Source organism: Mycolicibacterium diernhoferi, from assembly GCF_019456655.1.
Classification (GTDB): Bacteria; Actinomycetota; Actinomycetes; order Mycobacteriales; family Mycobacteriaceae; genus Mycobacterium; species Mycobacterium diernhoferi.
Map to the genome: position 1 here is coordinate 5,425,328 of NZ_CP080332.1, position 56,255 is coordinate 5,481,582.

The following is a 56,255-nucleotide window of genomic DNA, read 5'->3' on the forward strand; positions in this document are numbered from 1 at the left end:
GTCCGCGACGCGATGTACACCTCGGACAGCTGCGCGGCCACCGTCTGGAACGTGGACAGCGGCCGGCCGAACTGCTCGCGGGTGGCGACGTAATCGGCGGTCAGCCGCAGTGCACCGGCGACCAGACCGGCGGCGAACGCACCGGTGGCAGCCAGCACGAGCTCGTTCACCCGGGTGACGGTTGCACCCTGCAGGACGTCGTCGGCGGTGACCTCGACATCGTCGAAGACGACCACGTACTCGTCGGATCCATTGGCCGTCGGCGTCTTGGTCAGGGTCACGCCCGACGCCTGCGGGGAGACCACGACGACCGCGTCGGCGGCGGTGACCACCAGCCACTGTGCCGTCTCCGCATAGGGCACACCGATCTTGGTGCCGCTGAGCTTGCCCGCGCGCAGGGTGGTCGACGGCCGGTCCGGGAGTTGCGCGCCCGGCTCGTTCAGCGCCGCGCTGAGGACCGCACCCCCGCCGACACCGGCCAGGTAGCGGTCCTGCTGCGCCTCGGTGGCGAGATCCAGCAGCGGGACCAGGCCCAGGCCGAGGGTGGCCAGCGCCGGACCGACGGTGCCGTGCCGCCCGATCTCGGTCAGCGCCGTCGCCACCTCGGCCAGCCCCAGTCCGTCACCGCCGAGCCGATCCGGCACGGCGAGTGCGGCCACACCTCCGGAAACCAGTGCATCCCAACTGTTCTCCCGTTCCAGCACCGATGTCACCACGTCGGCGACAGCCTGCTGCTCCGGGTTCGGCGAGAAGTCCACCCGTTCTGCTCCTAAGTGTTCTGTGTCGCTGGTCTAGTTGGCCGATGCACCGGTGTAGTCGACCTGCCAGTGCTTGATTCCGTTGAGCCAGCCGGACTTCAACCGCTCCGGGGTGCCGATCGGCTTGAGATCGGGCATCACGTCGGCGATCGCGTTGAAGATCAGGTTGATGGTCATCCGGGCCAGGTTGGCGCCGATGCAGTAGTGCGCACCGGTGCCACCGAAGCCGACGTGCGGGTTCGGGTCGCGCAGGATGTTGAAGGTGTGCGGGTCCTCGAAGACCTCTTCGTCGAAGTTGGCCGAGCGGTAGGACAGCACGACCCGCTCGCCCTTCTTGATCTTCACGCCACCGAGTTCGGTGTCCTCGAGTGCGGTGCGCTGGAACGCCGAAACCGGGGTGGCCCAACGGACGATCTCGTCGGCGGCAGTACCGGGGCGTTCCTTCTTGTACAGCTCCCACTGGTCGGGGTTCTGCGCGAACGCGATCATGCCGTGGGTGGTCGAGTTGCGGGTGGTCTCGTTTCCGGCCACCGCCAGCATGATGACGAAGAAGCCGAACTCGTCATCGGAGAGCTTCTCGCCATCGATGTCGGCCTCGATGAGCTTGGTGACGATGTCCTCGGTCGGGTTCTTGGACCGTTCCTCGGCCATCTTCATGGCGTAGGTGATCAGTTCGAACGAGGACATGGCCGGATCGATGTCGGCGTACTCGGGATCCTCGCCGGCGGTCATCTCGTTGGACCACCGGAACAGCTTGTCCCGGTCTTCCTGGGGCACGCCGAGCAGATCGGCAATGGCCTGCAGCGGCAGCTCGCTGGCCACCTGCTCGACGAAATCGCCGGCCCCCTCGGCCAGGGCGGTCTCGGCGATCTTGCGGGCGCGGGCCCGCAGTTCGTCCTCGATGCGGCCGACGGCCCGCGGGGTGAAGCCACGGGAGATGATCTTGCGCAGCCGGGTGTGCTGTGGGGCGTCCATGTTGAGCAGGACGGCCTTCTGCAGGTCGATGGCGTCACGCGTCATCTCCTGCGGCCACACCGGGATGGCGCCGTCGGGCGAGCTGCCGAAGATCTCGCTGTTCTTGGAGACCTCCTTGACGTCGGCATGCCGGGTGACGATCCAGTACCCCGGGTCGCCGAACCCGCCGGTGCCACCGGGCACATCCACCCAGTGCACGGGCGCGGTCTTGCGCAGCTCGGCGAGCTCCTCGACCGGTAGGCGTTCGAGGTTCAGGGTCGCGTCGAGTGGATCGAAGCCTTCAGGGAGGTTCGGGCTGGCCATGCAGGATCTCCTTGCGAAAGTCGGGGCACGGGTCGGGCGACAACAATTCCTTCTAGTGCCACTTGCGACCATTGAAACATGCCTCCACCGCAGATAAAAGGCACGGTGGCATCGTCGCTTGTCAGAGTAATGAAACGTGTTCTAGCCTGACGTCATGGGTAATCCTGTCATCGTCGAAGCCACCCGCAGCCCCATCGGCAAGCGCAACGGATGGCTGTCCGGACTGCACGCGACCGAACTCCTGGGCGCCGTGCAGAAGGCTCTCGTCGAGAAGGCGGGCATCCCCGCCGGTGACGTCGAGCAGGTCATCGGCGGCTGCGTCACGCAGTACGGCGAACAGGCCAACAACGTCACCCGGCAGTCCTGGCTGGTCGCCGGTCTGCCCGAACATGTCGGCGCCACCAGCGTCGACTGCCAGTGCGGTAGCGCTCAGCAGGCCAACCATCTGATCGCCGGGTTGATCGCCACCGGCGCCATCGACATCGGCATCGCCTGCGGTGTCGAGGCCATGAGCCGGGTGGGTCTGGGCCAGAACGGCGGCGGATCACGGGCAGCCTCGTGGGATATCGACATGCCCAACCAGTTCGAGGCCGCCGAGCGGATCGCCCAGCGCCGCGGCATCACCCGCGCCGACGTGGACGCCCTGGGCTTGGCCTCGCAGACCAAGGCCAAGCAGGCCTGGGCCGAGGGCCGGTTCGACCGGGAGATCTCGGCCATCTCGGCCCCGGTGCTCGACGAGAACAAGCAGCCGACCGCCGAGTTCGCCCCGGTGACCCGTGATCAGGGGCTGCGCGACACCACGGCCGAGGGCCTGGCCTCGTTGAAGCCGGTGCTCGACGGCGGGATTCACACCGCCGGCACGTCCTCGCAGATCTCCGACGGTGCGGCCGCCGTGCTGTGGATGGACGAGGACAAGGCGAAGGCTCTGGGCTTCAAGCCGCGCGCCCGCATCGTCGCGCAGGCCAACGTCGGCGCCGAGACCTACTACCACCTCGACGGGCCGGTGCAGTCGACGGCGCGGGTGCTGGAGAAGGCCGGTATGAAGATGGGCGATATCGACCTGGTGGAGATCAACGAGGCCTTCGCGTCGGTGGTGCTGTCCTGGGCCCAGGTGCACGGCGCCGACCTGGACAAGGTGAACGTCAACGGCGGCGCGATCGCGCTCGGACACCCCGTCGGATCCACCGGAGCCCGGCTGATCACCACCGCGCTGCACGAACTGGAGCGCACCGGTAAGAGCACCGCGCTGATCACCATGTGCGCCGGCGGCGCCCTGAGCACCGGCACCATCATCGAACGGATCTGATCCGCGTGCCCCTCGCCGATCCCGAGCGCATCGCCGCAGCACAGTCCTATATCGACGCGCTGTCGACCCATCGGGCCGATGAGGTGCCGTTCGCCCCGGACTGCATCCGGATCGAGATGGGCCTGAAGACCGGACGTTCCGGAGATCACCTGCGGCGCAGCCTGAACAACGGTCCGCAGTTCAAGCTGATCGAGCGGACCACGCCGCCGGTGTTCACCGTCGACGGGGACACCATCCGGGCGCAGTTCGACGTGCTGACCAGACCGCGACTGCTCGGCCGGCGGGTGTGCTCACACGTCGACGAGACGTTCCTCATTCCGGCCGGTGACGCACAGCCGACGATCCGTCACATCAACGCCAAGCTCAGTCCGTTCATCGGCCGATAGGGTCACCGCATGTCCGAGACACCCCGCCCGCTCAACGCCAAGCAGGTCGAGCGCCTCAATGCCTCGTCCACCGGCACCATCATCAAGTGGATGTCGCGCGCCCAGACGTGGATCTTCAAGAAGTCGGGCGGCAAGCTCGCCAACAAGTTCCTGCGCGGCGCCGAGGTCGGCATCCTGACCACGACCGGCCGGAAGTCCGGTGAGCCCCGCGACAGCCCGCTGCTGTTCCTGCAGGAGGGCCGGCGGATCGTGCTGGTGGCGTCGCAGGGCGGCCGGGCCACCAACCCGATGTGGTACCTGAACATCAAGGCCGATCCGAGGATCTCCTTTCAGACCAAGAAGGAACGGCTGGAGCTGGTGGCCCGCGAGGCGACCGATGCCGAACGCGACGAGTACTGGCCCAAGCTGGACGCGATGTACCCCGACTTCGTCAACTACCGGTCCTACACCGATCGTAAAATCCCGATCCTGATCTGCGATCCCGCCTAGCTCGCTACTGTGAGCCGATGAGTCTGGGCTCACCCCGTTCATCTTTGAAACTCCTGCTCACGGTGGTGACGGCGGCGCTGTTGTGGGTGGCGGCCGCCATACCGGCGGCAGCACTGACGGTGACGTTCGTGCGGCACGGCGAGTCCGAGGGCAACGCGTCCGGCCGAATCGACACCTCGGTGCCCGGACCGGCTATCACCGCATCGGGACTCGCGCAGTCGCAAGCCGTGGCGGCCGCGTTGGCAAACAACGGCACCGCCTACGACGCGATCTATACCTCGAACATGCTGCGCACCAGCCAGACTGCGCAGCCGTTCGCCGCGCTGACCGGCCTGACTCCGATCGCGCTGCCCGGGTTCCGGGAGATCAACGCCGGCATCTTCGAGGGTTCCTCGGAAAACTCCGGGCTGGGCAGGCTCGGGTATGGCCTGACCCCGGCGCTCTGGATGCTGGGCGCCCGGTCGGTGCCGATGCTGGGCGGCGGGAACGGCAATGCGTTCGATGCCCGGGTGGACGGGGCGCTCAAGGTGATCGAGGACAGCGGTGCACAGAACCCGGTGGTCTTCTCGCACGGTGCCACCATCATGTTCTGGACGATGATGAACGTGGACAATCCCGACCTCGGCCTGCTGTTGCGCCACCGACTGGACAACACCGACGTAGTGGTGATCGAGGGCAGCTCCGAGGAGGGCTGGACCCTGAAGAGCTGGGCCGGGGTGGACGTCGGTCCGGCCACGCTACCCACCAAGTTGTTCGTCAACGTCCGGGACCTGGTGGTGGCCCCGCAGACCGCGGTCTACAACGTGGCGCAGGCGTTCCGCACCGGGGATATCGCCAAGATCGCCACCGCGATCCGCAACGGGGTGAGCACGCTGGTGCAGGCACCGATCAAGTTCACCGGGGCGGTGATCCGCGATGTCGTGGACGCGCTGCGCCCGCAACGCAGCCCGGCCGCCCCACAGCGCGCTGCCGAACCCGACCCGACCACGACGGCGGCCGCCTTGACCGCGCCCCAGCGGGCGGAGCCCGAAGCGTCCGACTCCGAACAGGATGCCGCACCGGTACCGAAACTCCGGACCAGCCGGACCGCGAAGAAACCGAGCCGGGTCAGCGCGATCACCGAAATCGCCGGTGGCAGCAATGAGGACGAACTCACCGAGGACGCGACGGTCACCCGACTCGACGTGAAGCGGGCGGGCCGGCCGGGAGTCGCGGTCGCCGGCGGTGGCAAGGCGACCGAAACCAGCGATGCCGGCGTCGATGACACGACCACGACCACCGGCTCCGACGACCGTGCAGCCGGCGACGGCAGTGCTGATGATGCCGACAGTGCCGGCTCCGAGAAGGACGCGGCCTGACCCCGCATCCGGGGCGCCGGCCACCCGGCTTCGGGGTGAGTGCGGGCGTCGCGCGCGCCGTCGCCGCCATGCTCGGCGCCACGTCCGCCCTGCTGTGGCTGATGTGCATGTATATCGTTGCGCGATCCGGCTTCTCGACCGATCCCGCCGCCGATCCGCAGGGTTACGCGCTGATGTTCGGCACCGTCGTCGGCGTCATCGCCGGCCTGCTGTTCGCGGTGGCGTTGCCGGCGGCATTCCCGGTCGCCCGGCGCAGGCAGGTCTCCCGGATATGTCTGCTGCTGTTCCTCGGGGCGACCGTCGCGCTCTACCTGGCGCTGGCCCTGTCCTAGTTCGGGCGGGCTGGTTTGCCCGGGTCCGGATCGGGAAACCAGCGGTACATGGTCGACGTCCGCAATTCGGGGCTGCTGGCATTGTCGATGAAGCACTTCGCCAAGGCGCATGTGTGGGTGTACCGGCGCACCGGCGGCCGTCTCGGCGCACGCCTGCTCTGGCTGCCGGCGGCGCTCATCACCACCACCGGCCGCCGGACCGGACAGCCGAGGGTGACCGCGACGCTGTGCCTGCGCGACGGTGAGCGGGTGGTGTTGCCGGCTTCGTTCGGCGGGCGTGATCACGACCCGGCGTGGTACCTGAACGTCCGGTCCGATCCCCGGGTGCACGTGCAGTACGGCCCCGACCGGTGGGACATGACCGCCAGGGATGCCACGCCCGCGGAACGAATCCGGTACTGGCCGAGGCTGACCCGGATGTACCCGCCGTATCGCGGCTACCGCGAGGCGGCCGACCGCGTCATCCCGTTGGTGGTCTGCGAACCGCGCGACTGACCCGCGGTCTGTGGAGTCTTACCCGGAATGGTTCCGGGTGAGACTCCACAAACCGCAGAGAGATTCAGGCGCCGAAGACCGGCAGCGGTGTACGCGTCTTGGCCAGCAGGTCGCGCACCACCGGGCCGAGCTCGGCCGGGTCCCACTTGGCGCCCTTGTCGATCTCGCCGCCGCGGTTCCAGCCCTCGGCCACCCGGATGATGCCGCCTTCGACCTCGAAGACCTGACCGGTGATATCGCGGGATTCCACGCTGCCCAGCCAGACCACCAGCGGCGAGATGTTCTCCGGGGCCATCGCGTCGAACTCGCTGTCCTGGGTGGCCATCATGTCGGCGAACACCGTCTCGGTCATCCGGGTCCGCGCCGAGGGCGCGATGGCGTTGACCGACACACCGATTCGGCCCATCTCGGCGGCGGCCACCAGCGTCAGTGCCGCGATGCCCGCCTTGGCCGCGCTGTAGGTGGCCTGTCCGACACTGCCCTGAAGACCCGCACCGGAACTGGTGTTGATGATGCGGGCGTCGACGGTCTTGCCGGCCTTGGACTGGGCACGCCAGTACGCCCCGGCGTGCTTCATGGTGGCGAAGTGACCCTTGAGATGCACGGCGGTGACGGCGTCGAACTCGTCCTCGGTGGCGTTGACGAACATCCGGTCCCGCACGATGCCGGCATTGTTCACCAAAACGTCCAGGCTGCCGAAATTTTCGATGGCGGTCTGGATCAGGCCTTCGGCCTCGCTCCAGTCCGCGACGTTGGCGCCGCTGGTGACGGCTTCACCGCCCGCGGCGATGATCTCGTCGACCACGTTCTGCGCGGCGCTGCCGCCGCCTGCCGGTGAGCCGTCCAGGCCGACACCGATGTCGTTGACCACGACCCGCGCACCCTCGGCGGCGAATGCGAGCGCGTGTTCGCGCCCGATCCCGCCGCCGGCGCCCGTCACGATGACTACCCGACCGTCGAGCAAACCCATTGCTGTTTCTCCTTGTTCGTCACTTGATGTCGGCAGTGGTGGTGCTCAGGTAATGCGGGGGCTCGCCGCCGCCGTGCACCTCCAACGAGGCGCCACTGATGTAGGAAGCCGCCGGCGAGGCCAGGAACGCTGTCGCCCAGCCGATGTCGGCGGGCTTGGCCAGCCGCCCCAGCGGCACATTCTTGGAGATGGCCGCGATGGACTCGGCGTCACCGTAGAACAGTTCGGACTGTTCGGTCTCGACCATGCCGACCACCACCGAATTCACCCGGACCTTGGGCGCCCACTCCACGGCCAGTGTCGAGGTGAGGTTGTCGATTCCGGCCTTGGCCGCCCCGTAGGCCGCGGTGCCGGGCGTCGGCCGGTGACCGCTGACGCTGGAGATGTTGACGATCGAGCCGCCGGAGTCCTGGTTCTGCATCACCGCGTTGGCGTGCGTGGACACCGACAGCGCGCCGATCAGGTTCAGTTCGATGATCTTGGTGCTGAATTTGGCCGAGGCCTCGGCGGCCGGCACGTACGGAGATCCGCCGGCGTTGTTGACCACCACGTCCAGCCGACCATGGGCGGCCACCACGGCCTCGATGAGGGCCTTCACCGAATCGTCGTCCCGGATGTCACAGGAATGGAACTCGTACGGCGAACCCTCCACCGGGCGGCGCGCACAGGTCACCACCGTGGCACCCTGACCGGCGAAGACGGCGCTGATACCGGCACCGACGCCGCGCACTCCTCCGGTCACCAGGACCACCCGGCCATCCAGTTGCAGATCGATTCCAGCCGTGTCACTCACTGTGCTAGCGTACCAAGCAAGTGCTTGCTTAGGTAGCGACCCTCTCAGGAAGTGTCTTGTGTCAGATCCCATGAAGACCATCACCACGCAAACAGTCGAACCGGGCATCGTCTCGGTGACCGTGAACTACCCGCCCGTCAACGCGATCCCGTCCCGCGGATGGTTCGAACTCGGCGATGCCATCACCGCCGCAGGCCGTGACCGCAGCACCCACGTGGTGATCCTGCGCGCGGAGGGACGCGGCTTCAACGCCGGCGTGGACATCAAGGAAATGCAGAACACCGAGGGCTTCACCGCCCTCATCGACGCCAACCGCGGCTGCTACCACGCCTTCAAGGCCGTCTACGAGTGCGAGGTCCCGGTCGTGGCCGCCGTGAACGGGTTCTGCGTCGGCGGCGGGATCGGCCTGGTCGGCAACGCCGACGTCATCGTCGCCTCCGATGACGCCAAGTTCGGCCTGCCCGAGGTCGAACGCGGCGCCCTGGGCGCGGCCACCCACCTGTCCCGGCTGGTCCCCCAGCACCTGATGCGCCGACTGTTCTTCACCGCGGCCACCGTCGACGCCGAGACGCTGCACCACTTCGGCTCGGTACACGAGGTGGTGCCGCGCGCCGAACTCGACGAGTCCGCACTGCGGGTGGCCCGCGACATCGCCAACAAGGACACCCGGGTGATCCGGGCGGCCAAGGAGGCGCTGAACTTCATCGACGTGCAGCCCGTCACCGCGCGCTACCGGATGGAGCAGGGCTTCACCTTCGAGCTGAACCTCGCGGGCGTCTCCGATGAGCACCGCGACGCATTCGCCGGCACCGACAAGGGATCTAAATAGCTATGGCAGACAAGAGAACGACGCTGGACGAGGCCGTCGCCTCGATCGAAAGCGGTATGACGATCGGTATCGGCGGCTGGGGCTCGCGGCGCAAGCCGATGGCCTTCATCCGCGCGCTGCTGCGCACCGATGTCAAGGACCTCACCGTCGTCACCTATGGCGGTCCGGATCTCGGCCTGCTGTGCTCGGCCGACAAGGTCAAGCGCGTCTACTACGGCTTCGTCTCGCTGGACTCGCCGCCGTTCTATGACCCGTGGTTCGCCAAGGCCCGCACCGCCGGCGCCATCGAGGCCCGCGAGATGGACGAGGGCATGCTGCGCTGCGGACTGCAGGCAGCCGCACAGCGACTGCCGTTCCTGCCGATCCGCGCCGGTCTGGGCAGCGATGTGCGCACCTTCTGGGGCGACGAGCTCAAGACCGTCAAATCCCCATACGACGACCAGGAACTCATCGCCATGCCGGCACTGAACCTGGACGCGGCGTTCGTGCACATGAACCTCGGTGACCAGCGCGGCAACGCCGCCTACACCGGTATCGACCCGTACTTCGACGACCTGTTCCTGATGTCTGCGCAGAAGCGCTTCCTGTCTGTGGAGAAGATCGTGTCCACCGAGGAGCTGGTGAGTTCGGTTGTGCCGCAGCAGCTGCTGATCAATCGGATGATGGTCGACGCCGTGGTGGAGGCACCGGGCGGTGCGCACTTCACCACCGGCGAACCGGATTACAAGCGCGACGAGAAGTTCCAGCGCCACTATGCCGAGGCCGCCGGGTCGCAGGAGACCTGGGCCGAGTTCGTCAAGACCTACCTGTCCGGCAGCGAGGCGGACTACCAGGCTGCCGTGCGCAAGTTCGCAGAGGAGAACAACCGATGAGCCAGGCGAGCGAAGCGACCCGTGCCGAGGTGTGCGCCGTCGCGTGCGCCGAATTGTTCCGTGACGCAGGCGAGATCATGGTCAGCCCGATGACGACCATCGTGCAGATCGGCGCCCGTCTGGCCCGCCTGACCTTCTCCCCCGACATCGTGCTGACCGATGGTGAGGCGCGCATCATCGCCGACACCCCGGCCATCGGGGCGCCGGCGGCCATCGAGGGCTGGATGCCGTTCAACCGGGTCTTCGAGACGCTGGCCTGGGGCCGTCGCCATGTGGTGATGGGCGCCAACCAGATCGACCGCTACGGCAACCAGAACCTGTCCGCGTTCGGGCCGATCCAGCATCCGACCCGGCAGATGTTCGGTGTCCGTGGCGCCCCGGGCAACTCCATCAACCACCCCACCAGCTACTTCGTGGGTAACCACTCCAAGCGGGTGTTCACCGAACAGGTGGACATCGTCTCCGGCATCGGCTGGGACAAGATCGATCCCGCCAATCCCGCCTACCGGTTCGCGAACATCTTCCGGGTGATCAGCAACCTGGGCGTCTTCGACTTCAACGGCCCCGATCACCAGCTGCGGGCGGTGTCGCTGCACCCGGGCGTCGAGCCCGATCAGGTCGCCGAGAACACCTCCTTCGAGGTGCACGGGCTGGATTCCGTCCAGACCACCCGGCTGCCCAGCGCCGAAGAACAGCGCCTGCTGCGCGAGGTCATCGATCCGAAGTCGCTGCGCGACAAAGAGGTCAAGGCTTAACCATGGCGAAGCTGGTCACCCCGCTGACCGAACTGGTCGGCATCGAACACCCGGTCGTACAGACCGGCATGGGTTGGGTCGCGGGCGCCCGGCTGGTCGCCGCGACCTCGAACGCGGGCGGGCTGGGCATCCTGGCCTCGGCGACGATGACGCTGGCCGAACTGCAGACCGCGGTCGCCAAGGTCAAGGCTGCCACCGACAAGCCGTTCGGCATCAACATCCGGGCGGACGCCGGGGACGCGATCGACCGCGTCGACCTCCTGATCCGCGAAGGAGTCAAAGTCGCCTCCTTCGCTCTGGCTCCCAAGCCCGATCTGATCGCCAAGCTCAAGGACGCCGGGGTGGTGGTCATCCCGTCGGTCGGGCTGGCCAAGCACGCCAAGAAGGTGGCGAGTTGGGGTGCGGACGCGGTGATCGTGCAGGGCGGTGAGGGCGGTGGGCACACCGGCCCGATCGCCACCACGCTGCTGCTGCCCTCGGTACTCGACGCCGTCAAGGACACCGGCATGCCGGTGGTGGCCGCGGGCGGGTTCTTCGACGGCCGCGGACTGGCGGCCGCACTGTCCTACGGCGCCGCCGGCGTCGCCATGGGGACCCGGTTCCTGCTCACCTCGGACTCGACCGTGCCCGATGCCGTCAAGCAGCGCTACCTGGACGCCGCACTGGACGGCACAGTCGTCTCCACCCGGGTGGACGGTATGCCGCACCGGGTGCTGCGCACCGGTTTGGTGGAGAAGCTGGAAAGCGGTTCCCCGGTGCGCGGTTTCGCCGCGGCGCTGGGCAACGCGCAGAAGTTCAAGAAGCTGTCCGGGATGACCTGGAAGTCCATGGTCACCGACGGGTTGGCGATGCGGCACGGCAAGGACCTGACCTGGTCGCAGGTCGTGATGGCGGCCAACACCCCGATGCTGCTCAAGGCCGGTCTGGTGGAAGGCAACACCGAGGCCGGTGTGCTGGCCTCGGGCCAGGTCGCGGGCATCCTGGACGATCTGCCCTCGTGCGCCGAACTGGTGCCGGCCATCGTGGCCGACGCGGTGACGCATCTGCGCTCGGCATCGGGTTACATCACCGACTGAGTCCGTTCCCCCGGCGCGTTTTTCGGGTATGGAGAACCCATGCCCGACCTGGCGCGGTGGTTCCTCACGGCGCAGGAGCGCGGAAACCCGTCCACGCGCCTGCCCGCGTGGAGCACCGGCAACCTGGCCGAACCGCTGATCCACGGCGCAACGTACTTCGACCGGCTCGTGACGGAGGTCGAGGCGCTGCAGGCCGGCGACCACCTGTTCTTCACCGACTGGCGGGGTGACCCCGATCAGTTGCTGCGCGACCAGGGTCCGACCATCGCCGAATTGTTCTGCCGCGCCGCCACGCGTGGAGTCGTGGTCAAGGGCCTGATGTGGCGTTCGCACCTGGACGCGTTCGCCTACAGCGAGGAAGAGAACCGGCACCTCGGCGACGCGATCGAGGCCGCCGGCGGCGAGGTGCTGCTCGACCAGCGGGTGCGATTCGGCGGTTCGCACCACCAGAAGTTGGTGGTCCTGCGCCATCCTTCGGCCCCCGAACGCGACGTGGCATTCGCCGGCGGCATCGACCTGTGCCACTCCCGCCGCGATGACGCATCGCATCGCGGGGACCGCCAGGCGGTGCGGATGGCGCGAAACTACGGCGACCACCCGCCCTGGCATGACGTGCAACTCCAGGTGCGTGGGCCCGCCGTCGGCGCACTGGACACCTCGTTCCGGGAACGCTGGGACGACCCCGCGGCGCTGGACATGCTCAACCCGCTCGCCTACGTCCGCGACCGGCTGCGCGGCGCTGATCTGCAACCCGGTGCGCTGCCCGACCAGCCGCCCGACCCGCCGCCGTGCGGTCGCCATGCCGTGCAGGTGCTGCGCACCTACCCCGACGGGCATTTCGAGTACGACTTCGCGCCGCGGGGCGAACGCAGTATCGCCCGCGGTTACAGCAAGGTGGTGCGCCGCGCGCGGCAGCTGATCTATCTGGAGGACCAGTATCTGTGGTCCAAACGGGTCGCCGACCTGTTCGTCCGGGCGCTGACGGACAATCCCGGTCTGCATCTTGTCGCGGTGGTGCCCCGCTACCCCGACGTGGACGGGCGCCTGGCGTTGCCACCGAACCAGATCGGGCGCCATGAGGCCATCGCGGCGTGCAGCCGGGTGAGCCCGGACCGGGTGCACGTGTTCGATGTTGAAAATCATTCGGGCACACCGGTATATGTACACGCCAAGGTGTGCACGGTGGACGATGAATGGGCCAGCGTGGGTAGCGACAACTTCAACCGGCGGTCCTGGACGCATGACAGCGAGTTATCCTGTGCGGTAATCGATCCCGACGGGATTTTCGCCCGCGACCTGCGGTTGAGACTGTTGCGTGAGCACCTGGACCGTGCCGAGGACGGTAGTCAGGACGGCGGGCTGGCCGACCCGCAGACCGCGGTGGCGGAGATCGAAACAGCCGCGGGGGCGTTGGAGGCGTGGCACGCGTCGGGCCGCCGGGGTGCGCGCCCACCGGGGCGGCTGCGCCCGCACCGTCCCGAGCGGCTCGGCCGGTTCACCCGGCTGTGGGCGGGACCGGCCTACCGGATGATCTACGACCCCGACGGGCGCAACGTCCGCGACCGGATCCGGGACCGCTGGTGATCGTCACGAATCGACCACGGCAGCCCGGCGGGGTTCCTACACTCGGGGCGCATGAAGACCAACGCGGCGATTCTGTGGGAGTACGGCGGCGACTGGACGGTCGAGGAGATCGACCTCGATCCTCCGGGTGACGGTGAGGTGCTGGTCTCCTGGGAGGCCACCGGTCTGTGCCACTCCGATGAGCACATCCGCACCGGCGACCTGCCGGCCCCGCTGCCGCTGATCGGCGGCCACGAGGGAGCGGGCATCGTCCGCGAGGTCGGTGCCGGCGTGGTCGGGCTCGCCCCCGGCGACCATGTCGTCGCCTCCTTCCTGCCCGCCTGCGGCCGCTGCCGGTTCTGTTCCACCGGCCACCAGAACCTGTGCGACCTGGGGGCCATGATCATGGCAGGCACCCAACTCGACGGGACGTATCGTCGGCACGTCAACGGCCAGGATGTCGGTGTGATGGCACTGGTCGGCACCTTCTCTCAGTACGGCACGGTGCCCGAGGCCTCGATCGTCAAGATCGACGACGACATCCCCCTGACCCGGGCCTGTCTGCTGGGCTGCGGTGTCACCACCGGGTGGGGTTCGGCGGTCAACACCGCCGACGTGGCACCCGGCGACACCGTCGTCGTGATCGGTCTGGGTGGCATCGGCAGCGGAGCCGTCCAGGGGGCACGGCTGGCCGGCGCGGAGAAGATCATCGTGGTGGAACCCGTGGAGGCGAAGCGGGACTTGGCTTTCCGGTTCGGCGCTACGCACTTCGCGACCTCGATCGAGGAGGCCACCGCCCTGGTCGCCGACCTCACCCGCGGGGTGATGGCCGATTCGGCCATCCTGACCGTCGGCCTGCTGCAGGGCGCGATGCTGGAGGAGGCCGCGAACATCATCCGCAAGGGCGGCGCGGTGGTGATGACCGCACTGTCCACGATGGCCGACAATCAGCCGACCCTGGGCATGATGATGTTCACCCTGTTCCAGAAGCGGTTACTGGGAAGCCTTTACGGGGAGGCCAATCCGCGCGCGGACATCCCGCGGCTGCTGTCGCTGTACCGCGAGGGCAAGCTCCTGCTCGACGAGACCGTCACCCACGAGTACAAGCTCGCGGAGGTCAACGAGGGCTACGAGGACATGCGGGAGGGCCGCAACATCCGCGGTGTGATCGTGCACGACCACTGACCGGCCCGGGCCGAACCCTCAGGGCAGGAACAGGATCCCGTCGTCCGAGGCGGCCTTCATCAGCTGCGGGATGGTCAGCGCGCCGTAGCCGGTGTGCACGGGTCCCCGCTTGCTGCCCAGGAAGGGCACGATGCCGGGGTTGGACTTGATGTCCAGGTGGTAGGCCTGCACGCCGGGCAGGTGGTACTGGAAAAAGTTGCCCAGGAAGTCCAGCATGAAGATCGCGCTGCCGATCAGCGTCTTGCCCCAGAGCTTGGAGACGTTGTACAGCGGGTTCATCGCGGCCGGGTCGCCGATCAGGACCATCGGCCCGTAGTGCGGCTTGCTGCCGCCGCCGGGAACGTAGGGCGGCATGAAGGGCTGCAGATAGGGCAGATCGGTGGCCATGGCCGTAGCGGAGCTGCCGTAGGTACCGATGTTGACGAACATCGAGTCGGCACCGTTGCCGGGTACGCGGGCGTTCATGCCCGGCGCCTCGAAACCGATGCCGGCCAGGCCGGTCCGCTGCGCCACGAACTGGGCCTCCCAGCCGCCGAGCGAGTGACCGGTGACGAAGATGTCGTCGTCGGTGTAGCCCTGCAGCGCGGCCTCGGCACGCACCCGCTCGGCGAATTCCAGGGCGTCATAGAACGCCAGCGGGGTGGTCCGGGTGAAGATCACCTGCAGATCGGCGACGATCTGGGCGACGGTGATGAGCGGGTTGAACAGCAGGTGGCTGCCACCGGTGGTGCCCTGGTAGGCGATGATGATCTGCCCCTCCGGGGTCACCCAGGTCTTGGCGACCATACCGGAGAAGAACCTGGTCGCGGACAGCTGAAATCCGTTGACGGTGAACGGAACCAGATTTCCGGGGGTCGAGCCGAGCACGTAGGACGCCGAGGACGCGTTGAGGAACTGTTCCACCGTCGGGGTCGGCCGGGTCGTCGGGCCGGTGTAGGTCATGGTCGGCACGGTGGGCTGGGCGACCGGCGTGCGGTGCAGCCCGATCAGCTTCTCGATCTCTCGGAAGACCCCGAAGATCAGATCGTTGACCACATTGAGGCCGTTGGGCAGCCCGTGACTGTTGGCGGAGGTGGTCAGGCTGAACACCTGCAATACCGCGTTGACCAGACGACCGGGAAGTTGCAGCACCTTTGCGATGGGCGACAACGGTTTCGGCGGGGTGGGTACCGTCGGGGTGGGCAGCGTGGGGTCGACAGCGGTGGAGACGACGGCGGCCGGTAGCGCGGGTGCGAGTGCGGTAGCGACTGCGGCGCTCGGAACCTCAAGCGTCAGAACACCGCCCGACGGCGCCGACAGCCGCGCACTGCTGATGCCCGCGCGGTGCGTCCGGACGGACTTCAGCAGGGGGCGGTTGAGCCGCCCGGCCTCGGTGTCATCCGTCGGCTCCGGCGCCGGAGTGTCGACGGCGGTGTCCGGCGAACCGGAATCATCCTGCTGCTCTGTTGAGTTCGGGGCCTCGAGTTCCGGTGCTTGGCTGTCCAGATCGACTGCGGCGCGGTCGCGCAGTGACCTGCGGGGACCGGCCTTCCTGGGTTCGGTGCGGGCCGGTTCGGTGAGTTTGGGGCCCGCGTCGGCGGTATCCTTCGAATCCGATTCACCGGACGTGGCAGCGGTGCTCGGTGATTCCGACCCCGCGCTCTCGGAACCGGCAGACTCGGTGCCGGTGGTGTCCGCCCACGCCGCGGCGTGTACCGGCGCGAACACCAACCCCGCGGAGATCGCCACCGCCGCCGCTCCGTACCCGAACGGCCTGACCTTCGACACACGCATCTCCTACCGATTCCAGCGCCACCCAAACTTTGACAATGCTCGATGTCAGAGTGAGAGTAGCGCTGGAATCGGTGCGGGATTGCGTTTTTCGGCTAGAGACGCTCGATGATGGTGACGTTGGCGGTGCCGCCGCCCTCACACATGGTCTGCAGGCCGTACCGACCACCGGTGCGCTCCAGGGTGTTCAGCATGGTGGCGAACAGCTTGGCGCCCGTCGCGCCGAGCGGATGCCCCAGCGCGATGGCGCCACCGTTGGGGTTGACCTTGGCCGGGTCCGCGCCGGTCTCCTTGATCCAGGCCTGCACCACCGGGGCGAACGCCTCGTTGATCTCGACGGTGTCGATGTCGTCGATCGACAGACCGGTCTTCTCCAGCGCGTAGTGGGTGGCCGGGATGGGGCCGGTCAGCATGAACACCGGATCCGCGCCGCGGGCGCTGATGTGGTGAATACGGGCCCGCGGCTTCAGGTTGTGCTCCTTGACCGCCTTCTCCGAGGCGAGCAGCACCGCGCTGGCGCCGTCGGAGATCTGGCTGGCCATCGCCGCGGTCAGGCGGCCGCCCTCGACAAGGGTCTTGAGCCCGGCCATCTTCTCCAGCGTGGTGTCGCGCGGGCCCTCATCGATGGCGAACCCGGCCCCGTCGATCTGGACGGGAATGATCTCGTTCTCGAAATGCCCGGCACGGATCGCCTCCTGGGCGCGCTGATGACTGGTCAGCGCGAACTTCTCCATGTCCTCGCGGGACAGATTCCACTTCTCGGCGATCATTTCCGAACCGCGGAACTGGGAGATCTCTTGGTCGCCGTAGCGGTGCAGCCAGCTCTTGGACTCGTTGGTGGGCGAGGTGAAGCCGAACTGCTCACCGACGATCATGGCCGAGCTGATCGGGATCTGGCTCATGTTCTGCATGCCGCCGGCCACGATGACGTCGGCCGTACCGGACAGGATCGCCTGCGCGCCAAACGAAATGGCCTGCTGGCTGGAACCGCACTGGCGGTCCACAGTGACGCCGGGGACCTCTTCGGGGTATCCGGCGGCCAGCCAGGACAGTCGCGCGATGTTGCCGGCCTGCCCACCGATCGCATCCACACAACCGGCGATGACGTCGTCGACCGCACTCGGGTCCAGGTCGGTGCGCTCGAAGAGCCCGCGCCAGGCGGCCGCACCCAGATCGACCGGGTGCAGCCCGCTCAGCGATCCGCCGCGCTTGCCAACCGCGGTACGGACGGCATCGATGACGTACGCCTCAGCCATGTGGTTCTCCTTAATGGGATTCTGCTTTGTTGGATTCTGCGGTTATGCCACCGAGCACGATGGCCAGATACTGTGCGCCGACTTGTTCGGCGGTCAACGGTCCGCCCGGTTGATACCAGCGGACCGACACCCAGGTGGTGTCGCGGATGAACCGGTACACCAGATCGACGTCCAGGTCGGGCCGGAACGCTCCGTCGGCGATCCCCTCGTGCAGCAGGTCGATCCACATCTGACGCTGCTCGCGGTTGCGGTCGTCGACGAACCCGAACTGCGGCAGGTCGGACAACCGCTTGGCCTCGTCCTGGTAGATGACGACCTGCGCGTGCCGGTGCTCGATGGCCTCGAAGGAGGCCATGAACAGCCCCTTGAGCCGGTCCAGCGGTGTGGACTCGGCGGCCAGGATCTGTTGATACCGCTCGAACAGCCAGTCCAGGAAGTCCTTGAGGACCTCCTCGACCATCTGCTCCTTGGACTTGAAATGGTGGTACAGACTGCCCGAGAGGATGCCCGCCGAATCGGCGATGTCCCGGACGGTGGTTGCCTTGAGGCCGCGCTCGGCGAACATCGTCGCGGCGAGCTTCAGGAGCTCGTCACGGCGGCTGGCCGGTGGGGTCATTTGGACAGCTTACCAACCAAGCACTTGCTAGGTCGAGCTACCAGGACATCCCGCCGGACCCACCGGAAAAGCAGGAGCCGACGCCCATCCACAGGGCGCCACATGGACAGTTCCATTGTGATTTGCGTCACACCGACGTCGCGGCTCCTGGTTCGCTCAGTGGCCATCGGCCCACTGGCAGAGTCGACTTTCGACCAGAATTTACCTAATAGCAACCCAGGTGTGGATGGTGCGCCGCCGAGCCTGCATCAACAACCGAGCCGGCGACACACCACAGCTAAGAAGGGCCCACCGATCCGTCACATCGCGCTCATCGGATAACCCCGCCAACCGGCTCCCCCGAGCACTCGCAGCTAACTAATTGCGATCGCATAAAACCCTCCTGTAGCTGTTGGGGCCTCATATTCTGAACAAGCTCGATCTCGCAGCTAATGACACACCCAGGGGGATCCATGGACATTTCAGCCCGTTCCTATTTCACTACCGGGGTTACGTTCACGGTCGCCGGCGCTATCGCGTTGGCACCGCTGGCCATCCCCACCGAGGGGCGCACGATCGCCCTTCCCAGCGTCTCGACCTCCACCGCCGACGTCCGGCTCAGCGCCGTCATCAACCCCGCCCATGTCGATGCGCTGATCACCGCACTGCGAAGCGGGTTGGCCGAGGTCACCACCGGGCTCGACAACATCACCACCCAAACCGGGATCGGCCTGAACAATGTGCTCACCAGGACCCAGGCACTCAACACGGGACTGTGGAACAGGCTCATCGAAGCCGCCGGCCCCGGGGCGTTGGGCGCCCTGGTCGCGGCCTTGGGCAGCTACTCCGAGGCGAGTCTGGCGTTGACCGCGTCCAGCATCGAAGGTGCCGCGGGCTCGTTGCTCGTGCTGCCCGGAGATGTCACCGACATCATCGGCAGCACGCTGATCGGTTCGCTCAACACGGCGCTGTACGCCATCACCGACGTGGTCAACAATCCGCTGAGGCTGGCGAGTTACACCGGACTGCTGGCCGGCGTGGTGAACATCGTCGGCGACATCTTGGTCGCACAGGACCCGAACTACAGCACCGGACTGCTTCCCGGCCCCAGTGGACACCTGGGACTGGTCGGTACCGCTCTCAACTCGACCCTGGGAGCCGTCATCAACGTTGTGGGCCTGGGCAGTGACGGACTGACCGGTCAGATCAATCTCGCCGTCGACTCGCTGTCCAGTGCACTGGACAATCTCGCCCAGCAGAGCGGCAGTGGACTTGTCACCGGGCTCGTCGGCCTCATCCAAGGACTGGCGCTGAACCCGATCCAGATCATCAACAACACCGCAGTCGTCGGTGGTCTGGTCAATATCGGTCTGCCTGTCTTCGCAGCACTGAACCCCCTTCTGACCTCGGCCGCCGACGCTGTCGTCGGTGTCCAGACCGGTCTCAACATCGCGTTGAACGCCATCGGCAACGATCCGCTGGACCTGGCGAGCTACACCACCGCCCTGGGCGGGCTCTTCAACGGCGGATTCGACGTGACGAGCGCGGCCATCATGGCCGGCACCAGCCTGGCCGCGGCACCGGTCAATGTCCTGGCGGGCGTCACCAACACCACCGCCGCACTCATCACCGCGTTGACCACCAATCTCACCGAGACGGTCGCCGGCCTGCTCAACCAGGTCGGCCTCGGTGCCGCGGCAGAGGCGGCGCTGTCGCTGGGCGTGCAGATCAACGAGGCGGTCAACGGTGTTGCCGAATTCGTCGCCGGCGATGTGCTCGGCGGCATCGCGGGTCTGATCAACGATGCCAATGACAATCTCCAGGCGCTCAACAACGATGCCAGGAACGCGATAAACGACCTGCTCGGTTACACCCCGCCGTTGGGGTTGCAGCAGGTGCAGACCGAAGCCGTGGAAGAAGGTCCCGGCGATGGTGTCTCCGAGGACGGCGTCTCCGGCGATGGCGAACTCGAGTCCACGCTCGTCGACACCACGCTGGTCAGTGGCAGGTCCGCACCGGTGCTGCCCGACGAGGACCTCGCGGTGTCGGACGAGGAGGAGGGTGACGGCTCGCTCGATGGTTCCGGTGACGACGCCACCAACGACGACGCCACCAACGAGGAGGGGCCACTCGACGGTGCCACCGACGACGGTTCTCTCGACGGTGCCGGCGAGGACGAGGACGACGTGGCCAACGTCGACAAGGACTCCCGCGATGCCGGCAGCCTCGATGACGACGCGGCCAACGACGACGGCGATGAGGGAGTCGACACCAAGAAGGCCGGCGTCAAGGGATCCGGCAACAAGAACGCAGGCAAGACCGGCGCCGGCGACAACGATTCCGGTGGCGATTCCGACGCCGGCGGCTCCGACAGCGGCAGCGACGGTGACAGCGGCAACACCGGAGGTGGTGACTCCGGCAACGACTGACCACCGACAACGATCACAAAAGGGGCCCGCTCACCAGAGCGGGCCCCTTTCATGTCTGGGCGGTCATCTCAGGCGCGCTGGCTGGACACCGAGATCACTTCACCGGTCAGGTAGCTGGAGTAGTCGCTGGCCAGGAAGGCGATGGTGGCCGCGACCTCCCACGGCTCGGCGGCGCGGCCGAACGCCTCGTCACCGGCGAGCCGGTCCAGCAGCTCCGCCGAGGAGGTCTTCTCCAGGAACTTGTGCCGGGCGATACTCGGGGACACCGCGTTGATCCGCACCCCATACTCGACGGCTTCGATTGCGCTGCAACGGGTCAGCGCCATCACCCCGGCCTTGGCCGCGGCGTAGTGCGACTGCGAGTGCTGCGCACGCCAGCCCAGCACGCTGGCGTTGTTCACGATGACGCCGCCGTGCGGGGCCTCCCGGAAGTAGCGCAGCGTGGCGCGGGTGGCCCGCATGACCGAGGTGAGGGTGACGTTGAGGACGCGGTCCCACTCGTCGTCGGTCATGTCGATGACCGGGGTCTGTCCGCCCAGGCCGGCATTGTTGACGAGCACGTCCAACCGACCGGCCTTGGCCACGGCCTCGGTGATCAGGTTGTCGACGGCCTCGGTGGAGGTCACATCGCACACCACCGACTCGACCCGGCCCAGCCCGAGTGCGGCGAGTTCGTCGCGGGTCTCGCCCAGGCGACGCTCGTGGAAGTCGGAGACCACCACGTCGGCGCCCTCCAACAGCGCGCGGCGCGCGGTGGTGGAGCCGATGCCGGTTCCGGCGGCGGCGGTCACCAGGACCACCTTGCCCTTCAGAAGTCCGTGTCCGGCAATCTCTTCCGGCGCTACAGACAGATCAGTCACCCTTTGGCCTCTCGGGGTAGGCCGAGCACCCGCTCGGCGATGATGTTGCGTTGGATCTCGTTGGAGCCGCCGTAGATGGTGTCCGAGCGGGAGAACAGGTACAGCCGCTGCCACTCGTCGAACTCACCGTCGGCCAGGGTCAGCCCGGCCATGCCCTGCACGTCCATGGCGATCTCGCCGAGCTCACGATGCCAGTTGGCCCACAACAGCTTCGACACGTTATCTTGCCCGGGCTGTTCGACGTCCATGGTGGCCAGCGAGTAGGACCGCATGGCCTTCAGCCCCGTCCAGGACCGGGTCAGCCGCTCGCGGATCAGCGGGTCGTCGGCGGCGCCGGTGCGCTTGGCCAGCTCGACCAGATTGGAATGCTCACGGGCGTACCGGATCTGCTGACCCAGCGTGGAAACGCCACGCTCGAAGGTCAGGGTGCCCATGGCGACCCGCCAGCCGTCGCCCGGTTCACCGACCACCAGGGAGGCATCGGTGCGGGCGTCGTCGAAGAACACCTCGTTGAACTCGGAGTCGCCGGTGAGCTGGATGATCGGGCGGATCTGCACACCCGGCTGATCCAGCGGCACGAGCAGATAGGACAGCCCGGCGTGCCGCTTGGAACCCTTCTCGGTGCGCGCCACCACGAAGCACCACTGCGCCCAGTGCGCCAGCGAGGTCCACACCTTCTGGCCATTGATCACCCATTCGTCGCCGACGAGTTCGGCCGAAGTGGAGACGTTGGCCAGATCGCTGCCCGCCCCGGGCTCGGAGTAGCCCTGGCTCCACAGCTCGGTGACGTCGAGGATCTTGGGCAGGAAGCGCTGCTGCTGTTCGGGCGTGCCGTACGCGATCAGAGTGGGGCCGAGCAGTTCCTCGCCGAAGTGGTTGACCTTGTCGGGGGCGTCGGCCTTGGCGTATTCCTCGTAGAACGCCACCCGGTGGGCGACGGTCAGCCCGCGGCCACCGTGCTCCTCGGGCCAGCCCAGGCAGGTCAGACCCGCGGCGGCCAGATGCTGGTTCCACGCACGCCGTTCCTCGAATGCCTCATGCTCGCGCCCCGGGCCTCCGAGGCCCTTGAGCGCTGCGTATTCGCCGACCAGATTATCGGCCAGCCATTGCCGGACCTCGGCCCGGAAGTCCTCGACCTCTATCACCCTTGTAGGCTAACCTACCAAGCACTTGCTTTGTTAGAGGAGCGTCAATGACGAGCGAAAGCCGGACCGTTCCTGCGGTGCTGGACCGGATTGCCGTGCAACTTTGCGACCACGAAGCCCTGGTCACGGCCGAGAAACGGTTCACCTACGGGCAGCTGCGCGACGAGGTCCGCCGGGCCGCCGCGGCGATGATCGACCTCGGGGTCAACGTCGGCGACCGGGTCGCGATCTGGTCCCCGAACACCTGGCACTGGGTGGTCGCCGCGTTGGCCACCCACTACGCCGGCGCCGTCATGGTTCCGCTGAACACCCGCTACACCGCCGGCGAGGCCGCCGACATCCTGGCCCGCACCGAGGCACCACTGCTGATCGCCGCCGGAGAATTCCTGGGCGCCGACCGCACCGAGCAGCTCGACCGCGACGCCCTGCCCGCGCTGCGCCACATCGTCCGGATCCCCATCGATGCGCCGGACGGAACCTGGGACGAGTTCATCGCTCGCGGGACCGCTTTCGCCGATGTCGATGCCCGCGCCGCGGCGGTCTCCCCCGACGACGTGTCCGACATCCTGTTCACCTCCGGCACGACCGGCCGCAGCAAGGGTGTGCGCTGCGCACACCGCCAGTCGCTGGACGCCTCGGCGGCCTGGGCGGCCTGCGGTCAGGTCACCAGCGCCGACCGCTATCTGTGCATCAACCCGTTCTTCCACAACTTCGGCTACAAGGCCGGCATCCTGGCCTGCCTGCAGACCGGGGCCACGCTGTACCCACTGCTCACCTTCGATCCCGAGCAGGCAATGAAAGCCGTTGCCGAACACCAGATCACGGTGCTTCCCGGCCCGCCCACCATCTACCAGACGCTGCTGGATCACCCGCGCCGCGCCGACTACGACCTGAGTTCGCTGCGCTTCGCGGTGACCGGGGCCGCGGTGGTCCCGGTGGTGCTGATCGAGCGGATGCAGTCCGAACTCGACATCGACATCGTGCTGACGGCATACGGCCTGACCGAGGCCGCCGGGTTCGGCACCATGTGCCGGGCCGACGACGACGCCATCACGGTGGCCACCACCTGCGGTCGCCCGATCGCCGACTTCGAACTGCGTCTCGACGACACCGGCGAGGTACTGCTGCGCGGGCCCAACGTCATGCTCGGCTATCTGAACGACCCGGAGGCGACCGCCGCGGCCATCGACCCCGACGGATGGCTACACACCGGCGACATCGGAACATTGGACGCAGCAGGTAATCTCACCATCACCGACCGGTTGAAGGACATGTACATCTGCGGCGGGTTCAACGTGTACCCGGCCGAGATCGAGCAGGTGCTGGCCCGCCTCGACGGGGTCGCCGAGGCCGCGGTGATCGGCGTCCCGGACGAGCGCCTCGGCGAGGTCGGCAAGGCCTTCGTCGTCGCCAAGGCCGGCGAACAACTCGACGAGGCGACGGTGATCGCCTACACGCGTGAGCATCTGGCGAACTTCAAGGTGCCCCGATCGGTGGCTTTCCTCGACGTTCTGCCGCGAAACCCAGGAGGCAAAGTGGTCAAACCACAGCTGCGAGAGATGATCTAAATGGACCTGACATTCGACGAGGGCACCGAGGAGTTCCGGGCCGAGGTCCGCGAGTTCCTCGCGGCCAATCGTGACGCGTTCCCGACGAAGTCCTACGACACCCTGGAGGGCTTCGAGCAGCACCGTCGCTGGGACAAGGTGCTCTTCGACGCCGGCCTGTCGGTGATCGCCTGGCCGAAGGAATACGGTGGCCGCGACGCCACCCTGCTGCAGTGGGTCGCCTTCGAGGAGGAGTACTTCCGCGCCGGCGCTCCCGGACGGGCCAGCGCCAACGGCACCTCCATGCTGGCGCCGACCCTGTTCGCGCACGGCACCAAGGAGCAACTCGACCGGGTGCTGCCGAAGATGGCCAGTGGCGAGGAGATCTGGGCGCAGGCCTGGTCCGAGCCCGAGTCCGGCAGCGACCTGGCCTCGCTGCGCTCCACCGCCACCAAGGTCGAGGGCGGATGGAAGCTCAACGGCCAGAAGATCTGGAGCTCACGGGCCCCGTTCGGGGAGCGTGGCTTCGGCCTGTTCCGCTCCGACCCGTCCGCGCAGCGGCACAAGGGCCTGACCTACTTCATGTTCGACCTGAAGGCCGACGGCATCACCGTGCGCCCGATCGCCCAGCTCGGCGGGGACACCGGCTTCGGCGAGGTGTTCCTCGACGACGTGTTCGTCCCGGACGAGGACGTCATCGGCGAGGTGCACGAGGGCTGGCGCGCGGCGATGAGCACCTCCAGCAATGAGCGCGGCATGTCGTTGCGCAGCCCGGCACGTTTCCTGGCACCGGCCGAACGGCTTGTCGCACTGTGGAAAGAGAACCCGGATCCGGTGTTCACCGACCGGGTGGCCGATGCCTGGATCAAGGCGCAGGCCTACCGCCTGCACACGTTCGGCACCGTCACCCGGCTGGCCAACGGCGGTGAGCTGGGCGCCGAATCCTCGGTGACCAAGGTTTTCTGGTCGGATCTGGATGTCGCGCTGCACCAGACCGCGCTGGACCTGCAGGGTGCCGACGCCGAACGGGTCGACCACTGGACAGAGGGCCTGTTGTTCGCCCTCGGTGGGCCGATCTACGCCGGCACCAACGAGATCCAGCGCAATATCATTGCCGAGCGCCTACTCGGTCTGCCCCGGGAGCCCAAGTGAACTTCGAGATCGACGAACAGCAGCGCGATTTCGCGTCCAGCATCGACGCCGCCCTGGGCGCCGCCGATGTACCCGCGGCCGTACGGGCCTGGGCCGACGGTGACACCGCACCCGGGCGCAAGGTCTGGAACCAGCTCACCGAACTCGGTGTGACCGCACTGTTGGTGGCCGAGAAGTACGACGGCATCGACGCCCACCCGGTCGACCTCGTCGTCGCGGTGGAGCGTCTCGGCTACTGGGCCGTGCCCGGCCCGGTCACCGAATCGATCGCCGTCGCCCCGATCCTGCTGACCGATGACGAGCGGTCCGGCGCACTGGCGGCCGGTGAATCGATCGCCACCGTCGCCCTGCCGCCTCAGGTTCCGTACGCGGTCAATGCCGACTTCGCCGACCTGGTGCTGCTCGCCGAGGATGGGCAGGTGTCGGATGCGGACGCGGGCACCGCGCACGACTCCGTCGACCCGGCCCGAAAGTTGTTCGAGGTCACCGCTTCCGGCACAGCACGGCCCGCAGATACCGCGCGCGCCTACGAGTTCGGGGTGTTGGCCACCGCGGCACAGCTGATCGGCGCCGGGCAGGCCATGCTCGACCAGTCGGTCGGATACGCCAAGCAGCGCACCCAGTTCGGCCGGGTGATCGGTTCCTACCAGGCGATCAAGCACAAGCTGGCCGACGTGCACATCGCGCTGGAGCTGGCCCGCCCGCTGGTCTACGGTGCGGCGCTCTCGCTGGCCGACAGGTCGGCCGACACCGCGCGCGATGTCAGCGCGGCCAAGGTCGCCGCCGCCGATGCCGCGCTGCTGGCCGCCCGGTCCTCGTTGCAGACCCACGGCGCCATCGGCTTCACCCAGGAACACGATCTGTCGCTGTTGCTGCTGAAGGTGCAAGCGCTGCGCTCGGCCTTCGGAGATCCCACTCTGCACCGTCGTCGACTGCTGGAGGCTCTCTAGACATGAGTGAAGAACGCGAACTGCTGCGCTCCACCGTCGCCGCCCTGGTCGACAAGCACGCCGATCCCGAGGCCGTGCGCCGCGCGATGGAGTCCGAGCGCGGGTACGACGAAGCGCTGTGGAAGGTGCTGTGCGAACAGGTCGGCGCCGCAGCACTGGTGGTGCCCGAGGATCTGGGCGGCGCCGGTGGTGAACTCGCCGATGCCGCAGTGGTACTGGAGGAACTCGGCAAGGCGCTGGTCCCGACCCCGCTACTGGGCACCATTCTGGCTGAGTTGGCGCTGCTGAGCGTGCAGGACCATGAACCGCTGGAGGGTCTCGCCGAGGGTGTGTCCATCGGCACCGTGGTGTTCGATCCGGAGTACGTCATCAACGGCGACATCGCCGATGTCGTGATCGGCACCGACGGCACCGAACTCACCCGCTGGAGCGCGCTCACCGCGCAGCCCAAGTCCACCATGGACCTGACCCGGCGACTGTCCTCGGTCACCGCCTCGGAGACGGCACCGCTGGGCGCCGACCCGGGCCTGGCGGACACCGCGGCTCTGCTGCTGGCCGCCGAGCAGATCGGCGCCGCGTCACGCGCCCTGGATCTGACGGTGGCCTACACCAAGGACCGGGTGCAGTTCGGCCGGCCGATCGGCAGTTTCCAGGCGCTCAAGCACCGGATGGCCGACCTGTACGTCACGGTGCAGTCCGCCCGGGCGGTCATCTACGACGCCATCGCCGAACCCTCGGCCACCTCGGCCTCGCTGGCCCGGGTGTTCGCCAGCGAGGCGCTGACCGCGGTCGTGGGCGAGGCGGTGCAGATGCACGGCGGTATCGCCATCACCTGGGAACATGACATCCAGCTCTACTTCAAGCGGGCGCACGGTAGCGCCCAGCTGCTCGGACCCCCGCGGGAGCACCTGCGCCGGCTCGAATCCCAGGTGTTCTAGCCTGGTTCAGGTGACCCCCCAGGTGGCGCTCCGCGCAGGCATCCCGCCGTTCTACGTGATGGATGTGTGGCTGGCCGCGGCCGAGCGCCAGCGCACGCACGGCGACCTGGTGAACCTCTCCGCAGGTCAGCCCAGCGCGAAGGCCCCGGCACCGGTGCGCGCGGCGGCCGCGGCGGCGCTCGATGAGCACAACCTCGGATACACCGTGGCGTTGGGGATCCCGGAACTGCGCGAGGCGATCGCCGGGTCCTACCGCGACCGGCACGGCATCGACGTCGACCCGGACGCGGTGGTCATCACCACCGGTTCCACCGGGGGCTTCCTGCTGGCTTTTCTGTCCTGCTTCGATGTCGGCGACCGGGTCGCGGTGACCAGCCCCGGTTACCCCTGCTACCGCAACATCCTGTCGGCCCTGGGCTGCGAGGTGGTGGAGTTGCCGTGCGAGGCCGACACCCGTTTCCAGCCGACGGTGCAGATGCTGGAGGCGCTGGACCCTCCGGTCAAGGGGCTGATCATCGCCAGCCCGGCCAACCCCACCGGCACCGTCATCCCACCCGCCGACCTGGCCGCGATCGTGAACTGGTGTGACCGACGCGGTGTCCAGCTGGTCAGCGACGAGCTCTATCACGGCCTGGTCTACCCGGGTGCGCCGGCGACCAGCTGTGCCTGGGAGACCTCGCGCAATCCCATTGTGGTGAACAGCTTCTCGAAGTACTTCGCGATGACCGGCTGGCGGCTGGGCTGGCTGTTGGTGCCCGAGCCGCTGCGCCGCGCGGTGGACCGGTTGACCGGCAACTTCTCCATCTGCCCGCCCACATTGCCGCAGTTGGCCGCGGTCGCGGCCTTCGACCCGCGGTCCCTGGCCGAGGCCGACGCCCTGGTCGGCGAGTACACCGTCAACCGCGACCTGCTGCTCACGGGCCTGGCCGAGATCGGGCTGGACCGGCTCGCGCCGGCCGACGGCGCGTTCTACGTGTACGCCGACATCTCCCGCTACTCCACCGACTCCCTCGGCTTCTGCGAAAGACTGTTGTCCGACACCGGGGTTGCCATCGCGCCCGGCGTCGATTTCGACACCGTGCACGGTGGTTCGTTCGTCCGGTTGTCCTTCGCCGGTGCCGCGGCCGAGATCACCGAGGCACTCGCCCGGATGGGCCCGTGGCTCAGGACTTCAGGAATTTCAGCAGATCGGCATTGATGGTGTCGGCGTGCGTGGTGGGCATGCCGTGCGGGAAATCCTCATAGGTGATCAGCGTCCCGTTCTGCAGTAGCGCAGCGGATTTCGGGCCGGAGGCGACGTACGGGACGATCTGGTCGTCGCGGCTGTGCATCACCAGGGTGGGCACCGTGATCTTCTTCAGATCCTCGGTGAAATCGGTCTGGGAGAAGGCCACGATGCCGTCGTAGTGCGAGAAGGCGTCGCCCATCATGCCCTGGCGCCACCAGTTCTCGATGATCGCCTCGTCCGGCTCGACACCGTCACGGTTGAACCCGTAGAACGGGCCGGCCGGTAGAGCCCGGTAGAACACCGAACGGTTGGCCGCCAACTGCGCCTGCAGATCGTCGAAGACCGATTTGGGCAGGCCCTCGGGATTGGCCTCGGTCTGCACCATCAGCGGCGGCACCGCGCTGATCAGCGCCGCCTTGGCCACCCGGTCTTCACCGTGCCGGGACAGGTAGCGCACCACTTCGCCGCCACCGGTGGAGTGTCCCACGTGAATGGCCGCGCGCAGGTCCAGGTGTGCGGTCAGCGCCGCGAGATCGTCGGCATAGTGGTCGAGATCGTGTCCGTCGGGAGTCTGGGTGGAGCGGCCGTGGCCGCGCCGGTCATGCGCGATGACCCGGTAACCCTGGCCGAGGAAGAACAGCATCTGGGTGTCCCAGTCGTCCGAGGACAGCGGCCAGCCGTGGCTGAACACGATCGGCTGACCGGTTCCCCAGTCCTTGTAGAAGATCTCGGTGCCGTCGGTCGTGGTGATCGTGCTCATGGGCCACCTTTCTCCGGATGAAGTCGGGGACAACTTTGCCTCACCAGCGGCGACCCTGCCATTCCTGCCGGCTGCAATCGGGGGCGCTCACCCCAGGCCGGTCGAGGAGCGCCTGCGCCGGGAGATCGCATCCACACTCGCGGCGAGCAGCAGCACTCCACCGGTGACGAGGAAGTTGATGTAGGAGGACTGGTTCAGCAACCCGAGGCCGTTGGCGATCGTCGCGACCACGACGCCGCCGATCACGGCGTCGATCGCCCGGCCCTTGCCGCCGAACAGGCTGGTGCCGCCGATGACGGCGGCGCCCACGGCGTACAGCAACGTGTTTCCCGCACCTGAGGCCGCGGACACCTTGCCTGCGTAGGAGGCCGCGATGATCCCGCTCAGTGCGGCCAGCGATGAACAGACGACGAACACCGAGATCCGGATGCGGTCCACCGAGATACCGGCCCGCCGGGCCGCCTCGGCGTTGCCGCCCACCGCGTAGATGTGCCTGCCGTAGGACGTCCGAGTGAGCACCACCGTCATCACCACGAGCAGCACCAGGATCAGTGGCAGGACGTATGGGATGCCACGAATCTCATTGGCGGCATTGACGCTTCGGTTCACACTGAGGATGTAGGTGACTCCGAGGATGACCGCGGCGACCATGCCGACGCGGGCGAGCACCACGCTCAGCGGCGAGTTCGCCAACCGCAGCGCGGCCTTGCGCCGGTACTGGTACAGCTCGAAACCCGCGAAGGCGACGACCACCAGCAGCGCGGCCACCCAGCCCGCGGTGACCGGCAGGTTGCTGATCGTCAGCCCGCGGACCACCGAGTCGTCGACACGGACCGAACCGCCCTCGCCGATCATCTTGAGCGTCACCCCCTGCAACCCGAGGAAGAACGCCAACGTGACCACGAAGGACGGGATGCCGAGCTTGGCCCGCAGCAGACCGATCACCAGACCGATGACGGCGCCACAGAAGATTCCGGTCAGCACCGCCGCCCACCACGGCCAGCCCTGGTTGACGATGATCAGCCCCATCGCGCAGGCCGACACGCCGCCCGCGACGCCCGCGGACAGGTCGATATCGCCGAGCAGCAGGACGAACACCAGGCCCATCGCCAGAACACAGATCGAACCGGCCTGGGTGATCAGGTTGGCCAGGTTCAGTGCGGACAGGAAGCGGTCGTTGGCCAGACCGAACACGACGAACAGCACGATCAGGCCGAGGATCGCGGGCAGCGAACCCATGTCGCCGCCGCGCACGCGTTGCAGATAGCTGCGCAGCGCGGCGCCGAACGTGGCGTCGACCCGGGTGTCCCCGGCGAATTCGGAATCGGCCAGGGTGACCGGGGGTTGCGAGCTCATGGTGGTCATCTCAGGGTCATTTCTGTGTCGGTGTCTCACATCGATTCGGCGGCCTGCGCCGGTTCCAGGCCCAACGCGCCGGAGCGCCCGGCGGTGATGAGTTCCACCACCTGCCCGTGGGTGACGTCGGCCGCCCGCACATCGGCGGCCACCCGCCCGAGGTACAACGCGCAGATCCGGTCGGCGACCTGGAAGACGTCGTTCATGTTGTGCGAGATCAGCACGACACCCAGTCCCTGGTCGGCCAACCGCCGCACCAGCTTGATCACCTGCTGGGTCTGCGCGACGCCGAGCGCGGCGGTGGGTTCGTCCAGCAGCACGACCTTGGAGTTCCACAGCACCGATTTCGCGATGGCCACGGTCTGGCGCTGACCACCGGACAGGCTCGACACCGGTTGGCGCACGGACTTCACGGTCCGCACCGACAGCGAGGTCAGCGCCTCCCGCGCCATCGTCTCCATCCGGGCCTCGTCCAGCAACCCGCGGTTCTTCAATTCCCTTCCCAGGAACATGTTCTCGACGATGTCCAGGTTGTCGCACAGGGCCAGGTCCTGGTAGACGACCTCGACGCCGAGGGTTGCGACATCGTTGGGGCCACGCACCGTCACCGGCTCGCCCGCGAACAGATACGTACCCGTGTCGATGGGATGGATCCCGGCGATCGCCTTCACCAGCGTCGACTTCCCCGCGCCGTTGTCACCGACCAGCGCCGTCACCTGACCGGGGTAGACCCGGAAGTCGATATCGTGCAGCACGTGCACCACACCGAAACTCTTGTTGACGCCTCGTAATTCGAGGATCGGCGCGTCCATCAGACGCCTGCGGCCGTGCACATCTCGGCGAACGTCCCGGTGCACACCTCGTCCCGGGACTGCCCGCCGTCGTCGAGGACCACGTTGATGTTGTCCTTGGTGATCGACTTCGGTGTCAGCAGCACCGACGGCACATCCCGGTCGCCGGTGTCGTCCCGCGAGGTCGCCGACGTCGCCGGCTGTTCACCGGCGGCGAGGGCGATCGCCACCTCGGCCAGCGCATTGGCCTCCTCGGCCGCCGACTTGTACACCGACATGCACTGCGAGCCGGCCAGGATGTTCTGCAGCCCTTCGACCGTCGCGTCCTGACCGGTCACCGGGACCTGGCCTGCGCGCCGGTTCTTCTCCAGGATCGAGATCACCGATCCGGCCAGCCCGTCGTTCGCCGCGTACACACCGTCGATGCGGCCGTCGGCCGCGGTGTAGAGCTGCTCGAAGATCGTCACGGCCTTGTCGTTGTCCCAATCCGGCACCGCCTGCTCACCGACATTGGTGATCGTCGGGGTCGCGTCGATCACCGAGTGTGCACCGTTGCTGAAGAGGGTGGCGTTGTTGTCGGTGGGAGAACCGTTGAGGAACACCACGTTCGCCGGCCGGTCGCCGAGGCAGGCCAGGAGACCCTCACCCTGCAGTTCGCCGACCTTGGTGTTGTCGAACGAGACGTAGACATCGGCGGAACCACCGAGGGTCAAGCGGTCGTAGTCGATGGTCTTGACGCCCTGCGCGGCGGCCTTCTGCTGGATGGAGGCCCCGCTGTCGGAATCGAGGTTGACGATCGCCAGCACCGTGACGCCGTCGGCGATCATGCCGTCGGCGATGGTGGCCATCGTGTCGGCGGACCCCTCGGCGTTCTGGATCGTGTACGGCACACCGGCATCCTTGAACGCCGCTTCCAGCGCCGGCCGGTCCTTCGTCTCCCACCGCACCGAGGATTTGGTGTCCGGCAGGATGACACCGATCTTTCCGCCCGCGGCGTCGGCCGACTCCGATGTGTTCGATCCACACGCCGTCAGGGTCAGGCCGACGCCGACGACGGCGGTCACGAGCAGGGTGCTGGTGCGTTTCATGAGGTCCTCCGGGTGGTCGTCGTCTGAGTTTTTTGTTTCCGAGCCTGACTTATCACGTGATGCAGATCACTACCGAGCGCCCAGCAGGTGCTCGATCGCCAATTGCTGCAGCGCCACGAAGCCACAGCCTCGGCCGCCGAAGTAGGCGGCGGCATCGAATTCCTCATAGGCGGACGGGTCCGCCAGCAGGTCCGCGTAGGTCTCGCCGGAGGCCAGCGTGGGCTCGCGGAGTTCGGCGACCTTCGCGGCCGCCATCGCCTCCTGCACCTCCGGATCGGCGCGGAACGCCGCGGCACGCTGACGCAGCAGCAGGTACATCCGCATGTTGGCCGCGGCCGACGCCCACACCCCGTCGCCGTCCTCGGTGCGACTCGGCTTGTAGTCGAAATGCCGCGGCCCGTCGTACGCGGGCCCACCACCGGGTCCGCCGTGCTCCAGCAGGTCGACCAACGCGAAGGCGTTGGCGAGATCGCCGTGCCCGAATACCAGATCCTGATCGAACTTGATCCCGCGCTGACCGTTGAGATCGATGTGGAAGAGCTTGCCGCTGTAGAGCGCCTGCGCGATGCCGTGCGTGAAGTTCAGGCCCGCCATCTGCTCGTGGCCGGTCTCGGGGTTCACCCCGACCATCTCCGGATGGGCCAGCGTGTCGATGAACGCCAGCGCATGCCCGACGGTCGGCAGCAGGATGTCCCCACGGGGTTCGTTGGGCTTGGGTTCGATCGCGAACCGGATCCCGATGCCCTGGTCGATCACGTATTGGCACAACAGATCCAACGCCTCGCGGTAGCGCTCCAGGGCGGCCTGGACGTCCTTGGCCGAGTCGTACTCGCTGCCTTCCCGGCCGCCCCACATCACGAAGGTCTCGGCGCCGAGTTCGGCGGCCAGGTCCAGGTTGCGCAGGACCTTGCGCAAGGCGAAGCGACGGACCGCGCGATCATTACTGGTGAATCCGCCGTCCTTGAAGACCGGCTGAGTGAACAGATTGGTGGTCACCATCGGTACGACCAGGCCCGTTGCGTGCAGCGCGGAGGTCAGCCGATCGATGGCCCGGCGCCGGTCGGCGTCCGAGCTGCCGAACGCGAAGAGGTCATCGTCGTGGAACGTCAGGCCGTAGGCGCCCAGTCCGGCGAGACGTTCCACCGCCTCGACCGCATCCAGCGCCGGCCGGGTCGCCACGCCGAACGGGTCGACCCCCTGCCAGCCGACCGTCCAGAGCCCGAACGAGAATTTGTCCGATGTGCGCGGCGTCAGCTCTTCGGTGACGCGGGTTTCCAGGACGGTCATGGTGCTCCTCGATGTCGTGCCTTACGCTTTTATTCTCCGTGCGAACATAAAATGTGGCCCAGGCCACTGTCAAGGGTTCCGGCGACCGGATGGAGTACCTGTTGAGAGAGTCGACGAGCAGCACCGACGACCCCCGGTCAGCCCGGGTCGGGACGAGCACCGACGATGTCCGGCGGCGAAACCTGTCCGGGGTGCTGACCCTGGTGCACCGGCACCGGCACCGAGCGCTGAGCCGCGCCGACCTGACCCGCCTGACCGGATTGTCCCGCTCCACCACCAAGGACCTCGTCGAGGAACTCGTCGGTCGCCGACTGGTGGCCGAGTCGCCGGCCGCCGCGGTGACCCAGGTGGGGCGACCCAGCCCCATCGTGCGACCCGACGACCGAGTGTTGGCGGTGAGCGTCACCCCCGAGGTCGACGCCGTCACAGTGGGGTTGGTGTCGATGGGTGGCACAGTCATCGATGTCGTCCGCCACCCCACCGATCGCGTGCCGACCGCGGCCGACACCGTGGCGATCGCGGCCGAGGAGATCGACCGGATCCGCGGCGCACTGCACGACGGGCAGGTGATCACCGCCGTCGGCGTCGCCGTGCCCGGGCTGGTGCACAGCCCGGAAGCCACCGTGCAGCTCGCACCCAACCTGGACTGGCATGATGTCAAGATCGGCCAGATGCTCAGTACGGCAACGGGTCTACCCTGCTACGCGGTCAACGATGCCAACGCCGGAGCGATCGCCGAGCACCTGTTCGGCAAGCATCACCAGCCCGATCATCTGATCTACGTCAACGGTGGGCCCAGCGGTATCGGTGCCGGTTTCGTGGTCGCCGGTGACATGCTGGACGGGGTCGCCGGTTACGCGGGGGAACTCGGGCACACCTACGTCGGGGGTGCCCAACGGTGCCATTGCGGCAGCGTCGGCTGCTTGGAGACCGAGGTCACGCAACCTCCGCTGGCGCGTCTGCTGGACCAGCTCGATGGTGCCGGCGACCAACAACTTTCGCCGCCCGACCACGCCGAGCGCGATGTGTTGCACCGGCAGGCGCGGTGCCTGGCGATCGCGCTCGGGAACGCGATCAACATGCTCAACCCGGGACTGATCGTATTGGGCGGCTTCCTGCGGGTCTTTCCCGCCTACGCCGCGACCGTGCTGCACGACGAACTGGGCAGGCGAGCCATGGCCGCGCCCCGGCGCCTGGTCCGGGTGACACCGGCCACGCTCGGCGCCGACACGCTGATCATCGGTGCCGCCGAGTCGGCCTTCGCCCCACTGCTCGCCGATCCGGGAAGGTTCTGACATGGCGTTGGTCGCCGGAGTCGACTCATCCACCCAATCGTGCAAGATCGTGATCTGCGAGGCGGCCACGGGTGAGGTGGTGCGATCGGCGTGCACTCCACATCCGCACGCCACCGAGATCGACCCTGAGCATTGGTGGAATGCGTTGCAGCACACCATCGAAGCCGTCGATGGCATCGACGATGTGGCCGCAGTGTCGATCGGGGCGCAGCAGCACGGCATGGTATGCCTGGGCCCGTCGGGCCGGGTGGTTCGGGATGCCCTGCTGTGGAACGACACGCGCTCCGCGGCAGCTGCCGGTCAGCTCGTCGACGAACTCGGGGGCCCCGCCGAGTGGGCCGCTCGCGTGGGCGTGGTCCCGGTGGCCTCGTTCACCGCGGCCAAACTGCGGTGGCTGGCCGACCACGAGCCGGACAATGCCGATGCGACACAGGCCGTCTGCCTGCCGCACGATTGGCTGACCTGGCGCCTGACCGGGTCTTCGCGGCTCACCGATCTGCGCACCGACCGCAGCGACGCCAGCGGTACCGGATACTTCTCGGCCGACAGCAGCAGCTATCAGCTCGATCTGCTGGAACTCGCCTTCCGCGGCAGGACCCCGGCGATACCGCAGGTGCTGGGCCCGCGGGACGTCGCGGGTGTGACGGCCGGCGGTGCGGTACTGGGGCCCGGCGCCGGCGACAATGCCGCTGCCGCAATGGGATTGGCCGCAGAGCCCGGCGATTGCATCGTGTCGCTGGGGACATCGGGGGTGGTGAGTGCGGTCGGTCTGACGGCCCCGCATGATCCGGAGGGCATCGTCGCCGGCTTCGCCGACGCGACGGGTTGTCAGCTCCCGCTGGCCTGCACGCTCAACGGGGCCCCGGTGCTCGCCGCGGTCGCCGCGATGCTGGGCGTGGACTTCGAAAAGTTCGACCGCCTCGCGTTGTCGGCGCCGGCCGGGGCAGAGGGTCTGGTCCTGGTTCCCTACCTCGAGGGCGAGCGGTCGCCGAACCTCCCGAACGCTGCGGGTGCCCTGCACGGGATGACGACGCGAAACCTGAACCCGGCCAACATCGCCCGCGCCGCCGTGGAGGGGTTGCTCAGTTCGATGGCCTACTGCATCGGCAGGATCGGTGCGCAGGGCATCGCCGCCGAGCGCACCATCCTGGTGGGCGGCGGCGCGCGCTCGGTTGCGGTGCGGCGGATCGCCCCGGCGGTCTTCGGCACGGCGGTCGAAGTCCCCGAGCCCGCCGAGTACGTCGCCTTGGGCGCCGCCCGCCAGGCCGCCTGGGTGCTGTCCGGGCACGACCGGCCGCCGGCGTGGCGGCCGGCCACAGCCTCGACCTATCGGGCCGACCCGACGCCGGAGGTCGTCGAGCGGTATCTGGCCGCCCAGGAGTTGACGCTGCGCTGAAGCTAGCGCTGGGTCAGCGGCGCTCCGGTTGCGGCGCGGACGTCGTCCACCGAGACACCGGGCGCGGTCTCCACCAGCACCAGTTCCCCGTCGCCGACGACGTCGATGACAGCGAGGTCCGTGACGATGCGGTGCACGACCCGCTCGCCGGTCAGCGGCAGCGAGCACTCCGAGACGATCTTCGGATTGCCTTGCCGGTCAGTGTGTTCCATCAGCACGATGACCCGTGACGCGCCGTGCACCAGGTCCATGGCACCGCCCATGCCCTTGACCATCTTCCCGGGGACCATCCAGTTCGCCAGATCACCGAACCGGGACACCTCCATGCCGCCGAGCACCGCGACATCGATGTGCCCGCCGCGGATCATGCCGAACGACAGCGCCGAATCGAAGAAGGCCGCACCGGGCAGCACCGTCACCGTCTCCTTGCCGGCGTTGATGAGGTTCGCGTCGACCTCGTCCTCGGTGGGATACGGTCCGGTGCCCAGGATTCCGTTCTCCGAGTGCAGCGTGACCCGGACCGAGGGGTCCAGAAAGCCCGGGACCAGGGTCGGCAGGCCGATGCCCAGGTTGACGTACTCGCCATCACGCAGTTCACGCGCCACTCGGGCGGCCATCTGCGGGCGGGTCCAGCCCTTGGCGATCTGCGTCTCGGTCATGCGTTCACTCCTGCGTCGTCACGGACGGTGCGCTTCTCGATGCGGACGTCCTGGGGTCCTGTCTCGACGATCCGCTGCACGAACACACCGGGCAGATGGATGCTCTCGGGGTCCAGCTCGCCGGGCTGCACCAGCCGTTCCACCTGGGCGATGGTCACCCGGCCGGCCATGCCCGCCAGCGGATTGAAGTTCATCGCGGTCTTGTCGAACACCAGGTTGCCCTGGGTGTCGCCGACCGCGGCGTGCACCAGCGCGTAGTCGGCCCGGATACCGGTCTCCAGGACGTAGCGCCGGCCGTCGAACTCGCGCGTCTCCTTGGGGGGCGAGGCGATCGCGACCGACCCGTCCGCGGCGTAGCGCCAGGGCAGTCCACCGTCGGCCACCGGCGTGCCGACCCCGGCCGGGGTGTAGAACGCCGGGATGCCCGCACCGCCGGCGCGCAACCGTTCGGCCAGGGTGCCCTGCGGGGTCAGTTCGACCTCCAACTCGCCGGACAGGTACTGCCGGGCGAATTCCTTGTTCTCGCCGACATAGGAGGCCGTCACCCGGCGGATGCGCCCGAGACCGAGCAGCACACCCAGCCCGACACCATCCACGCCGCAGTTGTTGGAGTAGACCTCCAGGTTGTCCACGCCCGATTCGGCCAATGCCTCGATGAGTGCATCGGGTATGCCGCACAGCCCGAAACCACCCACTGCGAGGGAGGACCCGCTCGCGATGTCGGCGACGGCCTCGTGGACGTCCTTGACCTGCTTACTGGACATCAGCGTGACAACTTCCTGTTGTGTTCCGGTCAGATTGGGTGGCACTGCGTTCGCTCACCGAACGCGGCCGCCATGCCCCACCAGAACACCATCTTGCTGCTGTTATTCACAAGGTTTAGGTGGGCGGTTCGCGAAATTGTTCGCTCGGCGGGACGGCCTGACCCCTCGACGTCCATTCAGTGGACGCTATCGTCTAGCCATGGCCGAGATCGAAGCGGGCACCCCGGTGATCACCCGGGTGGCCGCCATCCTGCGCGCGGTGGGCCGTGAACGCGGCGGGGCGACCACCACCGCGATCGCCCGCAGCACCGACATCCCCCGGGCCACCGCACACCGGATGCTCACCGCCCTGGCCGAGCAGGGCCTGATCGACCGGGAGCCCGCCACCGGACTGTGGTTCCTCGGCCCGGAGATCTATCTGCTCGGGTCGGTGTCCACCAGCCGGTACGACGCGGCACCGGTCGCCGACGATCTGCTGCGCGGGCTCGCCGATGACACCGGGGAGAGCGCCTTCCTGTCCGCGCGACGTGGTTGGGAAACGGTGTGCGTGTCCGCCGTCGAGGGCAGCTTCCCGCTGCGGTCGCACGTGCTTTACCCGGGCAGCCGGTTCCCGCTCGGGATCGCCTCGGCCGGACTGGTGGTACTCGCACATCTGCCGGACTCCGAGAGTGACGAGCACCTGCAGCGGAGCGCCCTGGAAAAGGAATGGGGCGCGGCGCATTCGCGCGCCGGCATCGAGGAACGCCTGCGCCGGACGCGGATCGACGGCTACTCGCTGAATCCCGGCCTGTTGGTCGAGGGCAGCTGGGGTATCGGTGCGGCGGTGTTCGACGCGCTCGGACAACCGCAGTGGGCGCTGAGCCTGACCGGAGTCCAGGCGCGGATGGCCGGTGAGCGCACGGCACACCTCGGCGAGACACTGCTGCGCGCGGCCCACGAACTGACCCGCCGTCTCCGGCGCGGCGACCGGTAGATCACCGGGCGCTCCAGCCCCCGTCCATCGTGTACGAGGCACCGGTGACCATGCGCGCCGAGGACGAGGCCAGCCAGCCCACCAGCGAGGCCACCTCCTCGGGTTCCACCAGTGCCTTGATCGCGCTCTCCTTGAGCAGGACCTCCTCGACGACCTGTTGTTCGCCGATGCCGTGGGTGTGTGCCTGATCGGCGATCTGCCTGTCCACCAGAGAAGTTCGCACGTACCCGGGGTTGACGCAGTTGCTGGTGACCCCGTGTGGCCCGCCTTCCAGGGCGGTCACCTTGGAGAGCCCTTCCAGGGCGTGTTTGGCGGTGACGTAGGCGACCTTGAACTCCGAGGCCCGCAATCCGTGCACCGACGACAGGTTGATGATCCGACCGAAGCCCTCGGCGTACATGTGCGGCAGCGCCGCGCGGATGAGCAGGAACGGGACCTCAACCATCAGCGTCAGCATCGCGCGGAACGCCTCCGGCGCGAAATCGGTGATCGGTGCGACGCGTTGTATCCCGGCGTTGTTCACCAGGATGTCGTTGTACAGCACCAGTTCCTGCAACGCGGCCACATCGAGCAGGTCGACTGCCCATGCGGTTCCGCCGATCTCCTCGGCGAGCGCGGTCGCGCCGGCTTCGTCGCGGTCGGCGACGGTGACATGCACGCCGGCAGTGGCGAGTTCGCGCGCACAAGCGGCCCCGATACCGCCGGCTCCCCCGGTGACCAGGGCCGTCTTACCGGCGAGCCCGCTCATGCGCCCGACGGTTCGCGCGAGAGTCTGGCGACGTCGCGGGCGTCGGCGTCGTCGAGGGTCTTGAGGTCGATGCCCACGGTCTCACGGCTGATCACCGCCCCCAACAGCGAGACACCGCAGGCGATGCCCAGGTAGACCGCGATCGGCACCGACGAGTTGTAGTCGTCCAACAGCTTGACCGCGATGATGGGCGCCAGCGATCCGGCGACGATCGAGGTCACCTGATAGCCAAGGGAGACACCGGAATAGCGCATCCGGGTGGGGAACATCTCCGACATGATCGCCGGCTGTGGCGCGTACATCATGGCGTGGATGACCAGGCCGATGGTCACCGAGGCGGTGACCACGACATAGTTGCCGCTGTTCATCATCGGGAAGGCGAAGAAACCCCAGGACGCGCCGAGCAGGGCCCCGGCGATATACACGGGTCGACGCCCGACGCCATCGGACAGGCGGCCGAAGAGCGGGATGGCCAGGAAGTGCACGGCGTGTGCCACCAGCAGGTACCAGAGGATGTCGCTGGTATCCGCGCCAACCTGCACCTTCAGATACGTGATCGAGAAGGTGACCACCAGGTAGTACATGATGTTCTCGCCGAAGCGCATGCCCATGGCCGTGAGAACGCCACGGGGATAACGCTTCAGGACCTCGATCCCGCTGAACGAGCTCTCCTGGATGAGTTCGGCCTCCTGCTGCGCCTCCACGAAGATCGGAGCGTCGGTGACCTTGGTGCGGATGTAGTACCCGACCAGTACCACCACCGCCGACAGCCAGAACGCCACGCGCCAGCCCCAGGACAGGAAGGCGGCATCCGACAGCGTGGTGGTCAGCGCCAGCAGCACGATGGTGGCGAGCAGATTGCCCGCGGGCACGCCGGCCTGCGGCCAGCTGGCCCAGAAGCCGCGGCTGCGGTTGGGGCTGTGCTCGGCGACCAGCAGCACCGCCCCGCCCCACTCGCCGCCGACCGCGAATCCCTGGATGAACCGCAGGGTCACCAGCAATGCCGGCGCCCAGATGCCGATCTGACCGTAGGTGGGCAGGCAGCCCATCGCGAAGGTGGCCGCACCGACCAGCAGCAGCGAGAACTGCAGCAGTTTCTTGCGGCCGTACTTGTCGCCGAAGTGGCCGAACACGATGCCGCCGAGGGGGCGGGCGATGAAGCCGACCGCGTAGGTGACGAACGCCGCCAGGATCGCGTCGAGTTCACTGCCCGTCTGAGCGAAGAAGATCTTGCTGAACACCAGCGTGGCCGCGGTGCCGTACAGGAAGAACTCGTACCACTCCACGACCGTGCCGGCCATGGAGGCGGCGACGACGCGCTTCAGACCGGTGGTGGTCTGGTCGGGACTGTGATCGGCAGCACACATGAGGGTGAGTATTCATGCACGTCAAGATCGAAACAATGCCGAGATCTGCAACCCGAGTCTGCAAAAATGCAGATATGGGTCTGCCGAGCGCTGATGATCTGCTGATCCTGCTCGCGGTCGGGCGCACCGGCCGCTACGTCCACGCGGCCGAGACCCTCGGCGTCAACCACACCACCATCTCCCGGCGCATCGCCGCTCTCGAGCAGTCCATCGGCGCCCGGGTGCTGACCCGCGTCGGCGCGGTCTGGGAACTGACCGACCGGGGTCGCGAGGTGCTTGCCGCGGCGGAGGCCGTCGAGGCGGCGGTGCGCTCCCTCGGCGACACACCCGGGCAAATGCGGTCCCTGCACGGCGTCGTGCGGATCTCGGCCACCGACGGGTTCAGCGCGCACATCGCCGCGCCGGCCGCCGCCCAGGTGCAACTGGACCACCCCGGGGTGTCGGTGGAGATCGTCGCGGCCACGCAGCGGGCCAGTCAGCAACGCTCCAGCGTCGACCTCGAGATCGTGGTCGGCGAGCCGTCGGTGCAACGCGCACAGGCGATCCCACTGGGAGACTACTGCCTCGGGTTGTACGGATCACGGGACTATCTGAGCGGGCACGGCACCCCCGTCGACATCGACGGCCTGAACGCGCATCGGTTGGTCTACTTCATCGAGTCGATGCTGCAGGTCGACGACCTGGACCTGGCGACCAGCTTCGTGCCGGGCATGCGGCAGTCGGTGTCCTCCACCAACGTCTTCGTCCACGTCGGGGCGACCCGGGCCGCCGCGGGCCTGGGTCTGTTGCCCTGCTTCCTGGCCGATCAACACCCTGATCTGGTTCGGGTGCTGCCCGGGCAGGTGACCGTGCGGCTGACCTACTGGCTGGTGGCGCGCGCCGAGACCTTGCGCCGGCCGGAGGTGGCGGCCATCGTCGAGGCGATCGGCGATCGGATGTCCGCTGAGCGGAAAGCCCTACTCGGAGAGCGCGGCTGAATATCGTGGGCCCATGCCCTTCCTGCAGACCGATCCCGCCCGGGTGTACTACCGGCACTGGCCGGCGGCCGAACCCCGGGCTGCCATGGTGTTCCTGCACGGATTCGGCGAACACACCGGGCTCTACCACCGATATGGCTTCGCGCTGAACGCCGCCGGCATCGACCTGTGGGCCGTGGACCAACTCGGGCACGGGCTCAGCCCCGGTGACCGCGGGGATTTCGGCACGCTGGCCGACAGTTCGGCGCTGGCCGAGGCGCTGAGCGTGACCGTCGAGCGTGAACGCCCCGGCCTGCCGCTGATCGCCGCCGGTCACTCCTTCGGGTCCGTGGTGACGCTGCTACGCCTGGTCGAACAGCCGCAGCGGTACCGGGCCGGAGTCATCTCCGGTGCGCCGCTGGCGCCGATCGCCGATCTGCTGGACGCCGACACCTCACTGGATCTCGATCCGTCCTGGTTGTCGGCGGACCCGTTCTATCTGGACGCCCTGGAAAACGATCCGCTGGGCTTCACCCAGGCAGACAGCGCGCCGCTGGCGCGGGCACTGGACGCCGCCTGGGACCGGTTCGGCTCCGAACTCCCGACGCTGACGGTGCCCACGCTGGCCGTGCACGGCGTCAGCGATCCGATCGCGCCGATCGGTCCGGTGCGCGCCTACTCCGAGCAGATCGCGGCCCTGGCGATCACCGAGTTCCCCGCCGCCATGCACGACATCCTCAACGAATCCGTGCACCGCGAGGTCGCCGCGTCGGTGATTGACTTCATCGGGGCGACCCTGGGATGGCATTCTTACCGCGATGGCACTCGGGCTGAATAAGAACACGAAGCGCACGCTGGTCAAACTGCTGGCCGCGGTGGCGCTGATCGCCGTGATCCTCGGCGGATTCGCGGCCTGCCTGTTCACCGTCGGCTCCGCCGACGAGGCGGCCGAGAACGCGAAGTCCGGCCCGGCGCTCGACGGCAGCTTCAAGGTCGATGTCGGGCCGACCGCGACGCCCGACGGTAAACCCGTCGCGGGTACCGCGCGCACCGAGACCTGGGTCGCACGGTCGGAATGCCGCGACAGCGAATGCCTGGCGACGGTGGCGGTGGTCAACCCCCAGGATCCCTCCGGCCCGCCCGCGCTGACCATGGTGTTCGACTACATCGACGGTGACTGGCTGGCGGTGCGTGAGGCGCCGGACAAGTGCAAGGTCGGTGATGCCGAAGTCGATGCCACCGGCTGGACCGTCATCTCGCTGCGGCCCCGACTGGACGGATCGCTGTCCGGGGAATACACGTGGGCCACCACCCCGGCGCTGTGCGCCAACAAACGGGCCATCAACCTGACGCCCACCAGCGGGAACGGGACCGGTACCCCGGCCCCGGACCCGGCGCAGGAACCGCCGCTACGGGACTCCCCCGGCGCGGCGCTGCGTGGTGTCTACACCTACACCCAGACCTACCCGGCCACCGGAGAGGTGTTCCCGCCGCACGACTACCGGGCCACCACGCACTGCCTGCGCACCGGGGAGCGGTGCGTGACGCTGATGTCGACCATCGACAGCAACAACCTCTACGTGATGCAGTACGGTGATGGACGTTTCACCGCGGCCTTCCCGGAGGGGGATGCGCAGTGCACCGACGGCATCGGCAAGGTACGCCAGTCCTCCCGTGACGACCTGCCGCTACCGCAGGGACCGCAGGATCCGATCACGATGCTGACCGGAACGTCCTTCCAGGACTACGTCGGCGACTGTCCCGCCCAGGTGGAGCTGGATGTCAGACTTGAGCGAACCGGCGACTAGTAGGAGCTGTTACGTGCCACCCAGAACAGCGCTGGCGGCGCTGGCCGCCGGAGCGGCCATGACCCTCGCGACGACGTTCGCGACGCCGGTGAACGCCTCCCCGGTGGATAATCCGTGCGAACTGGCCGTGACCTTCCTGTGCCAATTCATGCCGATCGCACCCGATCTCGAGCACGACATCGATCTCACCGTCGACCAGCCACCGGTCGACCCTGCCGACCCCGCGGTGCCGCCCGCACCGCCCGCGGTGCTGCCCTAGCTCTACAGCCAGGTGTCCGAGGTGGTCGCGGTGAGGAAGGCCTCCAGATCGTCGCGCCACTGGGCCGGGGTGTTCTTGTCCGGCTCGATGCCGGTGTACTCGCCGCGGTAGAACAGCAGCGGCCGGGGCTTGATGGGCGCCCCATGCTCCTCGCCCGATCGCTCGTCGGCCGGCTCGGACATCGATCGCACCGCGCCGAACACCACGAAGTGGTCGCCGCCGTCATGCACCGAGTCCACCGTGCAGTCGATGTGGGCCAGGCTGCCGTCGATCACCGGTGAGCCGAGTTCGGAAGGGGTCCAGTCGATCCCGGCGAACTTATCCGGCGACTTCGACCCGAACTGCGCCGACACGTGCTGCTGGTCCTCGTGCAGCATGTTGACGCAGAATCTGCCGCTGGCCTCGATGGCCTGCCAGGCCCGCGACACCTTGGTGGGGCAGAACAGCACCAGCGGTGGATCCAGCGACAGCGCCGCGAAGGACTGGCAGGCGAACCCTATCGGCACATCCTCGTGCACGGTGGTGATCACGGTGACACCGGTGCAGAACTGCCCCAGCACATTCCGGAACGTGCGGGGATCGATCTGTGCAGCGCTCACTGGAGCTTCTCCGGCGCGGTTACTTGAAGCCCACGCTGAAGTCGTGGCCCCACAGCGACACCGCGGTGCTTTCCCGGGCGACCCAGTTCTGATCTTCGACTTCGAGCCCCTCACAACCGAACTCGACATCGAACCCGCCGGGCGTCTTCATGTAGAAGGACAACATCTTGTCGTTGGTGTGCCGGCCGAGGGTGGCCGACATCTTCACGTTGCGGCGCAGCGCACGATCGAGGCACAGGCCCACGTCGTCGGAGTTCTCCACCTCGACCATCAGGTGCACGATGCCGGTCGGGTTGGGCATCGGCATGAACGCCAGCGCGTGGTGGCGCGGGTTGCAACCGTAGAAACGCAACCAGATCGGGTCACCATCGGCGGGCCGGCCGGCCAGCTGCGGCGGCAGGCTCATCGAGTCACGCAACCGGAAGCCCAGCACGTCCTGGTAGAACGCCTGGGCTGCGGCATCGTCGTCGCAGGTGAGCACCACGTGCCCGAGACCCTGTTCGGCGGTGACGAACTTGTGGCCGTACGGGCTGACGAACCGGCGGCCGAGGTACTGGGCGCCGTGGAAGGCCTCCAGCACGTTGCCGGCCGGGTCGTTGAAGCGGATCAGTCCTTCGACGCGGCGTTCGGACTTGTCCTCGCGGGTGCCCTCGACGTAGTCGACACCGGCCTTGGACAGCGTCTCGCGCAGCGCCTGCAGAGCGGGCGCGTCGGCGACCTCCCAGCCCGAAACCAGCAGCCGGTCCTGCTCACCCGGCACGATCACCAGTCGGGCCGCCATCTCGTCCATCCGCAGGTAGAGCGCACCCGGGGTGGAGCCGTCACCCTCGGCCATACCGAGCACCTTGAGCCCGAACTCCCGCCATGCCGCCACATCGGTCGCTTCGATGCGCATGTATCCCAATGCCTTGATGCTCATGGCTGCGTCCCTAACTCAGGAAATCGATGGTCAGCTTGTTGAATTCGTCGAACTTCTCGACCTGGGCCCAGTGTCCACACTGCCCGAAAACGTGCAACTGCACACGCGGAATCTGCTTCACCGCGACCAGCGCACCGTCGAGCGGATTGACCCGGTCCTCCCGGCCCCAGATCAGCAGCACCGGCTGGCGCAGCTTGTACACCTCACGCCACATCATGCCGAGCTCGAAGTCCGGGCCCGCGAAGGACTTGCCCATCGCGCGGGTGGCGGCCAACGATTCCGGGGTGCCGGCGATCGCGAAGCGCTCGTCGACCAACTCCGGGGTGACCAGCTTCTGGTCGAACACCATGATCCGGATGAAGGCCTCGAGGTTCTCGCGGGTCGGCTCGTAGTTGAACTTGGCCAGCGCCTTGACGCCCTCGGTGGGGTCCGGCGCGAACAGGTTCACGCTCAGCCCGCCGGGACCCATCAGCACCAGCTTGCCGGCGCGGTCGGGGTAATCCAGCGCGAAACGGACCGCGGTACCACCGCCGAGCGAGTTCCCCAGCAGCGGAACCCGACCGGTGATGTCGAGATGATCCAGCAGACCGAGCACCGCCTTGGCGCTGTACCGGTTGTACTGCTCGTGCTCGGTGTGCTTGTCCGACAACCCATAACCGGGCTGATCGATGGCGAGCACATGGAACTTCTCGGCGAGCACCGCGACGTTGCGGCCGAAGTTCGACCAGCTCGACGCGCCCGGACCGCCACCGTGCAACAGCACGATGGTCTGCCCGGCGGGGTCGCCCGCCTCGTGGTAGTGCAACCGCATGGCCAGCTCGCCGGCCTGCACGTCGGCGTAGCGGGAGGTGGACTCGAAAGTAGGGGCCCCGGCGGTGCCCGTCGAAACAGACGCCGTCATCAGACCATCGTGTCCGCGGGAGGCAGACCGAACTCGTTGTTGCCGAAGATCAGGTAGGCCCGCTCGGGCTCGTTGGCGGCATGCACCCGGCCGGCATGCGCGTCACGCCAGAACCGTTGCAGCGGCGTGGTGTTCACCAGCGCGGTGGCACCGGCCGACTCGAACAGCAGATCGATCGAGGCGATGGCCCGGGCGGTGGCGCGCACCTGGTCGCGACGGGCCCGCGCGCGGAGCTCGAACGGAATCTCCTTGCCGGCCTGCAGCAGTGCGTATTCGTCGCCGACGTTGCCGATCAGCTGGCGCCAGGCGGCGTCGATGTCGCTGGCGGCCTCGGCGATACGCACCTTGGCGAACGGGTCGTCCTTGGACTTCTCGCCGGCGAAGGCTGCCCGGACCCGCTTGCCCTGGTGCTCGACGTGAGCGGCGTAGGCGCCGTAGGCCATGCCCACGATGGGGGTGGAGATGGTGGTGGGATGCATGGTGCCCCAAGGCATCTTGTAGACGGGGGCGGTGTTGTTCCGGAACCCGCCCGCGGTGCCGTCGTTCATCGCCTTGTAGGACAGGAAGCGGTGCGAGGGCACGAACACGTCCTTGACCACGACGGTGTTGCTGCCGGTGCCGCGCAGTCCGACCACATGCCACACGTCGTCGATGGTGTATTCGGTGCGCGGGATCAGGAAGCTGCCGAAGTCGACCGGGCGGCCGTCCTTGATGACCGGCCCGCCGAGGAACGCCCAGCTGGCGTGCTCGCTGCCGGAGGACCACTGCCAGGCGCCGCTGACCAGGTAGCCACCGTCGACGACGATGCCCGCGCCCATCGGGGCGTAGGACGAGGACACCCGAACCGTCGGATCCTCACCCCACACCTCGTCCTGCGCCTGCTGATCGAACAGCGCGAGGTGCCAGTTGTGCACGCCGATGATCGAGCTGATCCAGCCGGTGGACCCGCACGCGCTGGCCAGTCGGCGCACCGCCTCGTAGAACACGGTCGGATCGGCCTGCAGACCGCCCCACTGTTCGGGCTGGAGCAGCTTGAAGAAGCCGATCTCGTCGAGTTCGTCGACCGTTTCGTAGGACACCTGGCGCCGATCCTCGGCCTCCTGGGCGCGTTCCCGTAGCTTCGGCAACAGATCATCGACGCCGGCGAGGACCGCCTGCACGTCACGCTGTTCAATGGACGTCACTGAATTGCCTCCCGGATCGAGATCAAGCACTAGACAGAGATTAGAACACGTTACGATTTGTGTCGAGTAGCGTGCAGAATCAACGGCTGGACCTGCGCATGTTCAGTTTTGTAACATGTTCTAGTTATTGCGCCAAGGAAGGGTCCGACAGTGTCTGATGAGCCGCGAAACGGCGGGACCGACGAGCCACTGGGCAGCCATGTCCTGGAACTGCTGGTGACCGATGTCGTCGAGGAGACCGCGGACGCCCGATCCCTGGTGTTCAAGGTCCCGGATGGGCCCGATGATCCGGTCATCCTCGCCGACCGGCTGCGCTACTCCCCCGGCCAGTTCCTGACCCTGCGGGTGCCCAGTGAGCGGACCGGGTCGGTGGCCCGCTGCTACTCGCTGTCCAGCGCACCGAACATCGACGAGGGGCTGACGGTCACCGTCAAGCGCACCGCCGACGGGTACGCCTCGAACTGGCTGTGCGACAACGCCCATGCCGGTATGCGGATGCATGTGCTGGCACCCTCGGGCACCTTCGTGCCCAAGAACCTGGACACCGACTTCCTGCTGCTGGCCGCCGGCAGCGGCATCACCCCGATGATGGCGATCTGCAAGTCCGCGCTGGCCGAGGGCACCGGCAAGATCGTGCTGGTCTACGCCAACCGTGACGAGAACTCGGTGATCTTCGCCGACGCGCTGCGCGAGCTGGCCGCGAAGTATCCGGACCGGCTGACGGTGATCCACTGGCTGGAGACCGTGCAGGGGCTGCCCAGCACCGATGCACTGGCCACCCTGCTGCGGCCGTACGCCGCGCACGAGGCCTTCATCTGCGGGCCGGGCCCGTTCATGGCTGCCGCCGAGGCGGCGTGCAAGACCGTCGACGTCAAGCACATCCACATCGAGGTCTTCAAGTCGCTGGACTCCGATCCATTCGCCCAAGTGGTGATCGCGGTCGACGAAGAGGACGATCGCGGACCCGCGCGGGCCGTCGTCGAACTGGACGGCACCACCCACGAGGTGGACTGGCCACGCAAGGCCAAGCTGCTCGACGTCCTGCTCAACAAGGGCCTGGACGCGCCGTTCTCCTGCCGCGAGGGGCACTGCGGTGCATGCGCGGTGCTGGTGCGCAGCGGTGAGGTCGATATGGAGATCAACGATGTGCTCGAACCGTCCGATCTGGAGGAGGGCCTGATCCTGGCGTGCCAGGCGCTGCCCAAGTCCGATTCGGTCGAAGTCACCTACGACGAATGAGCCGCGGGCTACCGTGCACGAGCAGACAACCGGAGGGATTGCAGCCGTGAAGAGGACTCTCGGGGCGCTGGCGGCCGCCGTCGCCGCGGCCGCGCTGACCGCTCCCACCGCCTCGGCCGGGGTGAACACCGCGACGACCTCGATCCCCACCCCGCAGGGCATCCTGGAGATGCACGTGACCGCGGATTGTGCCGGCCCCGAAGGCCGGTGCTTCTTCAAGACCCAGGCCAATCTGCTGACCCCGGGCGGCCCGATCGGCCTGCCCCAGGACACCTGGGCCCGCCAGACCATCACCCTGCGCAGCACCAACCGCTCCGTCTGGCAGGAGGCCTGGTTCAGCGCCCCGGCGGGCATGCCCCGAGAACTCAAGGGCGCCAACCACGACAACGTGTTGTCCAAGGGTTACCAGTCGCTCAGCGACTACCAGCTGTCGATCACCTACTTCGGCGGCGGCCCGCTGCAGCGTTTCGCCACCGACGGCGACTCGGTCCAGACCGACTGGGTGTCCGGCCGACCGAACCTGGACGCCGGTTTCATCGTGTGCTCCAACATCCAGGCGGTGTTCGGCGGGGTGAACGTCACCACCCCGTCCGCGTGCGCCCAGACGACCTTCAACTAGCCCGCGCCGCAGTCGTTATCGCGCCGAGGTGATCGCGGGTGCGGGGCCGTTGCCGAACTTCTGGTCACCCAGCATCCGGTAGCGCTCACCGAGCCGCTCCAGCTCCCGGCCGATCGCGTTCAGATCATCGGTGCACTGCCGCACGATGGCGGCGACTCGACCGATCCCACTCTGCACGATCGGCAGCATCATCTGCTCGCCGACCACGGTGCGCGGCAGTGCGGCCGCGGCGGCGAGCACCCACTGCCGAACGGCCTGGAGCTCCGCGCGTCCGGCCGTGACGATCCGGGCGGATTCATTCACCCGCGACGTCAACTGCTCGTCCAGATCGGAGAGCGCCCCGAGCACCCGCTTGTGTTCGGTGTGCACCGCGCCGTAGGCGCCGGCCGCCGGGCCGGTCCAGGACGGCCCCGGATCGGCGGCCTGCAGATCGGCCTGCAACCGGCGTAGTTCAGCGCCGGCGCCGAATTGCTCCCCGGTCTGTGGGATGCCGTGCCCGAAGGTCGCATCGGCGTCCGACCAGACCGCCAGGAACCCTGTGAGCGCGCCGGATGTCACCCGACCATCATCTCAGCCCGGGTACGGGCGCCCGATCACCAAAATCTCCGGGCGCCATGCGGCTACCGGGGCAGGCCCAGCAACCGCTCCCCCGCCACGGTCAGCAGGATCTGCTCGGTGCCACCGGCGATGGTCAGGCAGCGCGTGTTGAGGAAGGTGTGCACGGCCTGGTTCAGCACCGCACCCCCACCCTCGGACAGTTCCATGTGGAATTCGGCCAGCCCCTGGCGGTACCGCACCCCGATGAGCTTGCGGGCGCTGGCCTGTGCGCCGGTGTCCTGGCCGTCGACGGCGAGTTGCGCGATGCGCTGGTCCAACAGCGAGCCGACCTGCGCGGCCAGGATCAGCCCGCCGAGTCGATCCTGATCGGCCGGGTCGATGCCGTTGCGCCGCACCGCAGCGAGCAGTTCCTCCATCGGGTTCCCGAGCGCGGTGCCGCCCGCCATCGCGACGCGTTCGTTGGTCAACGTGGTGCGGGCCAGCCGCCAGCCGTCGTTGACGGTGCCCACCACCATCTCGTCGGGCACGAACACCTCATCGAAGAAGACCTCGTTGAACAGCTCGTCGCCGGTGATCTCCCGCAGCGGGCGGATGTCGATACCGGGCCAACGCATATCGATCAGGAAGTAGGTGATGCCCTTGTGCTTCGGCGCGGTCGGGTCGGTCCTGGCCAGGCACACACCCCAGTGCGCCTGCTTGGCCGACGACGTCCACACCTTCTGCCCGGTCAGCTTCCAGCCCGGCTTGCCGTCCACCTCGGCGCGTTCGGCCTTGGTGCGCAACGCCGCCAGGTCCGAACCGGCACCGGGCTCGGAGAACAGCTGGCACCACTTGAGCTCACCGCGCAGGGTGGCGGGCACGAACTGTTCGATCTGCGCGGGGCTGCCGTGCTCGAGGATGGTGGGGATCGCCCACCACCCGATCACCAGATCCGGGCGCTCCACCTTGGCGTTGGCGAGTTCCTGGTCGATGAGCAACTGCTCGGCCGGGGATGCGTTGCGGCCGTGCGGCTTCGGCCAGTGCGGTGCCTGCAGCCCGGCCTCGGCAAGGGCCACCTGACGGTTTTCCACCGGCTGCGCAGCCACCGCGGCGACGGCCGCGCTGATCTCGGGGCGCAGATCGGCCACCGATTCCAGATCGATGCGCAGTTCCCGGCGCACCCCCTGCTGGGTCAGCTCGGCCACCCGGCGCAGCCAGCGCCGGCGCCCGCCGAGGAAGTGCGAAATGCCGTATGCCCGGCGCAGATACAGGTGCGCATCGTGCTCCCAGGTGATGCCGATGCCGCCCAGCACCTGGATGCAGTCCTTGGCGTTGGCCTGGGCCGCATCGATGCCGGAAGCCGCGGCGACCGCGGCGGCCACCGACAGCTGCTCGGCCGAGTCCTGCCCGGACTCGCCGGCCGCGCGCGCCGCGTCGGCCGCCGACACCGACACCTGCTCGGAGCGCAGCAGCATCTCGGCGCACATGTGCTTGATGGCCTGGAAGCTGCCGATCGGCTTGCCGAACTGCTCACGCACCTTGGCGTACTCGGTGGCGACGTTCAGCGCCCACCGGGCCAGCCCGGCCGCCTCGGCCGCCAGCACGGTCGCGGCCACATCCTCGAACCGCTGCCGCGACACCGGCAGCACCCGCGCGGGCGCCGATTCCAGCGTCACCCGGGCCAGCGGCACCGAGAAATCGGTGGCCTCCAGCGGCTGCACCTGCACCCCGCCGGCCGCGGCGTCCACCAGCAGCACCCGATCGCCGGCCGGCAACAGCAGCAGCCCGGCCGGGTCGGCGCCCAGCACCTGCTCGACCACCCCGGAGACCCGGTCCCCGTCGACGCGCAGCTCGGCCCGCAGCGCGGCGCCCGCGGTGCGTTCGCCGGCCACCAGCGCTTCCAGGACCTCGGCGTCGTCGCCGGTCAGCAGCAGCGTCGCCAGCGCGGTCGTCGCGACCGGGCCGGGCACCAGGGCCGCGGCGGCCTCGTCGAGCATGCTGCACAGATCGGCCACGGTGCTGCCGGCTCCGCCGAACTCCTCGGCGACCGCCACACCGAAGATCCCTAGTTGCGCGAAACCTCCGTACGGGGCCCGCCAGGCGTCGGGGTCACCCAGCTCGACATTGCGCGCCCCTGCGATCGATCCGGAGCTTGCTGCCCAGCTCCGGACCATTTCCCTGGCTGCGGACTGTTCATCTGTGATGGTCGCCGACACCGACTGCTCCTCGCCGTTGGGTGAGAAGGCGGCGCTTCCCACTAGAACGTGTTCTAATAGTGCCAGCGTCGGAACGTCAAGTCGACCTCGGTCATGGCAATGCGCGCCGTGTGATCCGTAGCGGGGAAGTGAGTGATCAGCGGTCGACATGCGTATCGTTTCTCTCGAAACGCGCACCACGAAGGAGCTGTCCGCCCATGTCATCGCCCGCACAACCCGGATCGGGTTCTGACTCACCCCGTCAGGTGATGGCCGTGGCCGTACTCTCCGAATCCGAGCTCGGCTCCGAAGCGCAGCGGGAACGTCGCAAGCGCATCCTGGACGCCACGCTGGCCATCGCCTCCAAGGGCGGCTACGAGGCCGTCCAGATGCGGGCCGTCGCCGAACGCGCCGATGTGGCGGTCGGCACCCTGTACCGCTACTTCCCGTCCAAGGTGCACCTGCTGGTGTCCGCGCTGGGCCGGGAGTTCGAACGTATCGACGCCAAGATGGACCGGACCACGCTCGCCGGCGGGACCCCCTACCAGCGGCTGAACATGATGGTCGGCAAGCTGAACCGGTCGATGCAGCGCAACCCGCTGCTGACCGAGGCCATGACGCGGGCGTTCGTGTTCGCCGATGCCTCCGCCGCCGGGGAGGTCGACCACGTCGGCAAGCTGATGGATTCGATGTTCGCGCGTGCGATGAGCGACGGCGAACCCACCGAGGACCAGTACCACATCGCGCGCGTCATCTCCGATGTGTGGCTGTCCAATCTGCTGGCGTGGCTGACCCGGCGCGCCTCGGCCACCGACGTGGCCAAACGACTCGATCTCGCGGTCCGCCTGCTCATCGGAGACGGCGAACAACCTAAGGTGTGAGGCGTGCTCGAACCCGGTCTGCGGCGCGCCCTCACCGACCTGGCCGCGACGCCACGGCTGCTGGTCACCTCCGATTTCGACGGCACCATGGCGCCGATCGTGAACAATCCCGCCGATGCCCGACCGCTGCCGGAGGCCGCCGCGGCGCTCGAGACCCTGGCATCGCTGCCGGAGACCACGGCCGCGCTGATCTCCGGACGGGCGCTGGCCGTCCTGCGTGAATTGTCCGGCGCGTCCGCGGCCGTGCAGGCGGTGGGCAGCCACGGCGCCGAGTTCGACACGGGTTTCGCGCACGAGATCGACACCGCACTGCTGCAGACCATCATCGCCACCCTGCGCGGTATCGCCGCCGGCCGGCCCGGGGTGACGGTCGAGACCAAACCGGCCAGCGTGGCCCTGCACGTGCGCAACGCCTCGGAGGCCGACGGTGCAGAAGCGCTCGAGCTGGCCCGGGCCGCCGCACAATCCTGGGATGCCCATATCACCGCCGGTAAGGCGGTGCTGGAGTTCGCGGTGATCGTGACCGACAAGGGTGAGGCGGTCGACATCCTGCGGGACCGTTGCGGGGCAACGGCGGTGCTCTTCCTGGGTGACGATGTCACCGACGAGAAGGCATTCGCGCGGCTGCACGCCGGCGATGTCGGGGTCAAGGTCGGGCCGGGTGAGACCCTGGCCGGTTACCGGGTGGATGACCCTGCGGATGTGGCGGTGGCGCTGCGCTTGGTGGCCGACACCCGCGCCCGGCGCCGGATTGCCTGATCGGCAACATCACTGGCGCCGCGGGCTCGGGCCGCACAACCATGGCGCCATGACTGAAACACCGCACGCCGCCGCCCTGTTCGCAGAATGGGATGCGCGTTACACCCCCATCCTGGATCGCCTGCCCGGTCGGCCCAATGCCACCGTGGTCGAGGAAATCAGCGGCCGCCCAACCGGTTCGGCGCTCGACATGGGGTGCGGTCTCGGCGCCGACGCGATATGGCCGGCCGGCCAGGGCCGGCAGGTCAGCCCGGCGGCCTGCTGCTGGCCCGGCGCAAACGCTAAGCGGGCCCGGAGGTCCGGCCCCGTACCACCTCGGTGGCGAGCACCTCGACGACCGGCAAACCCGAACCCGGCGGATTGTGCAGCAGATCCCCGGCCCGGCGGCCCTTCTCGACGCTGGGCTGGATCACCGTGGTCAACCCGCGCGCCAAGGCTTCGGGTACCCCGTCGAACCCGGTGACAGTCAACTGCCCCGGCACGAAGATGCCGTGTGCCCGTAGGTAGTCCATCGCCGAGAGGGCCAGCACGTCGGCCGTGCACATCAGGGCGGTGATCCGCGGGTTGGCCGCCAGCGCCACCTCGGCGGCGGCGCCACCGGACTGCGGCAGATGCTCGTAGCTCTCCACGACGGTCACCGAGGCCGGATCCAGGCCGGCGGCGCTCAGCGCGTCGTAGACACCGCGCACGCGCTCGCGCTGGACGTGGAAATGCGGTGAGTTCAACCTTTCGGGGTCGGCGACCATCGGCTTGGTGCTCTCGTGCGGCCATTCCCGGCCCAACCGCATGGTGAGCACCCCGATCTCACGGTGCCCAAGGCCGACAACGTATTCGGCGAGCTCCCGCATCGCCGCGCGATCGTCGATGCCGACCCTCGAGGCGCCCGGCACGTCCTCGGGCTGGTCGACGACGACGATCGGCAACTGACGTTGCACTAACACCGGTAGGTAGGGGTCGTCATCGGAGGCCGAGTAGACGACGAACCCGTCGACGCCGGCCGAGAGCACCGCCGCCGACCCGTCGTGGACGGAGCGGTTGGGCCCGGCGGCCACCAGCAGCAGTCCCTGACCGGCCTCTTCGCACGATTCGGCAAGCCCGGCAACGAAATCCAGGGCGGCCGGGTCGCTGAACGCATAGTTGAGCGGCTCGGTGATCATCAACCCGACCGCACCCGCCCTGCGGGTGCGCAGCGACCGGGCCACCGGGTCGGGTCCGGGATATCCCAATTCCTTTGCCGCGGCAAGCACCCGTTCCCGCAGTTCGGCCGACAACTGGTCGGGCCGGTTGTAGGCATTGGAGATGGTGGTACGCGATACGTCGAGGTGGGCAGCCAACGAGGCCAGCGTCGCGCGTCGTCGAGGCGCCGGACTTCGGGGCATGCCCTAGGAGGCTAGCGGACGGTGCCCCGGATCCGGCCACCCGACCACACCACCAGCCAGATCACGCACGCGATGGTGACGATGACGAAGCTCGGCGGCATGTTGAACAGGGCCGACACCACCAGTCCCGCCCACACCGACACCAGGCTGACGACCGTCGAGATCGCCATGGCCCTCAGTGGTTGTGCGGTCACGATGATCGCGGTCGCGGCGGGCGTCACGACGAGCGCGAACAGCAGCAGCGTGCCGACGGCCTGCACCGCCATCGTGACGGACAGGCCCAGCAGCGCCATGAAGATCACCGACAGGGCGCGCACCGGCACCCCCTTCGCCTCGGCGACCTGCTCGTTGACCGAGGCGAACAGCAGTGGGCGGTAGACGATTACGACCGTCACGGCGATGACCGTCAGCAACACGGCGAAGATCAGCAGCTGTTGGTGGGTGATCGCCAGCAGATTGCCGAACAGCACATTGGTCAGGGTCGAGGAGTTCTTGGTGCCCAGCGAGTTGAAGAACAACCCGAAACCCGTTGCGAGGGCGAGCACCGTGCCGGTGGTCACCTCACGGTCACCGGCGCGCTTGCCCATGGCGCCGATCACCAACGCACCGCCGATGCAGAACCCCCCCAGCCCGAGCACCACCGGCAGGCCCAACAGCGCCGCACCGGTCGCGCCGGGCAACCCGATGTGTGCCAGGGCGTGCGCCGCGAACGCGGTGTTGCGGACGATGATGAAGTAGCCGATCAGACCGGCCGCCAGCGCCACCAGCGTGCCGCCGATCAACGCGTTGCGCATGAACCCGGACGTCAGGATCTGCCACCAGTTCTCCTGATAACCGAGCGCGAGATAGACCTGGGTGGTGCCGCCGGGCATCTAGGTGGTCCTCATGTAGAGCTGGCCCTGCAGGGTGTTGGCCACCGCGACGGTGGTGCCGTACAGGTGGGTCAGCAGATCGGTGTCCACGACCTGGTCGATCGCTGCGTGGTGAGCGTGCCCGTCGAGCAGGTAGACCGCGCTGTCCAGTACCGACAGCAGCGGGTTCAGGTCGTGGGCGACCACCAGGATGGTCACGTCGAACTCGGCCTTGAGCCGGGCCAGCAGCGCCACGATCTCGGCCTGATGGCGCACGTCGAGAGCGGCCAGCGGTTCGTCCAGGATCAACAGGCGCGGCCGTGACACCAGGGCGGCGGCCAGGGCGATGCGTTGCCGTTGTCCACCGGAG

The 56,255-nt window shown here is 67.9% G+C and carries 56 protein-coding genes (2 of these 56 running past the window's edge); 29 read left to right on the forward strand and 27 right to left on the reverse strand.

Annotated elements, in window-relative coordinates; genetic code table 11:
• Together K0O62_RS25745 and K0O62_RS25750 are read right to left on the reverse strand one after the other, a co-directional pair.
• Nucleotides 1–758: the 5' portion of an acyl-CoA dehydrogenase family protein gene (locus K0O62_RS25745; RefSeq protein WP_073856766.1), read on the reverse strand. 247 nt of this gene lie to the left of the window's left edge; 758 of the gene's 1,005 nt are visible here — the first part of the coding sequence; it begins with the start codon at nt 756–758; the stop codon falls past the left edge of the window.
• A gap of 33 nt (nt 759–791) precedes the next feature.
• Nucleotides 792–2,036, reverse strand: coding sequence for a cytochrome P450 (locus K0O62_RS25750; protein WP_073856767.1), 1,245 nt, complete (start codon nt 2,034–2,036; stop codon nt 792–794).
• Nucleotides 2,037–2,190: 154 nt separating this feature from the next.
• Here K0O62_RS25750 and K0O62_RS25755 point away from each other — a divergent pair, with 154 nt between their 5' ends.
• Genes K0O62_RS25755 through K0O62_RS25780 form a run of 6 tightly spaced genes read left to right on the forward strand, consistent with a single transcriptional unit; the run spans nt 2,191 to nt 6,402 of the window.
• Complete coding sequence (locus K0O62_RS25755) at nt 2,191–3,342, forward strand: steroid 3-ketoacyl-CoA thiolase (RefSeq protein ID WP_073856768.1); 1,152 nt, start codon at nt 2,191–2,193, stop codon at nt 3,340–3,342.
• A gap of 5 nt (nt 3,343–3,347) precedes the next feature.
• Nucleotides 3,348–3,728 carry a DUF8021 domain-containing protein gene (locus tag K0O62_RS25760; RefSeq protein WP_073856769.1) on the forward strand — a complete coding sequence of 127 codons (381 nt, stop codon included), beginning with the start codon at nt 3,348–3,350 and terminating at the stop codon, nt 3,726–3,728.
• A gap of 9 nt (nt 3,729–3,737) precedes the next feature.
• The gene (locus K0O62_RS25765; RefSeq protein WP_073856770.1) at nt 3,738–4,217 is read left to right on the forward strand and encodes a nitroreductase family deazaflavin-dependent oxidoreductase; all 480 of its coding nucleotides are present in this window, start codon (nt 3,738–3,740) and stop codon (nt 4,215–4,217) included.
• Between the two features lie 17 nt (nt 4,218–4,234).
• Entirely contained in the window at nt 4,235–5,575 is a 1,341-nt protein-coding gene (locus tag K0O62_RS25770; protein WP_073856771.1) for a histidine phosphatase family protein, read from the forward strand.
• Between the two features lie 35 nt (nt 5,576–5,610).
• A complete protein-coding gene (locus tag K0O62_RS25775) occupies nt 5,611–5,907 on the forward strand; it encodes a hypothetical protein (RefSeq protein ID WP_073856772.1) in 297 nt (98 codons plus the stop codon).
• Between the two features lie 48 nt (nt 5,908–5,955).
• Nucleotides 5,956–6,402: a nitroreductase family deazaflavin-dependent oxidoreductase gene (locus K0O62_RS25780; protein ID WP_073856773.1), complete on the forward strand. Its 447-nt coding sequence runs from the start codon at nt 5,956–5,958 to the stop codon at nt 6,400–6,402.
• Nucleotides 6,403–6,466: 64 nt separating this feature from the next.
• Here the strand turns inward: K0O62_RS25780 and K0O62_RS25785 are convergent, their stop codons facing one another.
• Entirely contained in the window at nt 6,467–7,372 is a 906-nt protein-coding gene (locus K0O62_RS25785; RefSeq protein WP_073856774.1) for an SDR family oxidoreductase, read from the reverse strand.
• A gap of 19 nt (nt 7,373–7,391) precedes the next feature.
• A complete protein-coding gene (locus K0O62_RS25790) occupies nt 7,392–8,165 on the reverse strand; it encodes an SDR family oxidoreductase (protein WP_073856775.1) in 774 nt (257 codons plus the stop codon).
• A 70-nt stretch (nt 8,166–8,235) separates the two neighbouring features.
• Between K0O62_RS25790 and echA20 the strand changes: the two genes are divergently transcribed.
• The 6 genes from echA20 to K0O62_RS25820 are packed head-to-tail and all read left to right on the forward strand — an operon-like array spanning nt 8,236 to nt 14,445.
• Complete coding sequence (gene echA20 / locus K0O62_RS25795; RefSeq protein ID WP_073856776.1) at nt 8,236–8,994, forward strand: (7aS)-7a-methyl-1,5-dioxo-2,3,5,6,7,7a-hexahydro-1H-indene-carboxyl-CoA hydrolase; 759 nt, start codon at nt 8,236–8,238, stop codon at nt 8,992–8,994.
• Nucleotides 8,995–8,996: 2 nt separating this feature from the next.
• The gene (gene ipdA / locus K0O62_RS25800; RefSeq protein ID WP_073856777.1) at nt 8,997–9,866 is read left to right on the forward strand and encodes a cholesterol ring-cleaving hydrolase subunit IpdA; all 870 of its coding nucleotides are present in this window, start codon (nt 8,997–8,999) and stop codon (nt 9,864–9,866) included.
• Nucleotides 9,863–10,621 (forward strand): cholesterol ring-cleaving hydrolase subunit IpdB, encoded by a 759-nt coding sequence (gene ipdB / locus K0O62_RS25805; RefSeq protein WP_073856778.1) that lies wholly within the window; start codon nt 9,863–9,865, stop codon nt 10,619–10,621. Before ipdA ends, ipdB begins: the two co-directional genes overlap by 4 nt.
• 2 nt (nt 10,622–10,623) lie before the next feature.
• A complete protein-coding gene (gene ipdC, locus K0O62_RS25810; RefSeq protein ID WP_073856779.1) occupies nt 10,624–11,697 on the forward strand; it encodes a (3aS,4S,5R,7aS)-5-hydroxy-7a-methyl-1-oxo-octahydro-1H-indene-4-carboxyl-CoA dehydrogenase in 1,074 nt (357 codons plus the stop codon).
• A 39-nt stretch (nt 11,698–11,736) separates the two neighbouring features.
• Complete coding sequence (locus K0O62_RS25815) at nt 11,737–13,281, forward strand: phospholipase D family protein (protein WP_073856780.1); 1,545 nt, start codon at nt 11,737–11,739, stop codon at nt 13,279–13,281.
• A 51-nt stretch (nt 13,282–13,332) separates the two neighbouring features.
• Nucleotides 13,333–14,445, forward strand: coding sequence for an NDMA-dependent alcohol dehydrogenase (locus tag K0O62_RS25820; RefSeq protein ID WP_073856781.1), 1,113 nt, complete (start codon nt 13,333–13,335; stop codon nt 14,443–14,445).
• Nucleotides 14,446–14,463: 18 nt separating this feature from the next.
• Here K0O62_RS25820 and K0O62_RS25825 read toward each other — a convergent pair whose 3' ends face one another.
• From K0O62_RS25825 to kstR2, 3 genes are all read right to left on the reverse strand, one after another.
• Nucleotides 14,464–16,212 (reverse strand): hypothetical protein, encoded by a 1,749-nt coding sequence (locus tag K0O62_RS25825; RefSeq protein ID WP_372512855.1) that lies wholly within the window; start codon nt 16,210–16,212, stop codon nt 14,464–14,466.
• 98 nt (nt 16,213–16,310) lie between these two features.
• Nucleotides 16,311–17,471, reverse strand: a complete 1,161-nt coding sequence (fadA6, locus tag K0O62_RS25830; protein WP_073856783.1) for a steroid 3-ketoacyl-CoA thiolase FadA6 — start codon at nt 17,469–17,471, stop codon at nt 16,311–16,313.
• Between the two features lie 10 nt (nt 17,472–17,481).
• Nucleotides 17,482–18,087, reverse strand: coding sequence for a TetR family transcriptional regulator KstR2 (kstR2, locus tag K0O62_RS25835; RefSeq protein ID WP_073856784.1), 606 nt, complete (start codon nt 18,085–18,087; stop codon nt 17,482–17,484).
• A 452-nt stretch (nt 18,088–18,539) separates the two neighbouring features.
• Here kstR2 and K0O62_RS25840 point away from each other — a divergent pair, with 452 nt between their 5' ends.
• On the forward strand, nt 18,540–20,495 hold the full coding sequence (locus K0O62_RS25840; protein WP_079244434.1) for a hypothetical protein: 1,956 nt from the start codon (nt 18,540–18,542) through the stop codon (nt 20,493–20,495).
• 68 nt (nt 20,496–20,563) lie between these two features.
• Here the strand turns inward: K0O62_RS25840 and ipdF are convergent, their stop codons facing one another.
• Nucleotides 20,564–21,355 (reverse strand): (5R,7aS)-5-hydroxy-7a-methyl-1-oxo-2,3,5,6,7,7a-hexahydro-1H-indene-carboxyl-CoA reductase, encoded by a 792-nt coding sequence (ipdF, locus tag K0O62_RS25845; protein WP_073856786.1) that lies wholly within the window; start codon nt 21,353–21,355, stop codon nt 20,564–20,566.
• Nucleotides 21,352–22,500 carry an acyl-CoA dehydrogenase IpdE1 gene (gene ipdE1, locus K0O62_RS25850; RefSeq protein ID WP_073856787.1) on the reverse strand — a complete coding sequence of 383 codons (1,149 nt, stop codon included), beginning with the start codon at nt 22,498–22,500 and terminating at the stop codon, nt 21,352–21,354. The genes ipdF and ipdE1 overlap by 4 nt, the downstream gene beginning before the upstream one ends.
• Before the next feature lie 47 nt (nt 22,501–22,547).
• Here ipdE1 and fadD3 point away from each other — a divergent pair, with 47 nt between their 5' ends.
• The 5 genes from fadD3 to K0O62_RS25875 are packed head-to-tail and all read left to right on the forward strand — an operon-like array spanning nt 22,548 to nt 28,285.
• Nucleotides 22,548–24,068: a 3-((3aS,4S,7aS)-7a-methyl-1,5-dioxo-octahydro-1H-inden-4-yl)propanoate--CoA ligase FadD3 gene (gene fadD3, locus K0O62_RS25855; RefSeq protein ID WP_073856788.1), complete on the forward strand. Its 1,521-nt coding sequence runs from the start codon at nt 22,548–22,550 to the stop codon at nt 24,066–24,068.
• Nucleotides 24,069–25,199 carry an acyl-CoA dehydrogenase family protein gene (locus K0O62_RS25860; RefSeq protein ID WP_073856789.1) on the forward strand — a complete coding sequence of 377 codons (1,131 nt, stop codon included), beginning with the start codon at nt 24,069–24,071 and terminating at the stop codon, nt 25,197–25,199.
• Entirely contained in the window at nt 25,196–26,149 is a 954-nt protein-coding gene (locus K0O62_RS25865; RefSeq protein ID WP_073856790.1) for an acyl-CoA dehydrogenase family protein, read from the forward strand. The genes K0O62_RS25860 and K0O62_RS25865 overlap by 4 nt, the downstream gene beginning before the upstream one ends.
• 2 nt (nt 26,150–26,151) lie before the next feature.
• Entirely contained in the window at nt 26,152–27,087 is a 936-nt protein-coding gene (gene ipdE2, locus K0O62_RS25870) for an acyl-CoA dehydrogenase IpdE2 (protein ID WP_073856791.1), read from the forward strand.
• A 10-nt stretch (nt 27,088–27,097) separates the two neighbouring features.
• Complete coding sequence (locus tag K0O62_RS25875) at nt 27,098–28,285, forward strand: pyridoxal phosphate-dependent aminotransferase (RefSeq protein WP_073856792.1); 1,188 nt, start codon at nt 27,098–27,100, stop codon at nt 28,283–28,285.
• Here the strand turns inward: K0O62_RS25875 and K0O62_RS25880 are convergent.
• The 5 genes from K0O62_RS25880 to xylA form a co-directional block, all read right to left on the reverse strand.
• The gene (locus K0O62_RS25880; protein WP_073856793.1) at nt 28,251–29,075 is read right to left on the reverse strand and encodes an alpha/beta fold hydrolase; all 825 of its coding nucleotides are present in this window, start codon (nt 29,073–29,075) and stop codon (nt 28,251–28,253) included. The genes K0O62_RS25875 and K0O62_RS25880 overlap by 35 nt on opposite strands.
• Before the next feature lie 87 nt (nt 29,076–29,162).
• A complete protein-coding gene (locus K0O62_RS25885) occupies nt 29,163–30,440 on the reverse strand; it encodes a sugar ABC transporter permease (RefSeq protein WP_073856794.1) in 1,278 nt (425 codons plus the stop codon).
• Between the two features lie 26 nt (nt 30,441–30,466).
• A complete protein-coding gene (locus K0O62_RS25890) occupies nt 30,467–31,243 on the reverse strand; it encodes an ATP-binding cassette domain-containing protein (protein WP_073856795.1) in 777 nt (258 codons plus the stop codon).
• Nucleotides 31,243–32,310 (reverse strand): sugar ABC transporter substrate-binding protein, encoded by a 1,068-nt coding sequence (locus K0O62_RS25895; protein ID WP_073856796.1) that lies wholly within the window; start codon nt 32,308–32,310, stop codon nt 31,243–31,245. The genes K0O62_RS25890 and K0O62_RS25895 overlap by 1 nt, the downstream gene beginning before the upstream one ends.
• Before the next feature lie 69 nt (nt 32,311–32,379).
• On the reverse strand, nt 32,380–33,597 hold the full coding sequence (xylA, locus tag K0O62_RS25900; RefSeq protein ID WP_073856797.1) for a xylose isomerase: 1,218 nt from the start codon (nt 33,595–33,597) through the stop codon (nt 32,380–32,382).
• A gap of 89 nt (nt 33,598–33,686) precedes the next feature.
• Here xylA and K0O62_RS25905 point away from each other — a divergent pair, with 89 nt between their 5' ends.
• Nucleotides 33,687–34,892, forward strand: coding sequence for an ROK family protein (locus K0O62_RS25905; RefSeq protein ID WP_220045510.1), 1,206 nt, complete (start codon nt 33,687–33,689; stop codon nt 34,890–34,892).
• Nucleotide 34,893: 1 nt separating this feature from the next.
• Nucleotides 34,894–36,288 carry a xylulokinase gene (locus K0O62_RS25910; RefSeq protein WP_073856798.1) on the forward strand — a complete coding sequence of 465 codons (1,395 nt, stop codon included), beginning with the start codon at nt 34,894–34,896 and terminating at the stop codon, nt 36,286–36,288.
• Nucleotides 36,289–36,290: 2 nt separating this feature from the next.
• On the opposite strand, the gene K0O62_RS25915 is transcribed toward K0O62_RS25910, so the two are convergent.
• Nucleotides 36,291–36,947: a CoA transferase subunit B gene (locus tag K0O62_RS25915; RefSeq protein ID WP_073856799.1), complete on the reverse strand. Its 657-nt coding sequence runs from the start codon at nt 36,945–36,947 to the stop codon at nt 36,291–36,293.
• Nucleotides 36,944–37,711: a CoA transferase subunit A gene (locus tag K0O62_RS25920; protein WP_073856800.1), complete on the reverse strand. Its 768-nt coding sequence runs from the start codon at nt 37,709–37,711 to the stop codon at nt 36,944–36,946. The genes K0O62_RS25915 and K0O62_RS25920 overlap by 4 nt, the downstream gene beginning before the upstream one ends.
• A gap of 199 nt (nt 37,712–37,910) precedes the next feature.
• Between K0O62_RS25920 and K0O62_RS25925 the strand changes: the two genes are divergently transcribed.
• Entirely contained in the window at nt 37,911–38,684 is a 774-nt protein-coding gene (locus K0O62_RS25925; RefSeq protein WP_073856801.1) for an IclR family transcriptional regulator, read from the forward strand.
• 1 nt (nt 38,685) lies between these two features.
• On the opposite strand, the gene K0O62_RS25930 is transcribed toward K0O62_RS25925, so the two are convergent.
• Both K0O62_RS25930 and K0O62_RS25935 read right to left on the reverse strand, forming a co-directional pair.
• Complete coding sequence (locus K0O62_RS25930; RefSeq protein ID WP_073856802.1) at nt 38,686–39,432, reverse strand: 3-hydroxybutyrate dehydrogenase; 747 nt, start codon at nt 39,430–39,432, stop codon at nt 38,686–38,688.
• Nucleotides 39,429–40,799, reverse strand: coding sequence for an MFS transporter (locus K0O62_RS25935; protein ID WP_073856803.1), 1,371 nt, complete (start codon nt 40,797–40,799; stop codon nt 39,429–39,431). The genes K0O62_RS25930 and K0O62_RS25935 overlap by 4 nt, the downstream gene beginning before the upstream one ends.
• A gap of 35 nt (nt 40,800–40,834) precedes the next feature.
• Here K0O62_RS25935 and K0O62_RS25940 point away from each other — a divergent pair, with 35 nt between their 5' ends.
• The 4 genes from K0O62_RS25940 to K0O62_RS25955 are packed head-to-tail and all read left to right on the forward strand — an operon-like array spanning nt 40,835 to nt 43,822.
• On the forward strand, nt 40,835–41,776 hold the full coding sequence (locus K0O62_RS25940) for a LysR family transcriptional regulator (protein WP_097933489.1): 942 nt from the start codon (nt 40,835–40,837) through the stop codon (nt 41,774–41,776).
• 13 nt (nt 41,777–41,789) lie between these two features.
• Complete coding sequence (locus K0O62_RS25945) at nt 41,790–42,593, forward strand: alpha/beta fold hydrolase (RefSeq protein ID WP_073856805.1); 804 nt, start codon at nt 41,790–41,792, stop codon at nt 42,591–42,593.
• Nucleotides 42,574–43,563 carry a hypothetical protein gene (locus K0O62_RS25950; protein ID WP_073856806.1) on the forward strand — a complete coding sequence of 330 codons (990 nt, stop codon included), beginning with the start codon at nt 42,574–42,576 and terminating at the stop codon, nt 43,561–43,563. Before K0O62_RS25945 ends, K0O62_RS25950 begins: the two co-directional genes overlap by 20 nt.
• A 13-nt stretch (nt 43,564–43,576) precedes the next feature.
• Entirely contained in the window at nt 43,577–43,822 is a 246-nt protein-coding gene (locus K0O62_RS25955) for a fibronectin-binding protein (protein ID WP_097933469.1), read from the forward strand.
• A 2-nt stretch (nt 43,823–43,824) separates the two neighbouring features.
• Here the strand turns inward: K0O62_RS25955 and hsaB are convergent, their stop codons facing one another.
• From hsaB to hsaA, 4 genes are read right to left on the reverse strand one after another with little or no spacing between them, the layout of a single operon-like run.
• Nucleotides 43,825–44,421 (reverse strand): 3-hydroxy-9,10-secoandrosta-1,3,5(10)-triene-9,17-dione monooxygenase reductase subunit, encoded by a 597-nt coding sequence (gene hsaB, locus K0O62_RS25960; RefSeq protein WP_073856808.1) that lies wholly within the window; start codon nt 44,419–44,421, stop codon nt 43,825–43,827.
• Nucleotides 44,422–44,440: 19 nt separating this feature from the next.
• Nucleotides 44,441–45,340, reverse strand: a complete 900-nt coding sequence (gene hsaC, locus K0O62_RS25965) for an iron-dependent extradiol dioxygenase HsaC (protein WP_073856809.1) — start codon at nt 45,338–45,340, stop codon at nt 44,441–44,443.
• 10 nt (nt 45,341–45,350) lie between these two features.
• Nucleotides 45,351–46,241, reverse strand: a complete 891-nt coding sequence (gene hsaD / locus K0O62_RS25970; protein WP_073856810.1) for a 4,5:9,10-diseco-3-hydroxy-5,9,17-trioxoandrosta-1(10),2-diene-4-oate hydrolase — start codon at nt 46,239–46,241, stop codon at nt 45,351–45,353.
• Nucleotides 46,241–47,425: a 3-hydroxy-9,10-secoandrosta-1,3,5(10)-triene-9,17-dione monooxygenase oxygenase subunit gene (gene hsaA, locus K0O62_RS25975; RefSeq protein ID WP_073856811.1), complete on the reverse strand. Its 1,185-nt coding sequence runs from the start codon at nt 47,423–47,425 to the stop codon at nt 46,241–46,243. The genes hsaD and hsaA overlap by 1 nt, the downstream gene beginning before the upstream one ends.
• Before the next feature lie 150 nt (nt 47,426–47,575).
• Here hsaA and K0O62_RS25980 point away from each other — a divergent pair, with 150 nt between their 5' ends.
• Nucleotides 47,576–48,664: a ferredoxin--NADP reductase gene (locus K0O62_RS25980; protein ID WP_073856812.1), complete on the forward strand. Its 1,089-nt coding sequence runs from the start codon at nt 47,576–47,578 to the stop codon at nt 48,662–48,664.
• Nucleotides 48,665–48,710: 46 nt separating this feature from the next.
• Nucleotides 48,711–49,283, forward strand: coding sequence for a hypothetical protein (locus K0O62_RS25985; protein WP_073856813.1), 573 nt, complete (start codon nt 48,711–48,713; stop codon nt 49,281–49,283).
• A gap of 15 nt (nt 49,284–49,298) precedes the next feature.
• On the opposite strand, the gene K0O62_RS25990 is transcribed toward K0O62_RS25985, so the two are convergent.
• Together K0O62_RS25990 and K0O62_RS25995 are read right to left on the reverse strand one after the other, a co-directional pair.
• Nucleotides 49,299–49,841 carry an EspA/EspE family type VII secretion system effector gene (locus K0O62_RS25990; RefSeq protein WP_073856814.1) on the reverse strand — a complete coding sequence of 181 codons (543 nt, stop codon included), beginning with the start codon at nt 49,839–49,841 and terminating at the stop codon, nt 49,299–49,301.
• A gap of 62 nt (nt 49,842–49,903) precedes the next feature.
• On the reverse strand, nt 49,904–52,036 hold the full coding sequence (locus K0O62_RS25995; protein WP_073856937.1) for an acyl-CoA dehydrogenase family protein: 2,133 nt from the start codon (nt 52,034–52,036) through the stop codon (nt 49,904–49,906).
• 197 nt (nt 52,037–52,233) lie between these two features.
• Here K0O62_RS25995 and kstR point away from each other — a divergent pair, with 197 nt between their 5' ends.
• Both kstR and otsB read left to right on the forward strand, forming a co-directional pair.
• Nucleotides 52,234–52,896 carry a cholesterol catabolism transcriptional regulator KstR gene (gene kstR, locus K0O62_RS26000; protein WP_073856815.1) on the forward strand — a complete coding sequence of 221 codons (663 nt, stop codon included), beginning with the start codon at nt 52,234–52,236 and terminating at the stop codon, nt 52,894–52,896.
• A gap of 3 nt (nt 52,897–52,899) precedes the next feature.
• Nucleotides 52,900–53,655: a trehalose-phosphatase gene (gene otsB / locus K0O62_RS26005; RefSeq protein ID WP_073856816.1), complete on the forward strand. Its 756-nt coding sequence runs from the start codon at nt 52,900–52,902 to the stop codon at nt 53,653–53,655.
• Between the two features lie 281 nt (nt 53,656–53,936).
• Here the strand turns inward: otsB and K0O62_RS26010 are convergent, their stop codons facing one another.
• The 3 genes in view from K0O62_RS26010 to K0O62_RS26020 are tightly spaced (at most 11 nt apart) and all read right to left on the reverse strand, a layout consistent with a single transcriptional unit that may run on beyond the window.
• A complete protein-coding gene (locus K0O62_RS26010; RefSeq protein ID WP_073856817.1) occupies nt 53,937–55,034 on the reverse strand; it encodes an Rv3575c family transcriptional regulator in 1,098 nt (365 codons plus the stop codon).
• 11 nt (nt 55,035–55,045) lie between these two features.
• Nucleotides 55,046–55,906: a metal ABC transporter permease gene (locus K0O62_RS26015; RefSeq protein ID WP_073856818.1), complete on the reverse strand. Its 861-nt coding sequence runs from the start codon at nt 55,904–55,906 to the stop codon at nt 55,046–55,048.
• On the reverse strand, nt 55,907–56,255 hold the final stretch of the coding sequence (locus K0O62_RS26020) for a metal ABC transporter ATP-binding protein (protein WP_073856819.1). The gene runs 428 nt beyond the window's last position; 349 of the gene's 777 nt are visible here — the last part of the coding sequence; the start codon falls outside the window, past its right edge; the stop codon is at nt 55,907–55,909.

Bases quoted from the DNA above. Each gene is read 5' to 3' on its own strand.
- K0O62_RS25770 (WP_073856771.1), top strand. From the start codon at position 4,235: ATGAGTCTGGGCTCACCCCGTTCATCTTTGAAACTCCTGCTCACGGTG.
- K0O62_RS25880 (WP_073856793.1), bottom strand. From the start codon at position 29,075: ATGAGCACGATCACCACGACCGACGGCACCGAGATCTTCTACAAGGAC.
- K0O62_RS25950 (WP_073856806.1), top strand. From the start codon at position 42,574: ATGGCACTCGGGCTGAATAAGAACACGAAGCGCACGCTGGTCAAACTG.
- echA20 (WP_073856776.1), top strand. From the start codon at position 8,236: ATGAAGACCATCACCACGCAAACAGTCGAACCGGGCATCGTCTCGGTG.
- K0O62_RS25785 (WP_073856774.1), bottom strand. From the start codon at position 7,372: ATGGGTTTGCTCGACGGTCGGGTAGTCATCGTGACGGGCGCCGGCGGC.
- K0O62_RS25905 (WP_220045510.1), top strand. From the start codon at position 33,687: ATGGAGTACCTGTTGAGAGAGTCGACGAGCAGCACCGACGACCCCCGG.
- kstR (WP_073856815.1), top strand. From the start codon at position 52,234: ATGTCATCGCCCGCACAACCCGGATCGGGTTCTGACTCACCCCGTCAG.
- K0O62_RS25930 (WP_073856802.1), bottom strand. From the start codon at position 39,432: ATGAGCGGGCTCGCCGGTAAGACGGCCCTGGTCACCGGGGGAGCCGGC.
- K0O62_RS25860 (WP_073856789.1), top strand. From the start codon at position 24,069: ATGGACCTGACATTCGACGAGGGCACCGAGGAGTTCCGGGCCGAGGTC.
- K0O62_RS25935 (WP_073856803.1), bottom strand. From the start codon at position 40,799: ATGTGTGCTGCCGATCACAGTCCCGACCAGACCACCACCGGTCTGAAG.
- K0O62_RS25755 (WP_073856768.1), top strand. From the start codon at position 2,191: ATGGGTAATCCTGTCATCGTCGAAGCCACCCGCAGCCCCATCGGCAAG.
- K0O62_RS25925 (WP_073856801.1), top strand. From the start codon at position 37,911: ATGGCCGAGATCGAAGCGGGCACCCCGGTGATCACCCGGGTGGCCGCC.
- hsaD (WP_073856810.1), bottom strand. From the start codon at position 46,241: ATGACGGCGTCTGTTTCGACGGGCACCGCCGGGGCCCCTACTTTCGAG.
- K0O62_RS25945 (WP_073856805.1), top strand. From the start codon at position 41,790: ATGCCCTTCCTGCAGACCGATCCCGCCCGGGTGTACTACCGGCACTGG.
- K0O62_RS25910 (WP_073856798.1), top strand. From the start codon at position 34,894: ATGGCGTTGGTCGCCGGAGTCGACTCATCCACCCAATCGTGCAAGATC.
- K0O62_RS25815 (WP_073856780.1), top strand. From the start codon at position 11,737: ATGCCCGACCTGGCGCGGTGGTTCCTCACGGCGCAGGAGCGCGGAAAC.
- K0O62_RS25920 (WP_073856800.1), bottom strand. From the start codon at position 37,711: ATGTCCAGTAAGCAGGTCAAGGACGTCCACGAGGCCGTCGCCGACATC.
- K0O62_RS26015 (WP_073856818.1), bottom strand. From the start codon at position 55,906: ATGCCCGGCGGCACCACCCAGGTCTATCTCGCGCTCGGTTATCAGGAG.
- ipdC (WP_073856779.1), top strand. From the start codon at position 10,624: ATGGCGAAGCTGGTCACCCCGCTGACCGAACTGGTCGGCATCGAACAC.
- K0O62_RS25820 (WP_073856781.1), top strand. From the start codon at position 13,333: ATGAAGACCAACGCGGCGATTCTGTGGGAGTACGGCGGCGACTGGACG.
- K0O62_RS25915 (WP_073856799.1), bottom strand. From the start codon at position 36,947: ATGACCGAGACGCAGATCGCCAAGGGCTGGACCCGCCCGCAGATGGCC.
- K0O62_RS25840 (WP_079244434.1), top strand. From the start codon at position 18,540: ATGGACATTTCAGCCCGTTCCTATTTCACTACCGGGGTTACGTTCACG.
- xylA (WP_073856797.1), bottom strand. From the start codon at position 33,597: ATGACCGTCCTGGAAACCCGCGTCACCGAAGAGCTGACGCCGCGCACA.
- K0O62_RS25940 (WP_097933489.1), top strand. From the start codon at position 40,835: ATGCCGAGATCTGCAACCCGAGTCTGCAAAAATGCAGATATGGGTCTG.
- K0O62_RS25890 (WP_073856795.1), bottom strand. From the start codon at position 31,243: ATGGACGCGCCGATCCTCGAATTACGAGGCGTCAACAAGAGTTTCGGT.
- kstR2 (WP_073856784.1), bottom strand. From the start codon at position 18,087: ATGACCCCACCGGCCAGCCGCCGTGACGAGCTCCTGAAGCTCGCCGCG.
- K0O62_RS25895 (WP_073856796.1), bottom strand. From the start codon at position 32,310: ATGAAACGCACCAGCACCCTGCTCGTGACCGCCGTCGTCGGCGTCGGC.
- fadA6 (WP_073856783.1), bottom strand. From the start codon at position 17,471: ATGGCTGAGGCGTACGTCATCGATGCCGTCCGTACCGCGGTTGGCAAG.
- K0O62_RS25750 (WP_073856767.1), bottom strand. From the start codon at position 2,036: ATGGCCAGCCCGAACCTCCCTGAAGGCTTCGATCCACTCGACGCGACC.
- K0O62_RS26010 (WP_073856817.1), bottom strand. From the start codon at position 55,034: ATGCCCCGAAGTCCGGCGCCTCGACGACGCGCGACGCTGGCCTCGTTG.
- K0O62_RS25765 (WP_073856770.1), top strand. From the start codon at position 3,738: ATGTCCGAGACACCCCGCCCGCTCAACGCCAAGCAGGTCGAGCGCCTC.
- K0O62_RS25780 (WP_073856773.1), top strand. From the start codon at position 5,956: ATGGTCGACGTCCGCAATTCGGGGCTGCTGGCATTGTCGATGAAGCAC.
- K0O62_RS25885 (WP_073856794.1), bottom strand. From the start codon at position 30,440: ATGACCACCATGAGCTCGCAACCCCCGGTCACCCTGGCCGATTCCGAA.
- ipdB (WP_073856778.1), top strand. From the start codon at position 9,863: ATGAGCCAGGCGAGCGAAGCGACCCGTGCCGAGGTGTGCGCCGTCGCG.
- hsaC (WP_073856809.1), bottom strand. From the start codon at position 45,340: ATGAGCATCAAGGCATTGGGATACATGCGCATCGAAGCGACCGATGTG.
- fadD3 (WP_073856788.1), top strand. From the start codon at position 22,548: ATGACGAGCGAAAGCCGGACCGTTCCTGCGGTGCTGGACCGGATTGCC.
- ipdA (WP_073856777.1), top strand. From the start codon at position 8,997: ATGGCAGACAAGAGAACGACGCTGGACGAGGCCGTCGCCTCGATCGAA.
- ipdE2 (WP_073856791.1), top strand. From the start codon at position 26,152: ATGAGTGAAGAACGCGAACTGCTGCGCTCCACCGTCGCCGCCCTGGTC.